General features: G+C 70.1%; 54 protein-coding genes and 7 tRNA genes (2 of these 61 cut by a window edge). 43 read left to right on the plus strand and 18 right to left on the minus strand.

Features of this window, described 5'->3' with window-relative positions; genetic code table 11:
- The 3 genes from cobT to ACFYXH_RS34520 all read left to right on the plus strand — a co-directional run.
- Nucleotides 1–107, plus strand: partial view of a nicotinate-nucleotide--dimethylbenzimidazole phosphoribosyltransferase gene (gene cobT, locus ACFYXH_RS34510; protein ID WP_389571614.1) — the end only. Its footprint begins 3244 nt before the window's first position; the window shows 107 of its 3351 coding nt (coding positions 3245–3351); its start codon lies beyond the left edge, outside the window; its stop codon occupies nucleotides 105–107.
- A gap of 270 nt (nucleotides 108–377) precedes the next feature.
- Nucleotides 378–1619, plus strand: a complete 1242-nt coding sequence (gene cobA / locus ACFYXH_RS34515; protein ID WP_389571617.1) for a uroporphyrinogen-III C-methyltransferase — start codon at nucleotides 378–380, stop codon at nucleotides 1617–1619.
- Nucleotides 1620–1683: 64 nt separating this feature from the next.
- Nucleotides 1684–2502, plus strand: a complete 819-nt coding sequence (locus ACFYXH_RS34520; protein WP_327322340.1) for an RNA methyltransferase — start codon at nucleotides 1684–1686, stop codon at nucleotides 2500–2502.
- A gap of 46 nt (nucleotides 2503–2548) precedes the next feature.
- On the opposite strand, the gene ACFYXH_RS34525 is transcribed toward ACFYXH_RS34520, so the two are convergent.
- Nucleotides 2549–3721, minus strand: a complete 1173-nt coding sequence (locus ACFYXH_RS34525) for a serine/threonine-protein kinase (protein WP_389571962.1) — start codon at nucleotides 3719–3721, stop codon at nucleotides 2549–2551.
- Between the two features lie 204 nt (nucleotides 3722–3925).
- Between ACFYXH_RS34525 and ACFYXH_RS34530 the strand changes: the two genes are divergently transcribed.
- The 4 genes from ACFYXH_RS34530 (at nucleotide 3926) to ACFYXH_RS34545 (ending at nucleotide 6127) form a co-directional block, all read left to right on the plus strand.
- Nucleotides 3926–4183, plus strand: coding sequence for a hypothetical protein (locus ACFYXH_RS34530; RefSeq protein WP_389571621.1), 258 nt, complete (start codon nucleotides 3926–3928; stop codon nucleotides 4181–4183).
- A gap of 188 nt (nucleotides 4184–4371) precedes the next feature.
- The gene (locus tag ACFYXH_RS34535; RefSeq protein WP_327322338.1) at nucleotides 4372–4578 is read left to right on the plus strand and encodes a hypothetical protein; all 207 of its coding nucleotides are present in this window, start codon (nucleotides 4372–4374) and stop codon (nucleotides 4576–4578) included.
- A gap of 233 nt (nucleotides 4579–4811) precedes the next feature.
- On the plus strand, nucleotides 4812–5777 hold the full coding sequence (locus ACFYXH_RS34540; RefSeq protein WP_389571624.1) for a phosphotransferase family protein: 966 nt from the start codon (nucleotides 4812–4814) through the stop codon (nucleotides 5775–5777).
- A 68-nt stretch (nucleotides 5778–5845) separates the two neighbouring features.
- On the plus strand, nucleotides 5846–6127 hold the full coding sequence (locus ACFYXH_RS34545; protein ID WP_362679323.1) for a zf-TFIIB domain-containing protein: 282 nt from the start codon (nucleotides 5846–5848) through the stop codon (nucleotides 6125–6127).
- Nucleotides 6128–6291: 164 nt separating this feature from the next.
- On the opposite strand, the gene ACFYXH_RS34550 is transcribed toward ACFYXH_RS34545, so the two are convergent.
- The 5 genes from ACFYXH_RS34550 to ACFYXH_RS34570 all read right to left on the minus strand — a co-directional run bounded on the left by ACFYXH_RS34550 (nucleotide 6292) and on the right by ACFYXH_RS34570 (nucleotide 6736).
- A tRNA-Val gene (locus ACFYXH_RS34550) sits at nucleotides 6292–6366 on the minus strand.
- 24 nt (nucleotides 6367–6390) lie between these two features.
- A tRNA-Val gene (locus ACFYXH_RS34555) sits at nucleotides 6391–6462 on the minus strand.
- A gap of 21 nt (nucleotides 6463–6483) precedes the next feature.
- A tRNA-Val gene (locus ACFYXH_RS34560) sits at nucleotides 6484–6555 on the minus strand.
- Between the two features lies 1 nt (nucleotide 6556).
- A tRNA-Cys gene (locus ACFYXH_RS34565) sits at nucleotides 6557–6630 on the minus strand.
- Between the two features lie 33 nt (nucleotides 6631–6663).
- Nucleotides 6664–6736, minus strand: a tRNA-Gly gene (locus ACFYXH_RS34570).
- A gap of 146 nt (nucleotides 6737–6882) precedes the next feature.
- Between ACFYXH_RS34570 and ACFYXH_RS34575 the strand changes: the two genes are divergently transcribed.
- From ACFYXH_RS34575 to ACFYXH_RS34585, 3 genes are read left to right on the plus strand one after another with little or no spacing between them, the layout of a single operon-like run.
- Nucleotides 6883–7941, plus strand: a complete 1059-nt coding sequence (locus ACFYXH_RS34575; protein ID WP_389571628.1) for a chorismate-binding protein — start codon at nucleotides 6883–6885, stop codon at nucleotides 7939–7941.
- Entirely contained in the window at nucleotides 7938–8768 is an 831-nt protein-coding gene (locus tag ACFYXH_RS34580; RefSeq protein ID WP_389571630.1) for an aminotransferase class IV, read from the plus strand. The genes ACFYXH_RS34575 and ACFYXH_RS34580 overlap by 4 nt, the downstream gene beginning before the upstream one ends.
- Nucleotides 8769–8811: 43 nt before the next feature.
- On the plus strand, nucleotides 8812–9651 hold the full coding sequence (locus tag ACFYXH_RS34585; RefSeq protein WP_389571632.1) for a GNAT family N-acetyltransferase: 840 nt from the start codon (nucleotides 8812–8814) through the stop codon (nucleotides 9649–9651).
- On the opposite strand, the gene ACFYXH_RS34590 is transcribed toward ACFYXH_RS34585, so the two are convergent.
- On the minus strand, nucleotides 9648–10172 hold the full coding sequence (locus tag ACFYXH_RS34590) for a DsbA family protein (RefSeq protein WP_389571635.1): 525 nt from the start codon (nucleotides 10170–10172) through the stop codon (nucleotides 9648–9650). The two genes, ACFYXH_RS34585 and ACFYXH_RS34590, sit on opposite strands and share 4 nt — an antisense overlap.
- 168 nt (nucleotides 10173–10340) lie before the next feature.
- On the opposite strand from ACFYXH_RS34590, the gene ACFYXH_RS34595 reads away from it, so the two are divergent.
- Entirely contained in the window at nucleotides 10341–10787 is a 447-nt protein-coding gene (locus ACFYXH_RS34595) for a hypothetical protein (protein ID WP_389571637.1), read from the plus strand.
- A 102-nt stretch (nucleotides 10788–10889) separates the two neighbouring features.
- A complete protein-coding gene (locus tag ACFYXH_RS34600) occupies nucleotides 10890–11042 on the plus strand; it encodes a hypothetical protein (protein WP_186357054.1) in 153 nt (50 codons plus the stop codon).
- A 3-nt stretch (nucleotides 11043–11045) separates the two neighbouring features.
- On the opposite strand, the gene ACFYXH_RS34605 is transcribed toward ACFYXH_RS34600, so the two are convergent.
- Both ACFYXH_RS34605 and ACFYXH_RS34610 read right to left on the minus strand, forming a co-directional pair.
- A complete protein-coding gene (locus ACFYXH_RS34605; RefSeq protein WP_389571639.1) occupies nucleotides 11046–11603 on the minus strand; it encodes a CGNR zinc finger domain-containing protein in 558 nt (185 codons plus the stop codon).
- 191 nt (nucleotides 11604–11794) lie between these two features.
- Entirely contained in the window at nucleotides 11795–12208 is a 414-nt protein-coding gene (locus tag ACFYXH_RS34610; RefSeq protein ID WP_003959770.1) for an SsgA family sporulation/cell division regulator, read from the minus strand.
- A 190-nt stretch (nucleotides 12209–12398) separates the two neighbouring features.
- On the opposite strand from ACFYXH_RS34610, the gene ACFYXH_RS34615 reads away from it, so the two are divergent.
- The gene (locus tag ACFYXH_RS34615; RefSeq protein ID WP_389571641.1) at nucleotides 12399–12863 is read left to right on the plus strand and encodes a TIGR02611 family protein; all 465 of its coding nucleotides are present in this window, start codon (nucleotides 12399–12401) and stop codon (nucleotides 12861–12863) included.
- Nucleotides 12864–12917: 54 nt separating this feature from the next.
- Nucleotides 12918–12989: transfer RNA gene (locus ACFYXH_RS34620), tRNA-Val, on the plus strand.
- A gap of 68 nt (nucleotides 12990–13057) precedes the next feature.
- Here ACFYXH_RS34620 and ACFYXH_RS34625 read toward each other — a convergent pair.
- Nucleotides 13058–15889, minus strand: coding sequence for an SCO7613 C-terminal domain-containing membrane protein (locus ACFYXH_RS34625; RefSeq protein ID WP_389571644.1), 2832 nt, complete (start codon nucleotides 15887–15889; stop codon nucleotides 13058–13060).
- A 92-nt stretch (nucleotides 15890–15981) separates the two neighbouring features.
- On the opposite strand from ACFYXH_RS34625, the gene ACFYXH_RS34630 reads away from it, so the two are divergent.
- Both ACFYXH_RS34630 and ACFYXH_RS34635 read left to right on the plus strand, forming a co-directional pair.
- Nucleotides 15982–16428, plus strand: a complete 447-nt coding sequence (locus tag ACFYXH_RS34630) for an SRPBCC family protein (protein ID WP_389571647.1) — start codon at nucleotides 15982–15984, stop codon at nucleotides 16426–16428.
- A gap of 39 nt (nucleotides 16429–16467) precedes the next feature.
- Nucleotides 16468–16539: transfer RNA gene (locus ACFYXH_RS34635), tRNA-Val, on the plus strand.
- A gap of 145 nt (nucleotides 16540–16684) precedes the next feature.
- Here ACFYXH_RS34635 and ACFYXH_RS34640 read toward each other — a convergent pair.
- Nucleotides 16685–16996 carry a transposase gene (locus ACFYXH_RS34640; protein WP_389571650.1) on the minus strand — a complete coding sequence of 104 codons (312 nt, stop codon included), beginning with the start codon at nucleotides 16994–16996 and terminating at the stop codon, nucleotides 16685–16687.
- A gap of 93 nt (nucleotides 16997–17089) precedes the next feature.
- On the opposite strand from ACFYXH_RS34640, the gene ACFYXH_RS34645 reads away from it, so the two are divergent.
- Nucleotides 17090–18760, plus strand: a complete 1671-nt coding sequence (locus ACFYXH_RS34645; protein ID WP_389571652.1) for a carbohydrate binding domain-containing protein — start codon at nucleotides 17090–17092, stop codon at nucleotides 18758–18760.
- A 71-nt stretch (nucleotides 18761–18831) separates the two neighbouring features.
- Here ACFYXH_RS34645 and ACFYXH_RS34650 read toward each other — a convergent pair whose 3' ends face one another.
- Nucleotides 18832–19557, minus strand: coding sequence for a 3'-5' exonuclease (locus tag ACFYXH_RS34650; RefSeq protein ID WP_327322326.1), 726 nt, complete (start codon nucleotides 19555–19557; stop codon nucleotides 18832–18834).
- A 172-nt stretch (nucleotides 19558–19729) separates the two neighbouring features.
- Here ACFYXH_RS34650 and ACFYXH_RS34655 point away from each other — a divergent pair, with 172 nt between their 5' ends.
- From ACFYXH_RS34655 to ACFYXH_RS34670, 4 genes are all read left to right on the plus strand, one after another.
- Nucleotides 19730–20296 carry a DUF4365 domain-containing protein gene (locus tag ACFYXH_RS34655; RefSeq protein ID WP_389571655.1) on the plus strand — a complete coding sequence of 189 codons (567 nt, stop codon included), beginning with the start codon at nucleotides 19730–19732 and terminating at the stop codon, nucleotides 20294–20296.
- Nucleotides 20296–21504: a hypothetical protein gene (locus ACFYXH_RS34660; RefSeq protein WP_389571657.1), complete on the plus strand. Its 1209-nt coding sequence runs from the start codon at nucleotides 20296–20298 to the stop codon at nucleotides 21502–21504. The genes ACFYXH_RS34655 and ACFYXH_RS34660 overlap by 1 nt, the downstream gene beginning before the upstream one ends.
- 274 nt (nucleotides 21505–21778) lie before the next feature.
- Nucleotides 21779–23755: a threonine--tRNA ligase gene (thrS, locus tag ACFYXH_RS34665; protein WP_389571659.1), complete on the plus strand. Its 1977-nt coding sequence runs from the start codon at nucleotides 21779–21781 to the stop codon at nucleotides 23753–23755.
- A gap of 103 nt (nucleotides 23756–23858) precedes the next feature.
- Entirely contained in the window at nucleotides 23859–24416 is a 558-nt protein-coding gene (locus ACFYXH_RS34670; protein ID WP_389571662.1) for an HIT family protein, read from the plus strand.
- 69 nt (nucleotides 24417–24485) lie between these two features.
- On the opposite strand, the gene ACFYXH_RS34675 is transcribed toward ACFYXH_RS34670, so the two are convergent.
- Nucleotides 24486–26141 carry a hypothetical protein gene (locus ACFYXH_RS34675; RefSeq protein ID WP_389571666.1) on the minus strand — a complete coding sequence of 552 codons (1656 nt, stop codon included), beginning with the start codon at nucleotides 26139–26141 and terminating at the stop codon, nucleotides 24486–24488.
- Nucleotides 26142–26307: 166 nt separating this feature from the next.
- Entirely contained in the window at nucleotides 26308–28515 is a 2208-nt protein-coding gene (locus ACFYXH_RS34680) for an elongation factor G-like protein EF-G2 (protein WP_389571669.1), read from the minus strand.
- 264 nt (nucleotides 28516–28779) lie between these two features.
- Between ACFYXH_RS34680 and pgsA the strand changes: the two genes are divergently transcribed.
- From pgsA to ACFYXH_RS34755, 15 genes are all read left to right on the plus strand, one after another.
- The gene (pgsA, locus tag ACFYXH_RS34685; RefSeq protein ID WP_327322319.1) at nucleotides 28780–29445 is read left to right on the plus strand and encodes a phosphatidylinositol phosphate synthase; all 666 of its coding nucleotides are present in this window, start codon (nucleotides 28780–28782) and stop codon (nucleotides 29443–29445) included.
- Complete coding sequence (locus ACFYXH_RS34690) at nucleotides 29445–30362, plus strand: phosphatidylinositol mannoside acyltransferase (protein WP_389571672.1); 918 nt, start codon at nucleotides 29445–29447, stop codon at nucleotides 30360–30362. Before pgsA ends, ACFYXH_RS34690 begins: the two co-directional genes overlap by 1 nt.
- Nucleotides 30359–31522 (plus strand): glycosyltransferase family 4 protein, encoded by a 1164-nt coding sequence (locus ACFYXH_RS34695; protein WP_389571675.1) that lies wholly within the window; start codon nucleotides 30359–30361, stop codon nucleotides 31520–31522. The genes ACFYXH_RS34690 and ACFYXH_RS34695 overlap by 4 nt, the downstream gene beginning before the upstream one ends.
- A gap of 705 nt (nucleotides 31523–32227) precedes the next feature.
- Entirely contained in the window at nucleotides 32228–32773 is a 546-nt protein-coding gene (locus tag ACFYXH_RS34700) for a hypothetical protein (RefSeq protein ID WP_362679379.1), read from the plus strand.
- 185 nt (nucleotides 32774–32958) lie between these two features.
- A complete protein-coding gene (gene pdxS / locus ACFYXH_RS34705; RefSeq protein WP_254708194.1) occupies nucleotides 32959–33807 on the plus strand; it encodes a pyridoxal 5'-phosphate synthase lyase subunit PdxS in 849 nt (282 codons plus the stop codon).
- Nucleotides 33807–34400 carry a pyridoxal 5'-phosphate synthase glutaminase subunit PdxT gene (gene pdxT, locus ACFYXH_RS34710; RefSeq protein WP_327322315.1) on the plus strand — a complete coding sequence of 198 codons (594 nt, stop codon included), beginning with the start codon at nucleotides 33807–33809 and terminating at the stop codon, nucleotides 34398–34400. The genes pdxS and pdxT overlap by 1 nt, the downstream gene beginning before the upstream one ends.
- Nucleotides 34401–34509: 109 nt before the next feature.
- A complete protein-coding gene (locus tag ACFYXH_RS34715) occupies nucleotides 34510–35262 on the plus strand; it encodes a YebC/PmpR family DNA-binding transcriptional regulator (protein ID WP_327322314.1) in 753 nt (250 codons plus the stop codon).
- A gap of 145 nt (nucleotides 35263–35407) precedes the next feature.
- The gene (gene ruvC, locus ACFYXH_RS34720) at nucleotides 35408–35938 is read left to right on the plus strand and encodes a crossover junction endodeoxyribonuclease RuvC (protein ID WP_385306452.1); all 531 of its coding nucleotides are present in this window, start codon (nucleotides 35408–35410) and stop codon (nucleotides 35936–35938) included.
- Nucleotides 35935–36567, plus strand: coding sequence for a Holliday junction branch migration protein RuvA (ruvA, locus tag ACFYXH_RS34725; protein ID WP_389571680.1), 633 nt, complete (start codon nucleotides 35935–35937; stop codon nucleotides 36565–36567). Before ruvC ends, ruvA begins: the two co-directional genes overlap by 4 nt.
- Nucleotides 36568–36586: 19 nt before the next feature.
- Nucleotides 36587–37666, plus strand: coding sequence for a Holliday junction branch migration DNA helicase RuvB (ruvB, locus tag ACFYXH_RS34730; RefSeq protein WP_389571683.1), 1080 nt, complete (start codon nucleotides 36587–36589; stop codon nucleotides 37664–37666).
- Nucleotides 37667–37832: 166 nt separating this feature from the next.
- On the plus strand, nucleotides 37833–38357 hold the full coding sequence (gene yajC / locus ACFYXH_RS34735; protein ID WP_389571686.1) for a preprotein translocase subunit YajC: 525 nt from the start codon (nucleotides 37833–37835) through the stop codon (nucleotides 38355–38357).
- Between the two features lie 146 nt (nucleotides 38358–38503).
- The gene (secD, locus tag ACFYXH_RS34740) at nucleotides 38504–40270 is read left to right on the plus strand and encodes a protein translocase subunit SecD (RefSeq protein WP_389571689.1); all 1767 of its coding nucleotides are present in this window, start codon (nucleotides 38504–38506) and stop codon (nucleotides 40268–40270) included.
- Between the two features lies 1 nt (nucleotide 40271).
- A complete protein-coding gene (gene secF / locus ACFYXH_RS34745; protein WP_389571691.1) occupies nucleotides 40272–41381 on the plus strand; it encodes a protein translocase subunit SecF in 1110 nt (369 codons plus the stop codon).
- Entirely contained in the window at nucleotides 41378–41920 is a 543-nt protein-coding gene (locus ACFYXH_RS34750; protein WP_389571694.1) for an adenine phosphoribosyltransferase, read from the plus strand. The genes secF and ACFYXH_RS34750 overlap by 4 nt, the downstream gene beginning before the upstream one ends.
- Before the next feature lie 264 nt (nucleotides 41921–42184).
- Nucleotides 42185–44743, plus strand: coding sequence for a RelA/SpoT family protein (locus tag ACFYXH_RS34755; RefSeq protein ID WP_389571696.1), 2559 nt, complete (start codon nucleotides 42185–42187; stop codon nucleotides 44741–44743).
- Nucleotides 44744–44836: 93 nt separating this feature from the next.
- Here the strand turns inward: ACFYXH_RS34755 and ACFYXH_RS34760 are convergent, their stop codons facing one another.
- Nucleotides 44837–46066, minus strand: a complete 1230-nt coding sequence (locus ACFYXH_RS34760; protein WP_389571698.1) for a DUF349 domain-containing protein — start codon at nucleotides 46064–46066, stop codon at nucleotides 44837–44839.
- A gap of 154 nt (nucleotides 46067–46220) precedes the next feature.
- Nucleotides 46221–47009, minus strand: a complete 789-nt coding sequence (locus ACFYXH_RS34765; protein ID WP_389571700.1) for a peptidylprolyl isomerase — start codon at nucleotides 47007–47009, stop codon at nucleotides 46221–46223.
- Between the two features lie 154 nt (nucleotides 47010–47163).
- On the opposite strand from ACFYXH_RS34765, the gene ACFYXH_RS34770 reads away from it, so the two are divergent.
- The 4 genes from ACFYXH_RS34770 (at nucleotide 47164) to ACFYXH_RS34785 (ending at nucleotide 51501) form a co-directional block, all read left to right on the plus strand.
- On the plus strand, nucleotides 47164–47871 hold the full coding sequence (locus tag ACFYXH_RS34770; RefSeq protein ID WP_389571703.1) for an MBL fold metallo-hydrolase: 708 nt from the start codon (nucleotides 47164–47166) through the stop codon (nucleotides 47869–47871).
- 12 nt (nucleotides 47872–47883) lie between these two features.
- Nucleotides 47884–49146 (plus strand): histidine--tRNA ligase, encoded by a 1263-nt coding sequence (gene hisS, locus ACFYXH_RS34775; RefSeq protein ID WP_389571704.1) that lies wholly within the window; start codon nucleotides 47884–47886, stop codon nucleotides 49144–49146.
- Between the two features lie 252 nt (nucleotides 49147–49398).
- On the plus strand, nucleotides 49399–50034 hold the full coding sequence (locus tag ACFYXH_RS34780) for a vitamin K epoxide reductase family protein (RefSeq protein ID WP_389571706.1): 636 nt from the start codon (nucleotides 49399–49401) through the stop codon (nucleotides 50032–50034).
- 99 nt (nucleotides 50035–50133) lie between these two features.
- Complete coding sequence (locus ACFYXH_RS34785) at nucleotides 50134–51501, plus strand: replication-associated recombination protein A (protein WP_389571709.1); 1368 nt, start codon at nucleotides 50134–50136, stop codon at nucleotides 51499–51501.
- 33 nt (nucleotides 51502–51534) lie between these two features.
- On the opposite strand, the gene ACFYXH_RS34790 is transcribed toward ACFYXH_RS34785, so the two are convergent.
- Nucleotides 51535–52245 (minus strand): DUF2470 domain-containing protein, encoded by a 711-nt coding sequence (locus ACFYXH_RS34790; RefSeq protein WP_389571711.1) that lies wholly within the window; start codon nucleotides 52243–52245, stop codon nucleotides 51535–51537.
- A gap of 188 nt (nucleotides 52246–52433) precedes the next feature.
- Here ACFYXH_RS34790 and rpsD point away from each other — a divergent pair, with 188 nt between their 5' ends.
- On the plus strand, nucleotides 52434–53048 hold the full coding sequence (gene rpsD, locus ACFYXH_RS34795; protein ID WP_266542113.1) for a 30S ribosomal protein S4: 615 nt from the start codon (nucleotides 52434–52436) through the stop codon (nucleotides 53046–53048).
- A gap of 22 nt (nucleotides 53049–53070) precedes the next feature.
- Here the strand turns inward: rpsD and ACFYXH_RS34800 are convergent, their stop codons facing one another.
- Complete coding sequence (locus tag ACFYXH_RS34800) at nucleotides 53071–55260, minus strand: ATP-binding protein (protein ID WP_389571715.1); 2190 nt, start codon at nucleotides 55258–55260, stop codon at nucleotides 53071–53073.
- A gap of 155 nt (nucleotides 55261–55415) precedes the next feature.
- On the opposite strand from ACFYXH_RS34800, the gene ACFYXH_RS34805 reads away from it, so the two are divergent.
- Both ACFYXH_RS34805 and ACFYXH_RS34810 read left to right on the plus strand, forming a co-directional pair.
- The gene (locus ACFYXH_RS34805) at nucleotides 55416–55850 is read left to right on the plus strand and encodes a DUF948 domain-containing protein (protein ID WP_389571718.1); all 435 of its coding nucleotides are present in this window, start codon (nucleotides 55416–55418) and stop codon (nucleotides 55848–55850) included.
- A gap of 6 nt (nucleotides 55851–55856) precedes the next feature.
- A protein-coding gene (locus tag ACFYXH_RS34810; RefSeq protein ID WP_327322297.1) for a DUF6167 family protein crosses the window boundary here: on the plus strand, nucleotides 55857–56062 show its 5' portion. Its footprint extends 124 nt past the window's final position; 206 of the gene's 330 nt are visible here — the first part of the coding sequence; it begins with the start codon at nucleotides 55857–55859; the stop codon falls past the right edge of the window.

The raw sequence follows: 56062 nt of genomic DNA on the forward strand, positions 1-56062 counted from the left end.
TCGGCGAGGGCACGGGTGCGCTGCTGGCGCTCCCGGTGGTCCAGAGCGCGGCCAGGGCGATGCACGAGGTGGCAACGTTCGACTCGGCGGGCGTGACGGAGAAGTAAGGGGTCGCGACGAAGTAACGGGTCGCGGCACGGGGTTGGGGGCGCCGGGAATCCGGGGCCTGCGCAACCGTCCGCCGGGGGCCGAACCGGCCCCGGGGCCCGGCTCCGGAAGGGGCGGGGCGCGGCGGGGTAAGGAAAGTCTCCCGGGCCCGCCCCCGCACCCCCCGCCCCGTAAGCTGGTCCGCGGGCGCTGACAACCCGCCCACCAGCCGCTTCAGCGCCGCAGCGGACCCGTACCACGCACGTCCCGCCCGAGGAGTCCGTACCGTCATGGCCGAGCACGCCACGCGCGCCGCGCAACCCGCCTACCCCGTCGGACTCCGCCTCTCCGGGCGGCGCGTCGTCGTCATCGGCGGCGGCCAGGTCGCCCAGCGTCGGCTGCCCGCGCTGATCGCGGCCGGTGCCGACATCGTTCTCGTATCGCCGTCCGCGACGCCCTCCGTCGAGGCGATGGCCGAGGCCGGCGAGATCCGCTGGATCAAGCGCGCCTACGCCGACGGCGACCTCGCCGACACCTGGTACGCCCTCGTCGCCACCTCCGACGCCGAAGCGAACAACGCCGCCTCCGCCGAGGCCGAGCGCACCCGCACCTGGTGCGTACGCTCCGACGACGCCGGCGCCGCCACCGCCTGGACCCCTGCAACCGGCCGTTCCGAGGGCGTGACCGTCGCCGTCCTCACCTCTGAGGTGTCCGGCCGCGACCCCCGCCGTTCCGCCGCGCTCCGCGACGCCATCGTCGAGGGCCTGCGCGACGGCACCCTCGCCGCCCCCCACCACCGCACCCGCACCCCGGGCGTCGCTCTCGTCGGCGGTGGTCCCGGTGATCCCGACCTGATCACCGTCCGCGGCCGCCGCCTCCTCGCCGAGGCCGACGTCGTCATCGCCGACCGCCTCGGCCCCCGCGACCTCCTCGACGAACTCCCGCCGCACGTCGAGGTGATCGACGCAGCGAAGATCCCCTACGGCCGCTACATGGCCCAGGAGGCCATCAACAACGCCCTGATCGAGCACGCCAAGGCCGGCAAGGCGGTCGTACGCCTCAAGGGCGGGGACCCCTACGTCTTCGGCCGCGGCATGGAAGAGGCCCAGGCCCTCGCCGAGGCCGGCATCGCCTGCACCGTCGTGCCCGGTATCTCCAGCTCGATCTCTGTCCCCGGCGCCGCCGGTATCCCGGTCACCCACCGTGGAGTGGCCCACGAGTTCACCGTCGTCAGCGGCCATGTCGCCCCCGACGACGAGCGTTCGCTCGTCGACTGGCCGTCCCTCGCCAAGCTCCGCGGCACGCTGGTCGTCCTCATGGGCGTCGACAAGATCGGCGCGATCGCGCAGACCCTTGTCGCCCACGGCAAGGCCCCCGACACCCCCGTCGCCCTGGTCCAGGAGGGCACGACCGCCTCCCAGCGACGCGTCGACGCCACCCTCGCGACCGTCGCCGAGACGGCCAGGGCCGCGGACGTACGGCCCCCGGCCGTCATCGTCATCGGTGACGTGGTCACCGTAGGAACAAAGTAACCAGCGGTAACCCAACTCTGCCCCAGCCGTTGGCACCGCACCCCGGAGAAGGCAGTATCACCCTGTGGCTGATCTCATCACTGTCGAGGATCCCGACGACCCGCGCCTGCGCGACTACACGGGCCTGACCGACGTCGAGCTACGGCGCAAGCGCGAGCCCGCCGAAGGCCTGTTCATCGCCGAGGGCGAGAAGGTCATCAGACGGGCCAAGGACGCCGGTTACGAGATGCGCTCCATGCTGCTCTCCGCCAAGTGGGTCGATGTGATGCGCGACGTCATCGACGAACTCCCGGCCCCGGTCTACGCCGTCAGCCCGGAGGTCGCCGAGCGGGTCACCGGCTACCACGTGCACCGTGGCGCGCTCGCCTCCATGCAGCGCAAGCCGCTGCCGACCGCCGACGAGCTGCTTCGGACCACCCGCCGGGTGGTTGTGATGGAGTCGGTCAACGACCACACCAATATCGGGGCGATCTTCCGTAGCGCCGCCGCCCTCGGCATGGACGCCGTGCTGCTCTCCCCGGACTGCGCGGACCCGCTGTACCGCCGCTCGGTCAAGGTCTCCATGGGCGCGGTCTTCTCCGTCCCGTACGCCCGCCTCGAATCCTGGCCCAAGGGCCTGGAGTCCGTACGGGAAGCGGGCTTCAAGCTCCTCGCTCTCACCCCCGACGAGAAGGCCTCCGTCATCGACGAGGCGGCCCCGCACCGGCTGGAGCGCGTCGCGCTGATGCTCGGCGCGGAGGGCGACGGGCTCTCCACCCAGGCGCTGGTCGCCGCCGACGAGTGGGTACGCATCCCGATGGCGCACGGCGTCGACTCGCTCAATGTGGGCGCGGCCGCCGCAGTCGCGTTCTACGCCGTGGCGACGGGCCGCCCGCAGTCCTGAACCCGAGCAGCCACAACAGTCCGAGCAGCCAGAGCAGCCACAACAGCTAGAGCTGCTGAGCCGCGGCGATACCCAGCGCCACGATCAGCGTCACGACGAAGAACACGATGATCCGCTGCCGCAGCAGCCGCGGGTTGGCGGGCCGCCGCCCGGCCGACGTCGGCCGGGTACCGGGCCTGGTGCCCTGACGGCCGTTTGTACGGGAGGTGTTGCGGGACGGCTGGGGGCGCGTACTCCCGGTGCGCGAGGGCTGCGGACGCGGCACGGACGTGCCCGCCGTACGCCGCTCCATCCGTTCGGTCCGCTCCGAACGCTCCGTGCGCTCCGGGTAGCGCGAAGTCGTACGGTCCTCCTCGATACGCACGCGCTGGGACGGCGGCCGGGCCTCCGGCAGCCCGTTGGCCTCCCGGGCCGCGATCTCCTTGAGCCGCATCGACAGCTGCAGCGTGCTGGGCCGCTCCTCGGGATCCTTCGCCAGACAGGCCTGTACGAGCGGAGCCAGCGCGTCCGGAACCCCGTACAGCTGCGGCTCCTCGTGCACCACCCGGTAGAGCATGACCTCCGAACTGCCGTGCCCGAAGGGGGAGTCCGCGGTCGCGGCGTACGCAAGAGTGGCACCAAGCGCGAAGACGTCCGTGGCCGGAGTGACCGCCGCACCGCGCACCTGCTCGGGCGCGAGGAACCCCGGGGAGCCCACCGCCGTGCCGACATGGGTGAGCGTGCTCGCGCCGGTCGCCCAGGCGATGCCGAAGTCGATGATCCTGGGGCCCTTGGGGGAGAGCAGAATGTTCGACGGCTTCAGGTCCCGGTGCACGACGCCGGCCTCGTGCACCGCGACCAGGCCCTCCGAGAGCGCCGCACCGATCGCGGCCACCTCGGCCGCCTGCAGCGGGCCTTCCTCGGCGACCTTGTCGTGCAGCGAAGGACCGGGGACGTACTGGGTGGCGAACCACGGGCGCTCCGCCTCGAGATCGGCCGCCACCAGCCGTGCCGTACAGCCGCCGCGGATCCGCCGCGCGGCCGAAACCTCGCGTGCGAACCGCGACCTGAACTCCTGGTCCTCGGCCAGATCCGGCCGGATCACCTTGAGGGCGACGCGCTGGCCGCGGCGGTCGGAGCCCAGGTAGACGACGCCCATGCCACCCGCACCGAGGCGCCGGTGAAGCCTGAACGAGCCGACGACACGCGGGTCCTCGCGCCGGAGCCGCATCATCGCCATGTCCATCCCCGCTGCCCGGTCGTCCGTTTGACGTGGCACAGCTTACGTACCCCTGCCCCGGTGTGCTCATAGGCCGCGCCCTCACGGCCCGATCGATTGTCAGTGCCGGGTGGGAAACTTGAAGAGTGGTCAGGGGCCTGCGGATACACCGCCCCTGACCCGTGCGAGATCTCAAAGGTCCGTCGCAGAAGGGGGATTGGATCGATGAAGGGTGACCGCGTGGAGATAGTGGTGGACGCGGGTGACACGACTCGTACGTACGAAGTGGTGGCAAGCCGGGCGGGCCGCCGGGTCGAGACGGCGGTGCGCAGAGGGGTGGTCGAAGTGAGCGAAGTCACCCGCAACGGATCGGTGGTGCGGACGGCCCGCTTCATGGCCACCCGGGTGCTGGCTCTGGTCGAGCAGCCGGTGCCCCGGGAGGACGTCTCGGAGCAACCCCTCCGGGAAGACCCCAAGTCCTAGGGACGCGTCTCCACCCTGGGGAGTACGTCGCCGGGTGGTGGCTCATCCTCCGGGAGGCCCGTCAATCGGTACGCGGGCATGACGCCCGGGCCTTGTCGCTTCCCTAATGTTGAAGTCAAGCGGCGGGTGCAGCACTCGTCCCCCGAGGTCAGACACCCGCCGCTGCCACATACGACAGGAGAGGGACCATGGCGGACACGGCTTCGCGGACGATGATCCGCATGCAGGGACGCAAGGCTTTCGCCGCGTTCGGCGGCCGCCCGTCCGGTACGCGCCACCCGCTGGTGGCGACGGCCATGGTTCTTCCTCTGGCGGCACTGCTGGTGGTCGTCTTCGGCGGCTGGGATGCGGTGGTCACACAAGCGTCGTCCGTGGGCGTGATGCTGGGGCGCTGAGCGGCGCCCCGGACCCGGAAGAGCGGTCCGGGTCGGGGACATCCGGCCAACAACCCCGTGGGGACGGGGGTGCGGCGGACGGCAGCGTTTGGCCGGTCAGCTGGGGAGCTGACCGGCCATCGCGCTGCCCGGGCTCAGCCAGGTGCCCCCTACCTCCACCGTTACGCACTTCAGCGACAGACACCCGGTTCCGCGTAGGCTCCCGCCAGACCGCACCACATCCGGGGGAGACCGTGACCGCATCCGTCGTACGCGCGCTCGCCGACGTCGCACGTGACGCCGCGCATCTGCCCGCGCCGCGGCAGGCGTGCCGGGCCTGCGGGCGGGACGAGTCCGTCCTCGCCGACCGGGCCGACGGCGCCGTCGTACGGCACGGGGACGCCGTCGCCAAGGCCCACGCGCCCGGCACCGAGCTGGACGGACACCGCGTCCGGCTCGCCGTCGCGGCCCACCCGCGCCTCGCCGGCATCCTGCTGCCCCCGCTCCCGCTCCACGTGCGGGACGTACGCGGCAGGCCCGTCACCGCCTGGCCCTACGGCGTCCCCGTCGATCCCGCGGACCCCGACGCCGCGCCCTGGGAGGACGCCGCGGTCCTCCTCGCCCGGCTGCACTCCATCGAGCCCGCCGTACTCCCCGCACCCCTCCCGCCCATGCGCGGCCCCGCCAAGGCCGCCCTGGCCCATGCGCGGATGCGGACGGCGGCCGCGCATCATCCGGCGGCCGTCACCGTCCAGCGTGCCTGGGACCGGCTCCCCGCCTGGGCCCGCAATGAGGCTCCCTCGCCCCGGACCGGCACCCTCTGCCACGGCGACCTCCATCTGGGCCAGCTCGTACGCCACCCCGCCCCGGCCGGCCCCTGGCTGCTGATCGACGTCGACGATCTGGGTCTGGGAGATCCGGCCTGGGACCTGGCCCGTCCCGCCGCCTGGTACGCGGCCGGACTGCTGCCCCCGGAGGTCTGGCAGCGATTCCTCGGCGCCTACACGGCGGCACACGGCCCGGCCGTCACCGGCGACGGCGACCCCTGGCCCCAACTCGACGTGCCGGCCCGCGCCCTGACCGTCCAGACCGCCGCCCTGGCCCTCGCGAAATCCGCAGCCGAGCACCGCGACCTGGACGAGGTCGAGCAGACCATGATCGACGCTTGTGCCCGAATTGCGGCTCTCCCGCCCGAGTTGGAGTTCGAGTCTCCGTCGTAGTCTGAACTCCTCATCACCGGGCATTCATCCCGGCGATGCCGACCGAACGGCGAGGAGCTGAGCAGACCATGCAGTGTCCCAAGTGCCATGCAGCGATGCACACGTACAACCGCAATGGCGTCCAGATCGAGCAGTGCAGCGGCTGCCGGGGGATATTCCTGGACTACGGCGAGCTGGAGTCCCTGACCCGCCTCGAGTCGCAGTGGACGCAGCAGGCCCCGCCCCCGCCGCCGGCCCCGCAGGCCTACCCGGCCGCACCCGCCCCCGCCTGGGGCGCGCCGCACCACGGCGGACACCATGGCGGGCACTACCGCCAGAAGAGCTTCGGCCGGATGCTCTTCTCCTCCTGAGCGGCTCCTGAACCTGCTGCGGGCCCGGAGTCCGGATCGCCGGGCCCGCATGATCACGGAAGGCCACTCGGCTCTTCACCGGTGGGAAGCCCGTCGTCACGGGGTGAGGGGCCCGCAGCGCAACGACAGAACCCCCGGCCGTCGAGACGGCCGGGGGTTCTGGCTGGTGCGCGATACTGGGATTGAACCAGTGACCTCTTCCGTGTCAGGGAAGCGCTCTCCCGCTGAGCTAATCGCGCGGGACGATCTTGCGTGGTACTGCGTGCGCGATACTGGGATTGAACCAGTGACCTCTTCCGTGTCAGGGAAGCGCTCTCCCGCTGAGCTAATCGCGCGAAGAATCCATACGGATCCAGTGGACGATACTGGGATTGAACCAGTGACCTCTTCCGTGTCAGGGAAGCGCTCTCCCGCTGAGCTAATCGTCCTTGGAGGTGGAGACGGGATTTGAACCCGTGTAGACGGCTTTGCAGGCCGTTGCCTCGCCTCTCGGCCACTCCACCCGGAGTGCAGGGGTTCGGGAAGATCCCCCTTCGAGCGGACGACGAGATTCGAACTCGCGACCCTCACCTTGGCAAGGTGATGCTCTACCAACTGAGCCACGTCCGCTTGTCGGTATCCGGTTCACCTGCGTGTCCCGGCGACGTGTTGAACTCTAGCGGATTCCCGGGCCAGCACAAAAACGCGTTTCCGCAGCGTGCTGAGGTGTGTTCACGCCGCAGCAGGTCATTGGTGTCCGCCCTAGACTCACAGACGTGCACGACCTTGCTCCTTTGGCCCGCTTCGGCTCCCTCGTCGCTTCAGACCTGCGGGATGTCACCAGCGACCCCGAAGCCCTCGACTCGGCCGGCTTCTGGGCCGTTGCCGCGGACTTCGAGGGCCGTCTGACCTGCGCCCGCTTCGGCGATGTGCGTACGGAGCCGGTGCCCGAGCCCGTGCCGGGGCAGTGGCGCGGCCCGGCCGCCGGCGACTGGACGTCCTCGCTGGACCGCGTCGCGTACGCCGCGGGCGTACGCCGCATCCGCGAGCACATCGCGGCCGGCGAGGTCTACCAGGCGAACCTCTGTCGCGTCCTGTCCGCGCCGCTGCCCGACCCGGCCGCCGCCGACGTCGACGCCCTCACCGCACTCCTGGCACGCGGCAACCCCGCCCCGTACGCAGGAACGATCCGGCTGCCCGAGCACGGCGTGGAGATCGCCACCGCCTCGCCCGAGCTGTATCTGCGGCGCGACGGGCGCACCGTCGAGTCCGGGCCGATCAAGGGCACCGGCCGCACCGCCGCGGACCTGCTGGAGAAGGACCACGCGGAGAACGTGATGATCGTGGACCTGGTCCGCAACGACCTGGGGCGGGTCTGTGCCACGGGCACCGTGACCGTCCCTGCACTGTGTGCGGTCGAGCCGCACCCCGGGCTCGTCCATCTCGTCTCCACCGTGCGCGGGGAGCTGACCCCCAAGGCGGGCTGGCAGGAGCTGCTGACGGCAACCTTCCCGCCGGGCTCGGTGACCGGGGCGCCCAAGTCCAGTGCGCTGAAGATCATCGAGGCGCTGGAGACAGCGCCCCGTGGCCCGTACTGTGGAGGTATCGGCTGGGTCGACGCCGACCGCGGAACGGGCGAGCTCGCCGTCGGCATACGTACCTTCTGGATCGACCGTCACGACCTCGCGGGACCGGTCCTCCGCTTCGGCACCGGTGCCGGTATCACCTGGGGATCCGACCCCGAGCGCGAGTGGGAGGAGACCGAGCTGAAGGCCTCCCGGCTGCTCAAGGTAGCGTCCGGGGTGTACGAGGCAAGCGGAAGGACAGCTCGATGAAGCTTTGGGTCAACGGCGGACTCACGGATGCCGAGGACGCCCGGGTGTCCGTTTTCGACCACGGGCTGACCGTCGGTGACGGCATATTCGAGACCGTCAAGACTGTCCACGGGCAGCCCTTCGCGCTCACCCTCCACCTCGAGCGGATGACCCGCTCGGCCAGCGGCCTCGGCCTGCCGGAGCCGGACCACGACGAGGTGCGCCGGGCTTGCTCCGCCGTGCTGGAAGCCAATCCGATGGAGCTCGGCCGGCTGCGCATCACCTACACCGGCGGAGTCTCGCCCCTCGGCTCCGACCGGGGCACGGCAGGACCGACCCTGGTCGTCGCGCTCGGCGAGACCAAGCGCCGCCCCGACACCACCGCGGTGATCACCGTCCCCTGGACCCGCAATGAGCGCGGGGCTCTGACCGGCCTGAAGACGACGTCGTACGGGGAGAATGTCGTCGCCCTCGCCAGGGCGAGCGAGCAGGGCGCGTCCGAGGCGCTCTTCGCCAACACCGTCGGACAACTCTGCGAGGGCACCGGCTCCAATGTCTTCGTCGTGGTCGACGGCGAGCTGCTCACCCCGCGCGTCTCCTCCGGCTGCCTCGCGGGCATCACCCGCGCACTGACCGTCGAGTGGGCGGGAGCCAAGGAGACCGACCTGCCCTTCGACGTACTGGACCGGGCCGAGGAGATCTTCCTGACCTCCACTCTCCGCGACGTCCAGGCGGTCCACGGAATCGACGGACGCCGGATCGCGGAAGCGCCGGGACCGGTGACCGCCAAGGCCATGCGGATCTTCGAGGAGCGCTCGGCCGCCGACCCGGATCCGAAGGCTCCGTAAAACCTCGTGACGGGTGGCCTCACAGGCGGGTAGAACACCCCTGATGACCACCACCCTGCGGCCGACCGGGCCGATTCAGCACGAGGCCGACGGCGCGAAGTCACGCGCGTACGAGGTCTGCGTGAACGGCCGTCCCGTCGGCAGGACCGAGATCGCCACCTTCCCGGCGCTCAGCTCCAAGGCCGGCTCCATACGCTCGCTGCGGATCGACGAGGCGGACCGGCGGCGCGGACGCGGGACCGTCGCCGCCCTCGCCGCCGAAGAGGTGCTGCGGGGCTGGGGGTGCACCCAGGTACTGACATCCGTACCGCCCGACGCCACCGCCGCGCGGCGGCTGACGAGCGCACTCGGCTACACCGAACGCAGCCGCAGTATGCGCAAGGTGCTTCCCGCGGAGCCGCCCGCTCTGCCCGCGCACGTCGAAGGCCGTCCGATGAGCGAGGCGGAGTTCGCGGAGTGGCGGACTCAGGCCGTCGAGAGCTACGCACAGAGCTGGATCGACCGCGGCCTGCCGGCCGAGGAGGCGCGTGCCAAGTCCGAGGCCGACCACCGCAAGAGCCTGCCCGACGGCCTCGCCACCCCGGGGACCTCGCTCAGTCTCCTGGTCCATGACGGCGTGATCGTGGGCCACCTCTTCGTCGGGCGGCGCGAGGCGCGCTTCGGCGAGCAGGCGTCGTTCGTGTACGACGTCCAAGTCGTCGACGGACATCGGGGACAGGGCCACGGGCGCTCCCTGATGCTGCTCGCCGAGCGCGTCTCGCTCGCCGCAGGGATGCGCCTGCTCGCACTGCATGTCTTCGCCGGCAACACCCCGGCGATCAGCCTCTACGAGTCGCTCGGCTACGAAACGACCGCCGTCAACCTCTTCAAGCCGCTGCTCTAGGAGTTGGACCCGGAGCCGGTGAGCAGCCGGTCGGTGATCTCCTCGATGCGTGCCCGCAGCCCCTCCTGGCTCTTGCCGCCGTCGAGACGCTCGCCGTCGATGACATACGTCGGAGTGCCCGTCACACCGATCGCCTTGCCCTCGGCCTGGTCGGCGTCGACGGCCAGGATGTGCCGGCCGTCGATCAGCGCCGTGTCGAACTCATCGGCGTCCAGGCCCAGTTCGCGCGCCACCTCCAGTAGGAAGGGCTCGCCCTTCGCCGCGAGCTGGTCGGTGCGCTCCAGCACCGCCTCCACATACGGCCAGGTCGTACCCTGCTCGGCCGCCTCCTCCGCGGCCTGGGCGGCGGCGAAGGCGTGCTTGTGCTTCTCGAGCGGGAAGTGGCGCAGCCGCAGCTCGAGCCGGTCGCCGTAGCGCTCGCGCAGGGCCCGCAGGTCCACCAGGGCGCTGCGGCAGTCGGGGCACTGGAGCTCGCACCAGACGTCAAGCACGACGGGGCGGGTGGTGGTGGAATCGCTCATGGGGCCAGTCTCCCAGCCCGTTCGTCGCTGCCCCAACCGGGACCTGGGGAGGAGGGCGTCCCGGAGATCTCCCTGAGCTCGTTTCCCGGCCGTGGCCCGGACACCACCCGACGGTGCACGATGGGAAGGGACGTACCCGCACATGCCCGCCGAAGCCTGGAGGACCGGATGCTTGCCGAGACCATTTGTTCCGCGGTGTCCGCGGCGGGCCTGGGCATCGCCGCCGTTACGGCGTACCGCAAGCGTTTCCTCGCGGCGACCCGGATAGCTGCCTACTCCCTGATCCCCGTGGGTCTGGTGCTGACCGGCGCGGTCGCATGGGCCGTCGACACCGCCTTCAGCCCATCGGCGTGGCTCGGCTTCGGTCTGCTCGGCGGCGCCTGGCTGCTCTTCATGACCACCCGGGCCGTCGAGCGGCGCGGCGGCGGGACCCGCAAGGAACGCAAGGCCGCTGCCAGGGCGGCACGGCAGGAAGCTGTTGCCCCCGCGGCGTCCGCGCCCACGCTCGGGACGGGCAGCCGTCCGGTGGCCCAGCCCAAGGCGAAGCCGAAGGCCGCCGGTTCCGGCGAGGACTTCAGCGATATCGAGGCGATCCTGAAGAAGCACGGCATCTGACGTATCCGGCCATGGCCGGAAATGCGGATCTGATGAACTCCCGCAGTCGCGGGGCGTGTTGGTCGATCATGGCAGCCCGCTCTGCGCCATCATCACCCCGAGATGCTCGATACCTCCCGGGGCGAGGCCCCCGCACCGACCGAAGAGCCGCGTGGCTGCCTCTTCGCACTCTCCCAGCCGCCCCTGATGATCTTCCTCGCGGTGATCGGCTTCCTGCTGCTCATGGCCGCGGTACACGATCTGTTTCTGCTGTGAGGCTCAGCCGGCCGCTTCCTTGCGGCGCGCGCGGTACGCGGCGACATGCAGGCGGTTGCCGCAGGTGCGGCTGTCGCAGTAGCGACGCGAGCGATTGCGGGAAAGATCGACGAAGGCGCGCCCGCAGTCGGGCGCCTCGCAGCGCCTCAGCCGCTCCTGCTCGCCCGCCACGACGATGAAGGCCAGCGCCATCCCGCAGTCCGCCGCGAGATGGTCGGCGACCGAGGCGCCCGGCGCGAAGTAGTGGACATGCCAGTCGTAGCCGTCGTGGTCGGTGAGCTGTGGGGTGGTCCCCGCGGCCGCCACCAGCTCATTGACCAGTTCTGCTGCGCTACGACTGTCGGGCGCCGCGAAGATCCCCGCGAACTGCGCCCGTACCCCCCGTACGGCCTTCAGGTCCCGCTGGCCGAGATCGCCCACGTCGCTGACGCTGTGGTTCCGCACGAAGTCGTACAGCGCCGCGACATCCGCGAGCCCGTCGTCCTGCTCGCCGTCCGATGCGGTGTTCACCAGATCGACGACGGTGTCGAGGGCGATCCGGGTGTCGTGGGGGATCAGCACGATTCGCTCCCTGAGGTGCTGCGGGCCGGTGCCCGCCGAATTGCGCTGACTCTAGCGGTTGGCGCGGAGAGCGCACCGGCGCCGTCACCGCGTGGGAATCCGCGATGACGGCGCCGGTGTCCGCCGTATGTGGCTGTCCGCGCGGCGCCGTCTCCCCGAGTAGGACGGCGCCGTGCAGCTCTCGGCCTGGCTCAGCTTTCGGCCAGGATGTGCGAGAGCTCCGTGTCGAGATCGAAGTGACGATGCTCGGTGCCCGGTGGCACCGCGGCGTCGGTCCGCTTCAGGAACGACTCCAGGGCCCGCGCCGGGGCCTCGAGCAGGGCTTCGCCCTCCGGGGAGCTCAACGCGATGCAGACGACGCCCTGGCCATGGCTGCGGGACGGCCAGACTCTGACGTCACCCGTGCCGGTGGGCCGGTGCAGGCCCTCGGCGAGAAGATCGCGGGCGAACACCCATTCGACCGTCTCTTCGGCTCCGGTGTGGAAGGTGGCGTGCACGGCATAGGGATCGGCCGTGTCATACCGCAGGCCCGCGGGTACAGGCAGTGAAGACTCGCTCGATACAACGAGGCGCAGGTGCAGCTCGCAGCTGACCGTGGTGTTCATAAGCGCCAGGGCCTTTCGCTCAGTGTGCGCTCGGGGATTCGCACGTCGGCGAAATCGACATGCCACCTACGGTGCCGTTGTAAACCCCTCTGACCGTTTTGTGATCCCTCATGCCGTTCCTGCAGCGGTGCGTCACTTTGTGTTATAGGGCCATTCCGGTGACGTGGCTCAATCCGGTAGGTTGGGCCCCATGAATGCGGAGAGTGACGAGCGGGAAGAGTCCGTCGCAGCGACGGGTCCGACCGCCGCGACGGGGGACGTGACGGAGAAGGTGGATGCTGGGCCGGTCCTCGGTTCGAAGGCGCCCCACTTCATCAAGAGGTCGAGGACGCTGCACCTGAGCTGGCAGGTCGGTGTCTTCGTGATCGGCCTCGCGGTGGTCGGCGCGGGCATCGTGATGCTGCCGCTGCCGGGCCCCGGCTGGCTGGTGATCTTCGGCGGTATGGCGATCTGGGCGACCGAGTTCGTCTGGGCTCAGCTCGTGCTGCGCTGGACCAAGCGCAAGGTCACCGAGGCGGCTCAGCGGGCGCTCGATCCGAGGGTGCGCCGACGGAACATCATCCTCACCACGATCGGTCTCGTGATCATCGCCGTACTGGTCGGAATCTACGTCTGGAAGTTCGGGATCGTCATGCCGTGGAAGATCGAGGAGTGACCCCAAACTGGTCAGGGGGACTCGCTGACATGGGGTAATGTTTGCGGAGTGCCCGGGCGATTAGCTCAGTGGGAGAGCGCTTCGTTCACACCGAAGAGGTCACTGGTTCGAACCCAGTATCGCCCACCCGGACCGAAGGCCCCGGAGACTTGAAGTCTCCGGGGCCTTCGGCGTTTCTCCGTGTCCGCCGCCGCTCAGCGCATCCGGCCGAGGGTGTCGCGGAGCTTGCGCGCGTCCCGCAACCGCTGCTCATAGGTCGCGCCCACCGCGAGGAGCAGCAGACCGGCGAGCGCGGGTGGCAGCCAGCGGGGGAGCGCGCCGACGACCTGGACGACGTACGGCGCGAGCTCGTGCAGGGCGTCCAGCGCGAGCACCGTGCCTCCGAGCACCAGCAGCGACTGCAGGCGCAGCCGGGCACCGGCGAGCGTCAGGGCCAGGGCCGCGAGGCCCAGCAGCAGCGGACGCAGCCAGTGCCCGTCGCCCCAGGCCGCGAAGAGGCTCGGCGCCAGCGTCGCGGCGAGACCGGGACCGTACGCCGTCCAGGACGACGCCTCCCGGTCGCGGCGGCGGCGCAGTACGCCGACGACGAGCGCGGAGACGGTCACGGGCAGGGTGTACGCCTCGGGGGACGCGACGTCCGAGGCGGCGAGCCTCGCCCAGGTGGCCAGCACGAACAGCACTGCCGCGAGATAGCCGGCGGCAGGCCGGCGCTCGGCACGTACCGCGGTGCCCGCGGCGATGACGCCGCAGAGCGCGAGCACCAGGGAGAGGGTCGGCCGGTGCTCCGTGGCGAGGACGACCGCGAGCAGTCCGGCCGCGGCGCCGGTGAGCTCCATGGGGAGGGCGACGGGGTGGCGGCCCAGCCGGGCGGCGAGGAGCGCCACGGCGGCGGGGACGACGAGGAGTGTCAACGAGGCCCGGTGGGGCGGGAGTTCGGCGGCAGCGGCGACGGCGCCCACGAAGGCGGTGGCGAAAGCGGTGGCGGCGCAGGCGAGTACCGCCTGCGTGGCGCGAGGTGCCCGGACCGCGGCCGCGGCCGCGAGAGCCGCCACCAGTGTGCCCAGCACCGCGAAGGTGGCGGGGCGGGTGGCCAGGGACAACAGGGCGACGCTCACAGCACCCGCGAGGCCGCAGACGAGGGCGACGACGGGGCCGGCCGGGGCGTGCCGGGCGATCCGGCCGGGGCGCACGGCGAGCACCAGCGCGGCCACGCTGAGGACCAGGTGGAGCGCCACGGTGGCCGGGTGGGCCAGATCCAGCGCGGGCGGCACGACGAACAGACCTGCCCACGCGAGCGCGAGAGCCGCGCCGACGACTGCGGCACGCCGGTCAGGCCGTGGGGCCGCAGGGGCGGCTCCCCACGCGCCGGAGGCCGGGGGCCGGCCGGGCCAGGAGGCTCCTGCGGGCGGGCCGGAGGGGTTCGGGGGCGCGCCCGGGTCGGTGGCTGCCGGCCCGGAGGAGGACGGGGTGGTGCCGGTTGTTCGGCCCGGATGGTCTTCCGTGGTGGGTGAGTCCCCCGGGCGCGGGGTGCTGCCGGCCTGGTCGGCGGGGTGCGTGGTGCCGGTCGCCCGGCCGGGACGGCCTTCCGTGGCGGGCGCGTTCGCCGGGCGCGGCGCGGTGCCCGTGGCGCCGGTGGCCTGAGCAGGAGTGCCCGCGGGGTGCGGGCCGGCGCCTGCCGGGCCGGACTGGTACGTCGTTCCCTTCGGGTCGCCGACTGCCGGCGCGGTGTACGCAGTTGTCGTCGACGGCAACCAGCGGGACGCCGTCGCGAGGACCGCTGCCACGACCAGCAGCACCACCGGTGCCGCGGTCAGGCCCGGCTCCGGAAGCCCGACGCCCAGCGCCCCGCGCGCATCCGTCGGGGTGCCCGACCAGATGTCGCCGAGGCCTGACAGCGGGCCCGCCAGAGTGAGCGCGACCAGTGGCAGCGTCGAGAGCGCCGCCAAGGCGTGCACCGCGCCGGCTGCACCCGTCAGGCCCGGTGCCAACCACTTCGGCCCGCCCGCCCGTACGACTCCCAACAGAGCGACCGCACACAGCAGATAGCCCAGTACCGACCACCCCTCCGGCACCGCCGCGCGCACCACGCCGCCGGCGGCCGCGATCACCGCGAGACCCGCCACAGCGGAGGCGGCAACCGCGGCCGAAGAGGCGCGCCAGGCCGCGAACACCGCCACGGCGGCCGCTGTGAGCAGCAGCGCGGCAGGCGCGGCCGCGTCGAGCGGCGCATCCGCCGATACCGACTGCCAGCCGCCGATCAGCAGCGCCCAGCCGCCCGTCGCCGCGGCACCGGTGGCGGCGATGGCTCGCAGACCGGCCGGCTTCGCCCACACCGCGACCGCGACATCGAGCGCCGCGGTCGTCAGCAGCGCCCACTCCATCGGCGGCGCGCCCGCAGTGGCGGTCAGCGCCCAGAGCGGAAGCGGGAGTTGCGCGGTCAGTACGGCGACCGGCAGCGGAATCCGCAGCCGGTCCAGCGACAGCCCGTACACCGTCCAGAGCGCGGCGAGCGAGGCCGATGCGAAGGCGGCATAGCCGAGGCCGTCGGTTCCGGCCAGCGCCACCTGGTGCAGCGCGTAGGCGTCGAGCACCATCAGCACCAGGCCGAGCGCGGCCACCGACTCGGCGGTCGAGGCGAGCCGCCTGGGCAGCAGCGCGACCGGCGCCGCGAGCGCCGCGACCGTCACCGCGCCGAGCACCGCCGAGCGCCCGCCGATACCCAAGTCACCCCAGCTGACCAGTGTGAATGCGATTGCGGCGATGGTCAGCAGAATGCCGCCGAGGGTGAGCAGCAGATTCTGCACACTCGGCGGGGAGGCGTCGGGCGGCGGTGCGAGGAAGGGCTGCGCGACGGAAGGCCGCGCGGCAGAGGGCCGCGTGGCCAGTACGGCAGGCGCGACGGGCGGCCGGAGCGCAGCGATGAGCCAGGCTCTGCGAGCCAGCAACTGGGCCCGGCGAGCGTCCAGTCGGACCAGCTCGCGCTCGAGGATCGCCAGTTCCTGGGCGGGTGGCGGAACGTTCTCCATGGTCTGGAGTGTGGCCCCCGCCACATGGCAGGGCATGGGTGCGGATACTCAGATCGCACGTGAGTACGCCCCGGCAGGCGCAGACTTGCACCATGAACTGGTGTCACTACCGCTTCCGCAGCGTCTGGGATCTGCCTGCCGGACCGGGCGCCGTGTACACGGTCCTCGAGCAGGTCGGTGAGTACCCCTTGTGGTGGCCGCAGGTCCGCGAGGTGACCCGGCTCGACGAGGACACCGGCACCGCGCGCTTCCGCTCCTTCCTCCCGTACGAACTGCTCGTCACCGCTCGCGCACAGCGGCGCGACCCGACCGCGGGGTTGCTCGAAGTGGGCATGGACGGGGACCTGGAGGGGTGGGCGCGGTGGACGCTGACGGAGCGCGGCGCAGATACCCGGGCCGTGTACGAGCAGGAGGTGGAGGTGCGCAAGCCGCTGATGAGGCGGCTGGCGTTGCCGTGCCGGCCGGTCTTCCTCGCCAACCACGCGGCGATGATGCGCGGCGGGCGGCGTGGGCTGGCCGCATACCTCGGCAGGGTTTGAAGGAAACCCGCAGGGGCCTGTATGGTTCAGTGCGTTCCCGGGCGATTAGCTCAGTGGGAGAGCGCTTCGTTCACACCGAAGAGGTCACTGGTTCGAACCCAGTATCGCCCACCGGGAGAGGCCGGTCCGTCAGTAGACGGACCGGCCTCGACGTTTTTCGGGCGCCGGTGTTCGCCGGTGTTACCGGGATCAATCGCAGTGCACCGGGCTTCGGCCAGGTGGTGCAGCGATTCTGAGAGGTGCTCCGACCCGTAGGTCACATCGGACGATTTCTCTGCTCGATGTACTGACGGACTGCCGGCAGCGGCGCTCCGCCGGCCGATCCGGCGAAGTAGGAGCCGGACCATAGGCGCTGTGCCCGCCAGTAGTGCCGGACCAGTTCGGGGTACTCCTGGCGGAGCCTGCGGGAGGAGACGCCCTTAAGGGAGTTGACCAGGTCAGCCTGTGGAGCGCTGGTAGGCCGCGGCCTGGCAGGGGCGGCCCGTGGTCGGCTTCCGCGGTGAGACCCCAGTTCCAACTCACGGGCGCGCGGCGGCAGTTGTTTCGCCGTACGTCTTGACGGGAGCACGGCATTTCGCTTCAATCCGCCTCGCAGGTCCAGACCAATCGTGGCGCCGCGTCAGGTCCGTCGACCCGCACCCGCCCCTCATTGGGAGGTCACGTGCGTATCCGAAATCGACTACTGGCCGGCCTCGGCGCGGCGCTGCTCGCCGCGGCAGCCTCGCTCGCCGTGCCCGGCACGGCCCAGGCAGCCAACCTGCTCTCCAATGCCGGCTTCGAAACCGGCTCCCTCTCCGGCTGGTCCTGCACCGGCGGACTCGGCTCGGTGGTGAGCAGCCCCGTACACAGTGGTACGAAGGCGCTGGCCGGTGCCGCGAGCAACAGCGACAACGCCAAGTGCACCCAGACCGTCCCGGTGCAGCCCAACACCGCCTACACGCTCTCCGGCTGGGTGCGCGGCAACTACGTGCACCTCGGTGTGGCCGGCGGCGCCTCCACCTGGACCCCGTCCGCGACCGGATACACCCAGCTCACCGTGTCCTTCACCACCGGTGCCTCGCAGACCAGCGCGGAGATCTACCTCAACGGCTGGTACGCACAGGGCACTTACTACGCCGACGACATCAGCCTCGACGGCCCCGGCGGCGGAGGCGGCGGCGACACCCAGGCACCCACGACGCCCACGAATCTGCGCTCCACCGCCAAGACGTCCTCCAGTGTCTCGCTGGCCTGGAACGCGTCGTCCGACAATGTCGGAGTCACGGGTTACGACGTCTACCAGGGCCCGACGAGGGCTTCCACGGTGACCGGCACCAGTGCCACGGTCAGCGGTCTGGCTGCGAGCACCTCGTACAGCTTCACGGTCCGCGCCCGTGACGCGGCCGGTAACCTCTCGGCGGCCTCGACCGCCGTCGGCGTGACGACCGACGCCGGCAGTGGCGGCGGTGGCGGCTTCAAACAGGCAGCCCCGTACCTCTACCTGGGCTGGGGTGATCCGCCGAGCGCCACCTCCGTGATGACCGCCACCGGCATCAAAAGGTTCACCATGGCGTTCATCCTCTCCTCCGGCGGCTGCAACCCTGCCTGGGACGGCACGCGTCCGCTCGCCGGCGGCGCCGACCAGTCCACCATCAACGCGATCCGTGGCGCGGGTGGTGACATCGTCCCGTCCATCGGCGGCTGGTCGGGCAACAAGCTCGGCCCGAACTGCTCCACCCCTGAGGCGCTGGCCGGCGCCTATCAGAAGGTGATCAGCGCATACGGACTGAAGGCGATCGACGTCGACATCGAGAACAGCGACGAGTTCGAGAACGAGGTCGTACAGGACCGGATTCTGGGTGCCCTGAAGATCGTCAAGCAGAACAACCCCGGCCTGAGGACGATCCTCACCTTCGGTACGTCCACCACCGGGCCGACCTGGTGGGGCAGCCGCCTCATCGAGCGCGCCAACGCACTCCAGGCGGACATCGACGTCTTCACCATCATGCCGTTCGACTTCGGCGGCGGCGCCGACATGTACGGCAACACCGTCAACGCCACCGAAGGGCTGAAGACCAAGCTGATGAGCACCTTCGGCTGGTCGGACGCCACCGCCTACGCCCATATCGGCATCTCGGGCATGAACGGCCTCAGCGACCAGCAGGAGCAGACCAGCCCGGCGACCTGGACCCAGATCAAGGACTGGTCCAACTCCCACCACATCGCCCGCCTCGCGTTCTGGTCGGTCAACCGTGACCGGCCCTGCCCCGGCGGCGGTGTGGTCAGCAACTGCTCCGGCATCAGCCAGAGCAACTGGCAGTTCACCTCCCTCACCGCGAGATTCACCGGCTGACGGACGCCTGACCGACAGCCGCCGCCCGACGTACCTTCGGGTGGCGCCCCCGAGCGGGGCGCCACCCGGAGTCAGGCGGCGGCGGCGAGATCCGGGCGCAGCGGCCAGTGCGGGTCCACCGGCTCCGGAGCACCGCTGCGGGCGAACCACGCCTGCAGACCGCGCGCCTGCGCCGCGTGCCACACAGCCTGCAGCGTGTGCAGCTCCGACGGTGACAGCCGCTCCATCCGCGAGGCGAAACGTCGCCCCACCGCCCGTACGACGTCGAGCGCGGCCATCGCGTCCGCGGCCGCGTCATGGGCGTCGTCCAGCACCACCTCGTACTGCGTGCACAGATCGGTGAGGGTGCGGCGGCCCTTGCGGTAGCGGTCAAGATGCTTGTCGAGGACTCGCGGGTCCAGCACGCACAACGGCACGTTCTCCAGATAGCGGCCCAGCGACGCGGCGCGGTGGCGGCGCAGTTCCCGGTCGAGGATGGTCAGGTCGAACGGCGCGTTCATCACGACGAGCGGGCGGGCCGCGGCGCACTGCTCGGCCAGCGCCCTGGCTATCTCCTCCATCGCAGGTGCCGGCCAGCGGCCGTTGCGCTGCAGGTGGTCGTCGGTGAGCCCGTGCACCTCGGTGGCGCCCGGCGGCACGGGCACGCCCGGATTGACCAGCCAGCGCGTGACGCGCGGCCGGCCGCCCGCCATGTCCTGGACGACGACCGCAGCCGAAACGATGCGGTCCTCCTCGACGTCAACTCCAGTGGTTTCGGTGTCAAATGCGGCCAGGGGGCCGTCATACCAGTGCGTCATCGCTGAACTCCTCGCACATGCCCGGCAGATGGCGTGATCCCCCTGCCCGAATCGGTGATACCCGTGCTGTTTGCGCTGTACGCAGGGCGGTGACAACACATATGAGGGGTACGGAAATTGACGCCCCGTCGTGGGGACACTGATCGGTACAGCCCGGAAGGCACGAAGAGCCATGGCGCTCGCGCAGCCCGAACCGGGCGGGCTGCTGCCCGAGCGGATCGCACCGCTGCGCGGCGGACTCGCCACCACCGCCTGCATGGAGACTCTCCAGGTGGGCTATCTGCACGCGGTCGCCGCCGCGGCCGGCTGCTCGCTCTCGCAGCCGTTTCCGGACAACGGCATCGACTGGCACGTCAGTCACAGCTCCGCCGGACACACGGTCGATGACGAGGTGACCATCAAAGTGCAGCTCAAGTGCACGTACCAGATCCCCCCGCACCCACCCGGTGCGGCGTTCTCGTTCACGCTCGACAACGACCACCTGGTGAAACTGGCCCGCACCCCCGTCTCGGTGCACAAGATCCTTGTCGTGATGCTCGTCCCCCGGACCCAGGGCGAGTGGCTGCGCGCCAGTCACGACCGGCTCGATCTGCGGCACTGCTGCTACTGGACCAATCTGGCCGGCCACCCGGTGACGGGCAGGCGCAGGACCACCGTGCGGATCCCGACCTCACGGATCTTCGACGACCGGGCGCTCTGCGAGATCATGACGAAGGTCGGGGCGGGAGGGAGACCCTGATGCAGGAGTCGATACGGCCCCACCTGACGGGCGATGTGCCAGGACCTTGGTACGGGAGCGGGGAGCCGGACCCCGCCCAGGTCGACCCTGTCGTCCTCGGCGCGCTGCTCGACCGGCACGGCTGGCGGCGGCGCGGGGGAGCGGCGGGGCGCTATGCGCGCTGGACGCCGCCGGGGCCCGCCGCGGGCGGCACGAGTCTGCTCGTACCGGAGAGCAGGTCCTTCCCCGACTGCGAGGACCTGCTGGGCGAGGCGCTCACCGCGCTGGCCCGCAGTGCGGCACCCTCGGCCCGTGAGGTGCTCGTCGGGCTGACCGTGCCCAGCGACGAGATCCGGTGGTGGCGGGACGTGCCGCAGGGGCCGTCGGGCGCGGCGTCGTGGACCGCACAGGAGCAACTGCGGGCGGCCGCCCGGCAGATGCTGATGGCCGGTGCGCTCGCGGCCCGTGAACGCGCGGGCTACTACGGCGCGCGGCACCGGCGGCAGGCACAGGCCTCGCTGGAAGGGGTACTGGTGGGTCCCGCGCAGGGCGGGCGCACCCTCACCGCGTTCGTGCCGGTGGACGACGGCCGTGCGGTCACGGTCCGGCTCTATCACGCGCTGCACGCGGCCCGGGAGGCCGCCGACTACCAGCGGGCGACCGGAGGAATGGAAGCCTTCGACGCTGCCGTGCAGGCCGGCGTGAGCCGCGAGCTGACGGAGGCCGTGATCGCGCTGGTGCGCGGCTCGGAGGGCGCGCGGATCGCGCTGGAGTGGTCGCCGGCGGCGGGAGTGCCCCAGGGGTGCGCGGCGCGCAACGACCCCGTGGAGTTCTCGCCCGGCGACCTGCCCGCGCTGCGCGAGGCGGGCGCGCGCTATCTCCGGGACGAGCCGTCCGTTCCGGTACGGATCACGGGCACGGTGGTCCGGATGCGGCGCTCGGGACCGCGCGGCGCGGGCACGGTACGGCTGCGGGTGCTGGCCGGGGCCGAGGTACCGCACGTACGGGTGGCGCTCGACGAGGAGTCGTACCGGACGGCAGGCCATGCGCATCTGGTCGGACTGCCGATCCGGGTCGTGGGCCGGTTGGAGCGACGAGGCGGCTTCCGACGCCTGACGGACGCGTCGAACGTGGTCCCCGTCCAGGTGGACGAGTCCGAGCGGGACCGCCTGATGAAGTCGCTGTACGAGAATCTGGACTACTTCGAGGAGGCGTGTCAGGGGGAGTGAGGGTGCGGCGTGCGGCTCGCCTGCGGTGCCTTCCCTGGAACTGGGGCCCCGCCCCGGACCCCGCGCCTATATCGCCGGCGAGGCTGAAGATCCAGCCCGTCCGGCGGTTGAGGACACGGCCGGAGGGCGTACGGGAGTCTGGGGGCCTGCCCCCGGTCAAGGGAAGGGGCGGGCAGGGGAACAAACCGTTTCGCAAGGCACCCCGTCGGCTCGGTACGATTCGTATCGCGCACGCCATACGAATGCGGCGCACCCCTTCAGGCAGGAGAGACCGGTGTCAGACGTCCGTGTGATCATCCAACGCGATTCCGAGCGGGAAGAGCGCGTGGTGACGACGGGCACTACGGCGGCCGAGCTCTTCGCCGGCGAGCGCACCGTCGTCGCCGCGCGCATCGCCGGTGAGCTGAAGGACCTGGCATACGAGATCAAGGACGGCGAGGAGGTCGAGCCCGTCGAGATCTCCTCCGAGGACGGCCTCAACATCCTGCGCCACTCCACCGCGCACGTGCTGGCACAGGCTGTGCAGGAGCTCTTCCCCGAGGCCAAGCTCGGCATCGGTCCGCCGGTCAAGGACGGCTTCTACTACGACTTCGATGTCGAGAAGCCCTTCCACCCCGATGACCTCAAGGCCATCGAGAAGAAGATGCAGGAGATCCAGAAGCGCGGCCAGCGCTTCTCGCGGCGCGTCGTCACCGACGAGGCCGCCCGTGAGGAGCTCGCCGACGAGCCGTACAAGCTCGAGCTCATCGGGCTCAAGGGCTCCGCGTCCTCCGACGACGGCGCGGACGTCGAGGTCGGCGCGGGTGAGCTGACCATCTACGACAACCTCGACGCCAAGACGGGCGAGCTGTGCTGGAAGGACCTCTGCCGCGGTCCGCACCTGCCCACCACCCGCAACATCCCGGCGTTCAAGCTGATGCGCAACGCCGCCGCGTACTGGCGCGGCAGCGAGAAGAACCCGATGCTGCAGCGCATCTACGGCACCGCCTGGCCCTCCAAGGACGAGCTCAAGGCTCACCTGGAGTTCCTCGCCGAGGCCGAGAAGCGCGACCACCGCAAGCTCGGCAACGAGCTGGACCTGTTCTCCATCCCGGACCAGATCGGTTCCGGCCTCGCGGTCTTCCACCCCAAGGGCGGCGTCGTCCGCCGGGTCATGGAGGACTACTCCCGCAAGCGGCACGAGGAGGAGGGGTACGAGTTCGTCTACACCCCGCACGCCACCAAGGGGAAGCTCTTCGAGACCTCGGGCCACCTGGACTGGTACGCCGACGGCATGTACCCGCCCATGCAGCTCGACGAGGGCACGGACTACTACCTCAAGCCCATGAACTGCCCGATGCACAACCTGATCTTCGACGCCCGCGGCCGGTCCTACCGTGAACTGCCGCTGCGCCTCTTCGAGTTCGGGACCGTGTACCGGTACGAGAAGTCGGGCGTCGTGCACGGCCTGACCCGCGCCCGCGGGTTCACCCAGGACGACGCGCACATCTACTGCACCAAGGAGCAGATGGCGGACGAGCTCGACTCGACGCTGACCTTTGTGCTGAACCTGCTGCGCGACTACGGCCTCACCGACTTCTACCTGGAGCTGTCCACCAAGGACCCGGAGAAGTTCGTCGGCTCCGACGAGGTCTGGGAGGAGGCGACCGAGACACTGCGCAGGGTCGCCGAGAAGCAGGGCCTCCCGCTGGTCCCGGACCCGGGCGGCGCCGCGTTCTACGGGCCGAAGATCTCCGTCCAGGCGAAGGACGCCATTGGCCGCACCTGGCAGATGTCCACCGTCCAGCTGGACTTCAACCTGCCGGAGCGCTTCGACCTGGAGTACACCGGTCCCGACGGCACCAAGCAGCGCCCGGTCATGATCCACCGTGCGCTGTTCGGTTCGATCGAGCGCTTCTTCGCGGTGCTGCTCGAGCACTACGCGGGCGCGTTCCCGGCCTGGCTGGCGCCGGTGCAGGCACTCGGCATCCCGATCGGCGACGCGCACATCCCGTACCTCCAGGAGTTCGCCGCCAAGGCGAAGGCCAAGGGGCTGCGGGTCGAGGTGGACGCCGCCTCGGACCGTATGCAGAAGAAGATCCGCAACGCCCAGAAGCAGAAGGTGCCCTTCATGGTCATCGCGGGCGACGAGGACATGGCCGCCGGCGCGGTCTCCTTCCGCTACCGCGACGGCTCGCAGGAGAACGGCATCCCGGTCGACGAGGCCATCGCGAAGATCGCGAAGGTCGTCGAGGACCGCGTCCAGCTCTGACACGAGACAGACCGGGCGTACGAGGCCCGGCAAGGCGTACGGGACCCCCGCAGTGCGATCGGCACTGCGGGGGTCTCTGGCCTGCGCGGCCGGGCGAAGTCATATGCTGCACAACATGACGAGTGAGCCGGAACAGCAGATCGGAGTCGGGACGCAGGACGCGTTTCAGCGCCTGTGGACGCCGCACCGGATGGCGTACATCCAGGGCGAGAACAAGCCGACCGGGCCAGGCGCCGACGACGGTTGTCCCTTCTGCTCCATCCCGTCCAAGTCGGACGAGGACGGACTCGTCATCGCCCGCGGCTCGCGGGTCTACGCGGTGCTCAACCTCTACCCGTACAACGGCGGGCATCTGATGGTGGTGCCGTTCCGCCATGTCGCCGACTACACCGAGCTGGACGAGGCGGAGACCGCCGAGCTCGCGGTGTTCACCAAGCACGCGATGACCGCGCTGCGTACGGCGTCGGGGGCGCACGGCTTCAACATCGGGCTGAACCAGGGCGCAGTCGCCGGCGCCGGTATCGCCGCACATCTGCACCAGCACGTCGTTCCGCGCTGGGGCGGCGACACCAACTTCATGCCGGTCATCGGGCACACCAAGGTGCTGCCCCAGCTCCTCGGCGATACGCGCAAGATGCTGGCGGAGGCCTGGCCCGTCTGACCGACGCCTGCCTGGCCGGGCCCAGCGCCTGACCGGGCCAGGTGTCCACCGGGCCCGGTGCTTGTGCCGCTAGGCGTCGTACAGGTCGGCCTGGCGCGGCGACGGGTCCTGGACCAGGCCGCTCACGATCATGGAGCGGTTGCCGAAGCGCTCGGTGTCCACGCCGTTCTCCTCGAGCACCTTCATCGCCGCGGCGTGCGTGACGCGCAGTACGGGCGTGGCAGCGCGCATCGCGTCGTCCGCCATGAACCGGTGCCGCCAGGGCTTGTCCGCCCAGGCGTGGCGCAGCCCGAAGGGCTCGGGAAGGACCAGCTTGCCGCCGAGGAAGTCCAGCATCGGCGGGTACCAGGTGAAGGGCGCGCGCACCGCGAGGCGTACCACCTCGGGCGTTTCCACCAGCGGAAGCTGCCGGTCGGTCGTCTCCCAGAAGCGGACCGTCTTGGCGACCGTGACGGTCTTGGGCGCGGGCTTGGTGGTGAACAGGGAGTGCACCGGGCCGAGCGCGTGCCCGGTCACCTCGATGCGCAGTGTCTCGTGGAGCACGGTGACAGTGATCATCATGGTGATCACCAACTGACCGTCCCAGAGTGTGAACTGGATGCCCAGATAGTGCCGATTGCCGCCGCCGAACTGCTGGTGGTTGCAGATCCGCTGTATCTCGTGGCCCTTGACCTGGAAGGTCTCCACGTCCTGGCCCTCCGGCCGGGCCACCTCTGCGGCGTTCTCGCCGACCGGAGCCACGATCCAGTGCTTGACCGAGGGGGTGGGGAAGCCGCCGGAGTTCAGCGGACCCCGCTCCAGCATCTTCAGCCGATCGTGGATCGCGCGGATGACGTCCCAGCTGCGGAACTGGTTGATGTCCTTGCCCGGCTCCTTGGACACCAGCTCCTCGGCGAGCTGCCAGCTGCCCCAGCGTGTGCCCATGCCCAGTATTCCCTTGGGGCCCGCGTAGAAGACCGCGTTGGACTGCTGTTCGGCGGTGAGCTTCTCCAGCCCCTGGCGCAGCTGCTCGCGCGCGGTCTCGTTGGGGTGGCCCGGCACGGCCTCGGGCACCTTGGCCCCGATGCCGCCGCCCGCGAGCAGGGTCTCCCAGCGGGCGCGCATGTCCTTCGCCGTGGACTCGCAGATCCGCTTGGCCAGCAGCCAGCCGACGACCGGGGCGACGATCATGCCGCGGATGTAGTACCCCAGGAGTCCGCTGAAGGGCAGCCGCACCAGGAAGATCACGGCGAGAATGCCGAAGGCGGCGAGCAGCGCGGTGCCGAGCGCCCCGGCACGCTTGTTCTGCGCGCCCGCTATCGTCCGGCGGAGCTGGAAAACCGCCAGCCAGAGCAGCAGTCCGGGCAGGAAGAGCAGTCCGAAGACCGCCATCACACCGGTGAGCCTGATGTCCCGCTCCTTGCGGATACGGGTGGCGGCCAGACAGTGCTCGACCACCGCCTGCGGCTCGGTGCCGAAGGACTGGATCAACGCCTTTCGGGCACCGCCCAACATCCGGATCTGCACGGCCCGCGAGAACGCCTCGCCCAGATTCGGCTCGAAGAGCGAGAACTTGCCCTTCTTCACCTCGGACTTGTGCCACTCGCTGTTCGCCTTGAGGAGCTCCGCGACGGGACTGTCGCGGTACGCGGCCGAGGCGAGCGCATGTGTCGCCGCCGTCTGCCCGGCCGAGCCGAGGAGCGGGACCTGAGCCCCCGGAGTGAAATCGAAAACGTCGTTCGCCACTACCGCCCCCATCGCCGCAAGCATCCGCACTGCGGCCTGTTCCCAACTACCGTGCCCCGCACACCTTCTGAGCTGGGCACCACAGCGTATCCGGGGTGTGCCGCCTTCGTCAGAGGACACTGAAATGCCGCCCGCCGCAAGGGCGCACAACGGGCGGCACCATCAACTACGAGCCATTTTCCGCCTGTTGACGGAGCTTCTCGGCCAACTGCGGCGGCATCGCCTCATGACGCGCGTACGAGCGGCTGAACTGCCCGGTCCCATGCGAGATCGACCGCAGATCCACCGCGTACCGCCCGATCTCGATCTCCGGCACCTCGGCCCGCACGAGCGTCCGCGACCCGACGGCCTGCTCGGTGCCGACCACCCGGCCGCGCCGCCCCGACAGATCGCTCATCACCGGACCCACATACTCGTCCGAGACCAGCACCCGCACCTCGGCGACCGGCTCCAGCAGATGGATGGGCGTATCCGCGGCCGCCTCGCGCAGCGCCAGCGCGCCCGCCGTCTGGAAGGCGGCGTCGGAGGAGTCCACCGAATGCGCCTTGCCGTCCAGCAGCGTGATCCGTACGTCGACGAGCGGGTAACCGGCCGCCACGCCGCGCGCCGCCTGGGCACGTACGCCCTTCTCCACGGACGGGATGAACTGCCGCGGCACCGCGCCGCCCACGACCTTGTCGACGAACTCGATCCCGGACCCCGGCGGCAGCGGATCCACGTCGATCTCGCAGATCGCGTACTGGCCGTGCCCGCCGGACTGCTTCACATGCCGTCCTCGGCCCGCCGACTTCTCGCCGAAGGTCTCCCGCAGCGACACCTTGTGCGGCACCACGTCGACCTGGACGCCGTACCGGCTGCGCAGCCGCTCCAGCGCGACATCCGCATGCGCCTCGCCGAGGCACCACAGCACCACCTGGTGCGTGGCCTGGTTCTGCTCGAGCCGCATCGTCGGATCCTCGGCGACCAGCCGCGAAAGCCCCTGGGAGAGCTTGTCCTCGTCCGCCTTGCTGTGCGCCTGGATGGCCAGCGGCAGCAGCGGATCGGGCATCGTCCAGGGCTCCATCAGCAGCGGGTCGTCCTTCGAGGAGAGCGTGTCCCCGGTCTCCGCGCGGGAAAGCTTCGCCACACAGGCGAGGTCTCCGGCGATGACCTGGGGGAGCGGGCGCTGCTGCTTGCCGAAGGGCGCGGAGAGCGCGCCGACCCGTTCGTCGACGTCATGGTCCTCGTGGCCGCGGTCGGCGAGCCCGTGCCCCGACACATGCACCGTCTCGTCCGGACGCAGGGTGCCGGAGAAGACGCGTACGAGAGAGATCCGGCCGACATACGGGTCGGACGCGGTCTTGACCACCTCGGCCACCAGCGGCCCCTGCGGATCGCAGCTGATCTGCGGGCGCGCCGCGCCCTGCGGGGTGGTGACGGAGGGAGCCGCAGGCTCCAGCGGGGTCGGGAAACCGCCCGTGATCAGCTCCAGCAGCTCGACCGTACCGAGACCCTGCTTGGCGCCATCGAGCGCCGGGGCGGCCGCGAGCACCGGATGGAAAATGCCGCGCGCGACGGCCTTCTCCAGATCCTGGATCAGCGTGTCGAGGCCGATCTCCTCGCCGCCGAGATAGCGGTCCATGAGGGTCTCGTCCTCGCTCTCGGCGATGATTCCTTCGATCAGCCGGTTGCGGGCCTCCTCGAGCAGCGAGGTCTGTTCCGGATCGGGCGGGGTCTCCTTACGCTCGCCGGAGGAGTAGTCGAAGATCTTCTGGGAGAGCAGTCCGACCAGGCCGGTGACCGGGGCGTGGCCGTCGGGGGTCTGCGCCCCGTACTGCGGCAGATACAGCGGCAGCACGGCATCGGGGTCGTCCCCCCCGAAGATCCGCCCGCAGACGCGGGTCAGCTCCTCGAAATCGGTGCGCGCGGTCTCCAGGTGCGTGACGACGATCGCGCGCGGCATTCCGACCGCCGCGCACTCCTCCCACACCGACCGGGTCGCGCCCGCGATCGCATCGGCCTCCTGTGCCGCCGACACAACGAAAAGGGCCGCGTCCGCTGCTCGCAGACCGGCCCTCAGCTCCCCGACGAAGTCGGCATATCCGGGAGTGTCCAGCAGATTGATCTTGTACCCGCCCCATTCGACAGGGACGAGTGAGAGCTGTACGGAACGTTGCTGCCGGTGCTCGATCTCGTCGTAGTCGGAGACCGTGCCGCCGTCCTCGACGCGGCCCGCCCGGTTGACCGCGCCCGCGGTCAGCGCGAGGGCCTCGATCAACGTCGTCTTTCCCGATCCGCTGTGGCCGACCAGCACCACGTTCCGTACGGATGAGGGCTGGTCGGCCGTAGCCGCCCTGCCGGCGGCTCCGGGGTGTGCATTCGCCTTGTCGCCCATGATTCATGCCTCCCGATCGATTGCCCGGTGAGGAGAGGGGCCGCGGGTGCGGGGAGCCATGAGGGAGGTCCCGGAGACGTCCGGGGCAGCTCCGGCGATGCCCGCGGTGGTCTTTCGAGCTTTCCACTCACGTCACGGTGCGTCCATACGTCGTACGCGACCGCGGGAGGCGGGTGCCCGGCGGTGGAGCGCGTCGGTCCTGGCTACGATGGGCCAGCCGGTGGCCGATGGGGCCATGCGGCCCACCGACCCTCCGGGAAGGCCATGCTGAACAAGTACGCGCGTGCATTCTTCACGCGTGTCCTCACACCGTTCGCCGCATTTCTGCTCCGACGTGGGGTGAGCCCCGACGCGGTCACCCTGATCGGCACGGCCGGAGTGATGGCGGGTGCGCTGGTCTTCTTCCCCCGGGGAGAGTTCTTCTGGGGCACGATCGTCATCACGCTGTTCGTCTTCTCCGACCTCGTCGACGGCAATATGGCGCGGCAGGCTGGGGTTTCGAGCCGCTGGGGCGCATTCCTGGACTCGACGCTCGACCGGGTTGCCGACGGCGCGATCTTCGCCGGCTTCGCGCTCTGGTACGCGGGCACGGGAAACGACAATGTGCTGTGCGCCGTCGCCATCTTCTGCCTGGCCAGCGGCCAGGTCGTCTCGTACACCAAGGCACGTGGTGAATCGATTGGCCTGCCGGTGGCGGTCAACGGTCTGATCGAGCGCGCCGAGCGGCTGGTGATCTCACTGGTCGCCGCCGGCCTCGCCGGACTGCACGCCTTCGGGGTGCCGGGAATCGACATTCTGCTGCCGATCGCGCTGTGGATCGTCGCCGTCGGCAGCCTGGTGACGCTGGGGCAGCGGGTGGTGACCGTACGACGGGAGTCCGCGGAGGCCGACGCCGCCGCGGCACAGGGGAACGAGGCTGAGGCGACGTGATGCGGGAGCGTCTGACCGACGGGCTGTACGGACTGGGCTGGAGCACCGTCAAGATGCTGCCCGAGCCGGCGGCCGCCGCGCTCGGCCGCACCATCGCGGACACCGCGTGGAAGCGGCGCGGCAAGAGCGTGCTGCGGCTCGAGTCCAACCTCGCCAGGGTGGTGCCCGACGCGAGCCCCGAGCGCCTCGCCGAGCTGTCGAAGGCCGGCATGCGCTCGTACATGCGCTACTGGATGGAGTCCTTCCGGCTGCCCACCTGGAGCGCCGAGCGCGTCACGAACAGCGTGGAGATCAAGGACGTCCATCATCTGAAGGAGGGACTCGCGTCGGGACGCGGCGTGATTCTCGCGCTGCCGCACCTGGCGAACTGGGACCTCGCGGGTGTCTGGGTCACCAGGACCCTGGGCATCCCCTTCACGACCGTCGCCGAGCGCCTCAAGCCCGAGTCGCTGTACGACCGGTTCGTGGCGTACCGCGAGAGCCTGGGCATGGAGGTCCTGCCGCATACGGGCGGTTCGGCCTTCGGGACGCTGGCGCGGCGGCTGCGCGCAGGCGGCCTTGTGTGTCTTGTCGCCGACCGAGATCTGTCGGCCTCCGGCGTCGAGGTGAAGTATTTCGGCGAGACGGCGCGGATGCCGGCCGGGCCTGCGACGCTGGCCCAGCAGACCGGCGCGGTGCTGCTGCCTGTCACCCTCTGGTACGAGGACGCGCCGTTGATGAAGGGCCGGATCCATCCACATGTCGAGGTGCCGGAGACAGGTACCAAGGCCGAGAAGACGTCCTCCATGACACAGGCGCTGGCCGATGCCTACGCCACGGGAATCACCGAGCACCCGGAGGACTGGCACATGCTGCAGCGGCTGTGGCTCGCCGACCTCGCTGTGACGGATCAAGAGCGCCGGGAGGAACGGGCGTGAGGATCGGCATCGTCTGCCCGTACTCCTGGGACGTACCGGGCGGCGTCCAATTCCATATCAGGGACCTGGCAGAGCATCTGATCAGGCTCGGCCACGAGGTGTCGGTACTGGCGCCGGCGGACGACGAGACGCCACTGCCGCCGTACGTCGTCTCGGCGGGCCGGGCCGTACCCGTCCCGTACAACGGCTCGGTCGCCCGGCTGAACTTCGGCTTCCTGTCGGCGGCGCGGGTGCGGCGCTGGCTGCACGACGGCACCTTCGACGTCATCCACATTCATGAGCCCGCCTCGCCGTCGCTGGGGCTGCTGAGCTGCTGGGCGGCGCAGGGGCCGATCGTCGCGACGTTCCACACCTCCAATCCGCGCTCGCGCGCCATGATCGCGGCCTACCCGATCCTGCAGCCGGCGCTGGAGAAGATCAGCGCACGGATCGCGGTCAGCGAGTACGCCCGCCGGACGCTGGTCGAGCATCTGGGCGGCGACGCGGTCGTCATCCCGAACGGCGTCGATGTCGGCTTCTTCGAAAGGGCCGAGCCGAAGGCGGAGTGGCAGGGCAACACGCTCGGCTTCATAGGGCGCATCGACGAGCCCCGGAAGGGGCTGCCGGTGCTGATGAAGGCGCTGCCGAAGATCCTCGCGGAATGCCCGGAGACCCGATTGCTGGTGGCGGGCCGGGGCGACGAGGAGGAGGCGGTCGCGGTACTCCCCAAGGAAATGCGCTCGCGGGTCGAGTTCCTCGGCATGGTCAGCGACGAGGACAAGGCGCGGCTGCTGCAGAGCGTCGATGTGTACGTCGCGCCCAACACGGGCGGCGAGAGCTTCGGCATCATCCTCGTCGAGGCGATGTCGGCGGGCGCGCCGGTGCTGGCGAGCGACCTGGACGCGTTTGCGCAGGTCCTGGACCAGGGCGCGGCGGGCGAGCTCTTCGCGAACGAGGACGCGGACGCGCTGGCGGACGCGGCGGTAGGGCTGCTGCGGGACCCGGCGAGGCGGGCGGAGCTGCGGGCGCGGGGCAGTGCGCATGTGCGGCGTTTCGACTGGTCGACGGTCGGGGCGGACATCTTGGCGGTGTACGAGACGGTGACGGACGGCGCTGCGTCGGTGGCGGCGGACGAGCGGACTCCGGGGCTCCGGTCGAGATTCGGTCTGGCGCGGGACTGAGGGTGCGGGCGCGCGGCGGGGGCCTGGCCCGGGGGTGCGGGCGCGCGGCGGGGGTGCGGGGTCTGGGGGTGCGGGCGCGCGGCGGGGGCCTGGCCCGGGGGTGCGGGTGCGTTGCGGAGGTGAGGGGTCTCCGGGTGCGGGCCCTTGGTCGCTCGGGGCAGCCGGGTCCGCCTGGGCGCGGGGGCGGGCCGCTCCGGGGCTCGTGTCCTGGACTGCTTTCCTCACCGCGCTTCGCGCGAGTTGCGACGCTTTACGTCCAGAACACGACCCCTGCGCGTCCCCTGCCAGGGCGTGGTTCGCGGGGCGCCCCGGGTGCCCGTCGACGTTGAGGCTTTGCCCCCCCGCGTCCGCGAAGCCTGTCGGCCGGGGGTAGGGGCGCGTGCCTGTGGTTTGCGGTGCGAGGCTGCCGGTTCGGGGTTGTTGGGAGAACGCCTGCGCGTTCTTGGACCGGTGGCGGGTCCGCGGTGTCTGGTGTGCGGTGTGACGCTGCCGGTTCGGGGCCACGTCCGGAGCACGGCCCTTGCACGTCCTCGTGTGGGGCGGGTCCGGGGGCGTCTGGTCTGCGGCGCGAAGCTGCCGCTCCGGAGTGTGGGGGCGTCAGCCCCCACGTACCCCTCCCAAGGGGGCCTGGGGCCTGCCCCAGTTTCGGGAAGGGGCGGGTAGGGGAACAAACCTCCCCCGCCGCCACAGGTAGCCTTGCGGCCCGTGACCGTAACCCTCATCTGGATCGTCGTCGCCCTCGTCGCGATCGGCCTGTATCTGAGCTGGACCGCCGGGCGGCTCGACCGACTGCACACCCGTATCGACGCCGCCCGCGCCGCGCTCGACGCCCAACTCCTGCGCCGGGCCTCGGTCACCCAGGAACTGGCCACCTCCGGCGTGCTCGATCCGGCCGCGTCGATCGTGCTGTACGAGGCCGCGCACGCGGCCCGGCAGGCGGAGGAGGAGCAGCGCGAGGTCGCGGAGAGCGAGCTCAGCGCCGCGCTGCGGGCCGTCTTCGGGGAGGCGGCGCAGGTCGAAGCGGTGCGCGAGGTCCCCGGCGGTGAGGAGGCGGCGGGCGAGCTTGCGCAAGCCGTACGCCGGGTCCCGATGGCGCGGCGGTTCCACAACGACGCGGTGCGCGCGGCACGGGCGCTGCGCCGCCACCGCAAGGTCCGCTGGTTCCGGCTGGCCGGACACGCGCCGTTTCCGCTGGCCTTCGAGATGGACGACGAGCCCCCCGTCGCGCTGGCCGACCGCCCGGGCACCTGACCGCTGCACCTTCGATTCCAAAACGATCCACCGGCTGTGCATTGGCCCTTGCTGTGGACTGGTGCTCGGAGGTTGCATCTGTGAGGCATCAACTTTCTTTCACCGAGTGAGGTCCCTCCGTGTCCAGCACCCTCCCCACCACCCCGCAGGCCCCCGAGACCGGCACCGCGCGCGTCAAGCGCGGTATGGCTGAGCAGCTCAAGGGCGGCGTGATCATGGATGTGGTCAACGCCGAGCAGGCGAAGATCGCCGAGGACGCGGGCGCGGTCGCCGTCATGGCACTGGAGCGGGTCCCCGCCGACATCCGCAAGGACGGCGGCGTGGCCCGGATGTCCGACCCGAACATGATCGAAGAGATCATCGACGCGGTCTCGATCCCGGTCATGGCCAAGTCCCGGATCGGTCACTTCGTCGAGGCCCAGGTGCTGCAGTCCCTCGGCGTCGACTACATCGACGAGTCCGAGGTGCTGACCCCGGCCGACGAGGTCAACCACTCCGACAAGTTCGCCTTCACCACCCCGTTCGTCTGCGGCGCCACCAACCTGGGTGAGGCCCTGCGCCGGATCGCCGAGGGCGCGGCCATGATCCGCTCCAAGGGCGAGGCCGGCACCGGCAATGTCGTCGAGGCCGTCCGTCACCTGCGCCAGATCAAGAACGAGATCGCCCGTCTGCGCGGCTACGACAACAACGAGCTGTACGCCGCGGCCAAGGAGCTGCGCGCCCCGTACGAGCTGGTCAAGGAGGTCTCCGAGCTGGGCAAGCTGCCGGTGGTCCTCTTCTCCGCGGGCGGTGTGGCCACCCCCGCCGACGCCGCGCTGATGCGCCAGCTCGGCGCCGAGGGCGTCTTCGTCGGCTCCGGCATCTTCAAGTCGGGTGACCCCGCCAAGCGCGCCGCCGCCATCGTGAAGGCCACCACCTTCTACGACGACCCCAAGATCATCGCGGACGCGTCCCGCAACCTCGGCGAGGCCATGGTCGGCATCAACTGCGACACCCTCCCCGAGGCCGAGCGCTACGCGAACCGAGGCTGGTAATGACCACTCCCGTGATCGGTGTCCTGGCTCTCCAGGGCGACGTACGGGAGCACCTGATCGCCCTGGCCGCGGCGGATGCCGTGGCCAGGCCGGTCCGGCGCCCCGAGGAGCTCGCCGAGGTCGACGGCCTTGTCGTCCCCGGCGGCGAGTCCACCACGATGTCCAAACTCGCGGTGCTGTTCGGCATGCTCGAGCCGCTGCGTGAGCGGATCGCGGCGGGGCTGCCCGTCTACGGCACCTGCGCCGGCCTGATCATGGTCGCCGACAAGATCCTCGACCCGCGCTCGGGCCAGGAGACACTCGGCGGCATCGACATGATCGTCCGCCGTAATGCCTTCGGGCGTCAGAATGAGTCCTTCGAGGCGGCCGTCGAGGTCGCGGGCGTGGACGACGGCCCGGTCGAGGGAGTCTTCATCCGCGCCCCGTGGGTCGAGTCGGTCGGGGCCGAGGTCGAGGTGCTCGCCGAGCACGGTGGTCACATCGTCGCCGTACGGCAGGGCAATGTCCTGGCCACGTCCTTCCACCCCGAACTGACGGGTGACCACCGGGTGCACGCCCTGTTCGTCGACATGGTGCGCGCAGCAGTTCAGTAGGTTCGCGCTTCAGCGCCCAACTGGGGTGGTGGTCGGGAGACGGGCGGGCCGATCCCGGTAGGATCTCTGGGGTTCGTTCAGAAATTGGTTACGCGAAGGAGACAGGCAGATGTCCGGCCACTCTAAATGGGCTACGACGAAGCACAAGAAGGCCGTGATTGACGCCAAGCGCGGCAAGCTCTTCGCGAAGCTGATCAAGAACATCGAGGTCGCGGCCCGCACCGGCGGAGTCGACCCCGAGGGTAACCCGACGCTCGTCGACGCCATCCAGAAGGCGAAGAAGAGCTCCGTCCCGAACAAGAACATCGACTCCGCGGTCAAGCGCGGCGGCGGTCTCGAGGCGGGCGGCGTCGACTACCAGACGATCATGTACGAGGGCTACGGCCCGAACGGCGTCGCGGTGCTCATCGAGTGCCTCACCGACAACCGCAACCGCGCCGCCTCCGACGTACGCGTCGCGATGACGCGCAACGGCGGCTCGATGGCCGACCCGGGCTCCGTCTCGTACCTCTTCAACCGCAAGGGCGTTGTGATCGTCCCCAAGGGGGAGCTGAGCGAGGACGACGTCCTGGGCGCGGTCCTGGACGCCGGCGCCGAAGAGGTCAATGACCTCGGTGAGTCGTACGAGGTCGTCAGCGAGGCCACCGACATGGTCGCGGTCCGCACCGCGCTCCAGGAGGCGGGCATCGACTACGACTCCGCCGAGGCCAACTTCCTGCCGACCATGCAGGTCGAGCTCGACGAAGAGGGCGCGCGCAAGATCTTCAAGCTGATCGACGCGCTCGAGGACAGCGACGACGTGCAGAACGTCTTCGCCAACTTCGATGTCTCGGACGAGGTCATGGAGAAGGTCGACGCCTGACGGACGCTCAACTACGCGTACGAGGACGGGCCGACAGGGACACGCCCCTGTCGGCCCGTCCTCGTTGTCGGCCCGTTGTCAGTACGAGCGGATAGCCTGCAGCAACGCAGGAACACATGGTCGAAAGTGTGAGGGGAGGGGCAGCGTGCGGGTACTGGGCGTGGACCCGGGGCTGACCCGGTGCGGCATCGGTGTGGTCGAAGGCGTCGCGGGCCGCCCCTTGACGATGCTCGGCGTCGGAGTCGTGCGTACGCCTGCGGACGCCGAGCTCGGCAGCCGACTGGTCGGCATCGAGCAGGGCATCGAGCAGTGGCTCGACGAACACCGCCCCGAATTCGTCGCCGTCGAGCGGGTGTTCAGCCAGCACAATGTCCGTACGGTCATGGGCACCGCACAGGCCAGCGCGATCGCCATGCTCTGCGCCGCCCGCCGCGGCATCCCCGTCGCCCTGCACACACCCAGTGAGGTCAAGGCGGCCGTCACCGGCAGCGGCCGGGCGGACAAGGCGCAGGTCGGAGCGATGGTGACACGGCTGCTGCGGCTCGACGCCCCGCCCAGGCCCGCCGACGCCGCCGACGCTCTCGCCCTCGCCATCTGCCACATCTGGCGCGCACCCGCGCAGAATCGCCTCCAGCAAGCTGTCGCTCTGCACGCATCGAAAGGCCGTACCGCATGATCGCCTTTGTGAGCGGCCCGGTCGCCGCCCTCGCCCCCACCACCGCGGTCATCGAGGTCGGCGGTATCGGCATGGCAGTCCAGTGCACGCCGAACACCCTCTCCGAGCTGCGCATCGGCAAGGAGGCCAAGCTCGCCACCTCCCTCGTCGTACGGGAGGACTCGCTCACGCTCTACGGCTTCGTGGACGACGACGAGCGCCAGGTCTTCGAGCTGCTGCAGACCGCGAGCGGTGTCGGCCCACGCCTGGCCCAGGCGATGCTCGCCGTGCACACCCCGGACGCCCTCCGTATCGCCGTCGCGACCGGCGACGAGAAGGCACTCATCGCTGTCCCGGGCATCGGCAAGAAGGGCGCCCAGAAACTGCTGCTCGAGCTGAAGGACCGCCTCGGCGAGCCGGTCGGCGCGCATATCGTCAGGCAGGGCGTCGGCACCGCCGCCGCGGCCCCGATGGCCTGGCGTGACCAGCTGCACGGCGCGCTGATCGGCCTCGGCTACGCCACTCGCGAGGCCGACGAGGCGGTTGCCGCCGTCACGCCGCAGGCCGAGGCCGCCGTCGCCGCGGGCGGCACACCCCAGGTCGGCCAGCTGCTGAAGGCCGCCCTGCAGACCCTGAACCGCACCCGCTGACCCCACGAGGCCTACCACTGTGAACTGGGACGACACCGCACCGCCGACCGACGACACCGCAACCGAGCGGCTCGTCGGCGCGTCCGCCGACGGCGAGGACCAGGCCGTCGAGGCGGCGCTGCGGCCGAAGTCGCTGGCCGAGTTTGTCGGCCAGGAGCGCGTCCGCGAGCAGCTGGACCTTGTCCTGAAAGCGGCCCTCGCACGCGGCGCCACCGCAGACCATGTCCTGCTCTCCGGCGCCCCCGGCCTCGGCAAGACCACCCTCTCCATGATTATCGCGGCCGAAATGAACGCCCCGATCCGGATCACCTCGGGCCCAGCCATCCAGCACGCCGGCGATCTGGCCGCGATCCTCTCCTCCCTCCAGGAGGGCGAGGTTCTCTTCCTCGACGAGATCCACCGGATGTCGCGGCCGGCCGAAGAGCTGCTCTACATGGCCATGGAGGACTTCCGGGTCGATGTGATCGTCGGGAAGGGCCCGGGAGCCACCGCCATCCCGATCGAGCTCCCGCCCTTCACCCTGGTCGGTGCCACCACGCGGGCCGGGCTGCTGCCGCCCCCGCTGCGCGACCGCTTCGGCTTCACCGCCCACATGGAGTTCTACGACCCCGCCGAGCTGGAGCGGGTCATTCACCGCTCCGCCCAGCTTCTCGACGTCGAGATAGAGGCCGACGGCGCCGCCGAGATCGCGGGCCGCTCCCGCGGCACGCCCCGTATCGCCAACCGGCTGCTGCGCCGCGTCCGTGACTACGCCCAGGTCAAGGTGGACGGCCTGATCACCCGCGAGGTGGCCGCCGCGGCTCTGCGGGTGTACGAGGTCGACGCCCGCGGACTCGACCGCCTCGACCGTGCCGTGCTCCAGGCACTGCTCAAACTCTTCGGCGGCGGCCCGGTGGGTCTGTCGACGCTCGCGGTGGCCGTGGGGGAGGAGCGTGAGACGGTCGAGGAGGTGGCCGAGCCCTTCCTGGTACGGGAGGGGCTCCTTGCCCGGACCCCCCGCGGACGAGTCGCCACCCCTGCGGCATGGGCGCATCTCGGCCTCGTACCACCGCAGCAGGCGCCGGGCGCAAGCGGACAACCGGGGCTGTTCAGGGCGTGACGGCGCGGAGACTCGCACGGCCAGGAACCAGGGTGGGATGCTGGGCGTTGTTCCATCGATGCGGACTCGCTTAGACTCCGCCGATGCCGCCCTTCCAGGTCGGCGTGCCCACCCCCGTAGATAAGGCCGCCTCACCAGCGCGGTCGTGCGAAGGAAGTTCCGTCCCGTGAGTCTCGTGACCCTCCTCCCCTTCATCGTGCTCATCGGGGCCATGTTCCTGATGACCCGGTCCGCCAAGAAGAAGCAGCAGGCGGCTGCGCAGATGCGCAACGAAATGCAGCCCGGCACCGGTGTCCGGACGATCGGGGGCATGTACGCCACCGTCAAGGAACTGCACGACGACACGGTCCTCCTCGAGGTGGCCCCCGGCGTCCACGCCGTCTACGCCAAGAACGCCATCGGCGCGGTCCTCGACGACGAGGAGTACAACCGCATCGTGCACGGCGACGGCGACCTCAAGGTCGACGGCCCGATCGTGCCGGACGACGCTTCCTCGCTGACGGAGACCACGGACTCCGACGCCACGGACTCCGACTCGTCGGACGCTGCCAAGATCGACCTCGGCAAGAAGCCCGAGGCGGACGAGATCGAGGCGAAGGACGAAGTCACGCCGAAGGACGACGAGGTCACGCCGAAGGACGATGCCACGCCGAAGGACGGCAAGGCCGAGGGCGAGACCGACGCGAAGTAGTCACGATCGGGGACCGCGGCGACGCCCACCGGCGTCCGGCGGTCCCCGGGCCGTGCTGACTTCTGCGCGGGCAGGTCCCCACAACACTTCGTGGCCGCCCCGGCGCACACCCGGCACGGGACGGTTGGACAGGGAGAAACGAGAAGGTGGCAGCACCGAATAGGGGCCGAAGGCCCGCGGGGGCTCAGAGCAAGCCGGGGCGTGCCCTGGCTTTGATTCTGATCGCCATGGTCGCGCTCACAGGCGGAATGTTCCTGGCGGGTCAGCTCACACCGCGTCTGGGTATCGACCTGGCGGGCGGTACGTCCATCACGCTCGAGGCGAAGAACACCGTCGGCAACAAGAACGCCATCAACGAGACCAACATGAACACCGCGGTCGGCATCATCGAGCGCCGTGTCAATGGTCTGGGCGTCACCGAGGCCGAGGTTCAGACCCAGGGCCAGAAGAACATCATCGTCAACATCCCCAAGGGGACGAATTCTCAGCAGGCCCGTGAGCAGGTCGGCACCACCGCCCAGCTCTACTTCCGGCCGGTGCTGACCGTCGCCGCCGGGACCCCCACGGCTCCGCAGCCCACCCCGAGTGCCTCGCCGTCCGGCAAGGCAAAGGACGGCAAGGACAAGGCCGGCAACAAGGAGACGGTCAACCCGCCGGCCTCCGCCACGCCCTCGGCCACTGCGACCACGCAGGGCCGCGCCGTCACCGACTCACTGAAGGCCGCGACCCCGACTCCGAACCCCTCGGACGCAGGCAAGCCCAAGACCTCCGAGACGCCGAAGCCCACTCCCTCGGGTGCCGCGGCGGGCGCCGACAAGCTGCAGAAGCAGTTCCTGGCTCTCGACTGCACGAAGGAGAAGGCCCGCGTCGCGGCCGGCGAAAACGTCCTGCCCACCGCTCCGACGGTCGGCTGTGGCAAGAACTCCGAAGGCGTGTGGGAGAAGTACCTGCTGGGCCCGGCCGAGGTCAACGGCAAGGACGTCGACGACGCCAAGGCCACGATCGACCAGCGGACCGGTCAGTGGATCGTGCAGATGGACTTCACCGACGCCGGCTCCAAGAAGTTCCAGAAGATCACGAGCCGGCTGTCGCAGCAGCAGCCCCCGATGAACCAGTTCGCCATCGTCCTGGACGGCGAGGTTGTCTCGGCGCCCTCGGTGCGCCAGACACTGAGCGCCAACGCCGAGATCTCCGGCAGCTTCACCCAGCAGTCCGCACAGGATCTGGGCAACATCCTGTCGTACGGTGCGCTTCCGCTCTCCTTCCATGAGCAGAGCGTCCAGACCGTCACCGCGGCGCTGGGCGGCGAGCAGCTGCAGGCCGGCCTCATCGCCGGTGCGATCGGCCTCGCGCTGGTCATCATCTACCTGGTGGCGTACTACCGTGGCCTGGCTCTCATTGCGATCCTCAGCCTCATCGTCTCGGCGATCCTGACGTACACGATCATGGCTCTGCTCGGCCCCGGCATCGGCTTCGCCCTGAATCTGCCCGCGGTGTGTGGTGCGATCGTTGCGATCGGTATCACCGCGGACTCGTTCATCGTGTACTTCGAACGCATCCGGGACGAGATCCGCGAGGGCCGTACGCTCCGGCCGGCCGTGGAGCGTGCCTGGCCGCGTGCCCGGCGCACGATCCTGGTCTCCGACTTCGTGTCGTTCCTCGCCGCCGCGGTGCTCTTCATCGTCACCGTCGGCAAGGTCCAGGGCTTCGCCTTCACGCTCGGTCTCACCACCGTGCTCGACGTGGTCGTGGTGTTCCTCTTCACCAAGCCGGTCATGACGCTCCTCGCCCGCAGGAAGTTCTTCGCGAGCGGTCACCCGTGGTCCGGTCTGGACCCGAAGCGGCTCGGCGCCAAGCCCCCGCTGCGCCGCTCCCGCCGCGGCTCCGTCCCCACCGACCCGAAGGAGGCGTGAGATGTCGCGACTCGGCAGCCTCGGCGCCCGGCTCTACCGCGGCGAGGTCGGCTATGACTTCGTCGCCAAGCGGAAGATCTGGTACGGGATCTCGATCCTGATCACCATCACGGCGATCGTCGGCCTGGCGGTGCGGGGTCTCAACCTTGGCATCGAGTTCAAGGGTGGCGCCGTCTTCACCACCCCGAGCACGAGCGTCTCCGTCAGCAAGGCCCAGTCCTACGCCAAGGAGATCTCGGGCCATGAGGCGATCGTCCAGAAGCTCGGCAACGGCGGGCTGCGGATCCAGGTCAGCGAGCTCGACCAGGCCCAGGCCAACAAGGTCAACGAGACGCTTTCCGACAAGCTGAACATCCCGAAGGACAAGATCAACGCCGAGATCGTCGGCCCCAGCTGGGGTGAGCAGATCGCCAACAAGGCATGGACCGGTCTAGCGGTCTTCATGCTCCTGGTGGTGATCTATCTCGCGATCGCCTTCGAGTGGCGGATGGCCATCGCCGCCCTGATCGCGTTGATCCACGACCTCACGATCACCATCGGTGTGTACGCGCTCGTCGGTTTCGAGGTCACGCCGGGCACCGTGATCGGTCTGCTGACCATCCTCGGTTACTCCCTCTACGACACCGTCGTCGTCTTCGACGGTCTCAAGGAGGGCTCGAAGGACATCACCAAGCAGACCCGCTACACCTACAGCGAGATCGCCAACCGCAGCCTCAACGGCACGCTGGTGCGTTCCATCAACACCACCGTCGTCGCGCTGCTGCCGGTGGCCGGCCTGCTCTTCATCGGTGGCGGCGTCCTCGGCGCGGGCATGCTCAACGACATCTCGCTGTCGCTGTTCGTCGGTCTCGCCGCAGGTGCGTACTCCTCGATCTTCATCGCCACGCCGCTCGTCGCCGACCTCAAGGAGCGCGAGCCCCAGATGAAGGCGCTGAAGAAGCGGGTGCTCGCCAAGCGCGCGCAGGCCGCGGCCAAGGGCGAGTCGGCGGAGGACTCCGACGACGAGTCGGGCGAGCCGCAGAACGAGGTGGTCGGCGGCACCGCTGCGGCGGGTGCCGTGGTGGGCCCGCGCAACCGGGGCCGCGGCCGTCCTTCGGACAAGCGCCGATGACCGTCGGTACGCAGGAGTTCCTGCTCAGCCGTATCCGTGATGTGCCCGACTACCCGAAGCCGGGGGTGATGTTCAAGGACATCACGCCTCTGCTCGCGGATCCCGAGGCCTTCACCGCCATGACCGACGCGCTCGCCGGGCTCTGTGTACGTCACGGGGCCACGAAGATCGTCGGTCTGGAGGCGCGCGGCTTCATCCTGGCCGCGCCGGTCGCGGTCCGCGCCGGGCTCGGGTTCATTCCCGTACGCAAGGCGGGCAAGCTCCCCGGAGCGACGCTCTCCCAGGCATACGAGCTGGAGTACGGCACTGCCGAGATCGAGGTGCATGCCGAGGACCTTCAGTCGGGCGACCGTGTCATGGTCATCGACGACGTCCTCGCCACCGGCGGCACGGCCGAGGCCTCGCTGGAGCTGATCCGCCGGGCCGGCGCCGACGTGGCGGGCGTCGCGGTCCTGATGGAACTCGGCTTCCTCGACGGCCGGGCCCGCCTGGAGCCGACGCTGCGCGGGGCTCCGCTGGAGACTCTGATCACGATCTGACGCAACGCAACGCAACGCTTCGCTTCGGCAATGGGCGCCCCGGGATCTTCCCGGGGCGCCCGCTGTTCTGTCCGCCGGAGGCGTGCTCGGCTCCTCGCTGCAACAGCGCGGAGACAGGAAGTGACGAAGGGCAGACGGCGGGTATCCGGATGCCCTCTTCCGTCAAGTGCGGACCTGCAGCCTCGTGAGCACCGTGACTCCTGGGTCGATACCATGGCCTCTCCGGGCCTGACCGGGGGACCCGGAACCGCACGAGGAGCGCTCTTGCCAGACGAGGCCCAGCCCGCCGCCGCGCAGCCCGACCAGCAGGCCGAAAAGGCCGCGGCAGCCCCTGTCACGCCCGAGAAGAAGCCGGCAGAGAAGTCAAAGCCGGCAGTGCCCGAGCGTGCGAACGGTGCGGCCCCGGTCTCTGCCGCCAAGGCCACGCCCGCCGCCAAGGCCATGCCTGCGGACAAGCCCATGCCCGCCGCCAAGCCCACGCCTGCGGGCAAGCACACGCCCGCCTCCGTGCCCCGGACCGGCGGCTCCTCGAACCGCGTACGCGCCCGCCTCGCCCGCCTGGGCGTGCAGCGCTCCTCGCCGTACAACCCCGTCCTGGAACCGCTGCTGCGGATAGTGCGCAGCAACGACCCCAAGATCGAGACCTCCACGCTTCGCCAGGTCGAGCGTGCCTACCAGGTGGCCGAGCGCTGGCACCGCGGCCAGAAGCGCAAGAGCGGCGACCCGTACATCACGCACCCGCTCGCCGTCACCACCATCCTCGCCGAGCTCGGCATGGACCCGGCGACCCTGATGGCCGGGCTGCTGCACGACACCGTCGAGGACACCGAGTACGGCCTGGACACCCTGCGCCGCGACTTCGGCGACCAGGTCGCCCTCCTCGTCGACGGCGTCACCAAGCTCGACAAGGTCAAGTTCGGCGAGGCCGCGCAGGCCGAGACCGTACGCAAGATGGTCGTCGCCATGGCCAAGGACCCGCGCGTCCTGGTCATCAAGCTCGCCGACCGGCTGCACAACATGCGCACCATGCGCTATCTCAAGCGGGAGAAGCAGGAGAAGAAGGCCCGCGAGACCCTTGAGATCTACGCGCCCCTGGCCCACCGCCTGGGCATGAACACCATCAAGTGGGAGCTGGAGGACCTCGCCTTCGCGATCCTCTACCCAAAGATGTACGACGAGATCGTGCGGCTCGTCGCCGAGCGCGCGCCCAAGCGTGACGAGTACCTCGCCATAGTGACCGACGAGGTCCAGTCCGATCTGCGCGCCGCCCGTATCAAGGCGACCGTCACAGGCAGGCCGAAGCACTACTACAGCGTCTACCAGAAGATGATCGTCCGCGGCCGTGACTTCGCGGAGATCTACGACCTGGTGGGCATCCGCGTCCTCGTCGACAGCGTCCGCGACTGCTACGCCGCACTCGGCACCGTCCATGCGCGATGGAACCCGGTCCCCGGCCGGTTCAAGGACTACATCGCGATGCCGAAGTTCAACATGTACCAGTCGCTGCACACCACGGTGATCGGCCCCAACGGCAAGCCCGTCGAGCTGCAGATTCGTACCTTCGACATGCACCGCCGTGCCGAGTACGGCATCGCGGCGCACTGGAAGTACAAGCAGGAGCCCTCCGCCGGTGCCTCCAAGGTGCGTTCCGACGTACCGAAGAAGGCCGGCAAGGACGACAACATCAACGACATGGCGTGGCTGCGCCAGCTCCTCGACTGGCAGAAGGAGACCGAGGACCCCAGCGAGTTCCTCGAGTCCCTGCGCTTCGACCTCTCCCGCAACGAGGTCTTCGTCTTCACGCCGAAGGGCGACGTCATAGCGCTGCCGGCCGGCGCCACGCCCGTCGACTTCGCGTACGCCGTGCACACCGAGGTCGGCCACCGGACCATAGGGGCGCGGGTCAACGGACGGCTCGTCCCGCTCGAATCGACCCTCGACAACGGCGACCTGGTGGAGGTCTTCACCTCCAAGGCCGAAGGCGCCGGGCCCTCCCGCGACTGGCTGGGCTTCGTCAAGTCGCCCCGGGCGCGCAACAAGATCCGCGCATGGTTCTCCAAGGAGCGTCGCGACGAGGCCATCGAGCACGGCAAGGACGCCATCGCGCGGGCCATGCGCAAGCAGAACCTGCCGATCCAGCGCATTCTCACCGGCGACTCGCTCGTCACACTGGCGCACGAGATGCGCTACCCGGACATCTCGTCCCTGTACGCGGCGATCGGCGAGGGCCATGTGGCCGCGCAGGGCGTCGTACAGAAGCTGGTGCAGGCCGTCGGCGGCGAGGAGGCCGCAAGCGAGGACATCGCCGAGAGCACACCGCCCACGCACGGCGGCCGCAGCAAGCGCCGCGCCAACGCCGACCCCGGCGTGGTCGTCAAGGGCGTCGAGGATGTCTGGGTCAAGCTCGCCCGCTGTTGTACGCCCGTCCCCGGCGACCCCATCATCGGCTTCGTCACGCGCGGCTCCGGCGTATCGGTTCACCGGGCCGACTGCGTCAATGTCGACTCGCTCTCGCAGCAGCCGGAGCGCATCCTCGAGGTCGAATGGGCCCCGACCCAGTCGTCCGTCTTCCTGGTCGCCATCCAGGTCGAGGCGCTCGACCGGTCCAGGCTTCTCTCGGACGTCACCCGCGTCCTGTCGGACCAGCACGTCAACATCCTGTCGGCGGCCGTCCAGACCTCCCGCGACCGGGTGGCCACCTCGCGCTTCACCTTCGAGATGGGCGACCCGAAGCACCTCGGGCACGTACTGAAGGCGGTACGGGGCGTGGAGGGCGTCTACGACGTGTACCGGGTGACCTCGGCCCGCAGCAGCGGGGCATGAGCCGCAGGCCGTAGCCGGGCGTGGCCGCAGCCCCCAGCCGGACATGAGGCGGCCCCGGTACGCATCCCGTACCGGGGCCGCCTGCGGGGCCTCTCAGCCGCCGAACTCCTCCAGGCCCTTCAGGGCCTGGTCGAGCAGCGCCTGCCGGCCCTCGAGCTCCTTGGCGAGCTTGTCGGCCTTGGCGTTGTTGCCCGCCGCGCGCGCCGCGTCGATCTGCCCGCGCAGCTTGTCCACGGCCGCCTGGAGCTGACCCGTCAGACCCGCGGCACGCGCACGCGCCTCAGGGTTCGTCCGGCGCCACTCGTTCTCCTCGGACTCCTGCAGGGCACGCTCCACCGCGTGCATCCGGCCCTCGACCTTGGGCCGGGCGTCACGCGGTACGTGGCCGATGGCCTCCCAGCGCTCGTTGATGGACCGGAAGGCGGCACGCGCGGCCTTGAGGTCCGTCACCGGCATCAGCTTCTCGGCCTCGGCGGCGAGCTCCTCCTTGAGCTTGAGGTTCTCGCCCTGCTCGGCGTCCCGCTCGGCGAAGACCCCGCTGCGCGCGGCGAAGAAGACGTCCTGGGCGCCGCGGAAACGGTTCCACAGGTCGTCCTCGGCCTCGCGCTGGGCGCGGCCCGCTGCCTTCCACTCCGCCATCAGCTCGCGGTAGCGGGCGGCCGTCACACCCCAGTCGGTCGAGCCGGAGAGCGACTCGGCCTCGGCGACCAGCTTCTCCTTGGCCTTACGGGCCTCCTCGCGCTGCGCGTCCAGCGAGGCGAAGTGCGCCTTGCGGCGCTTGGAGAACGCGGAGCGCGCGTGCGAGAAACGGTGCCACAGCTCGTCGTCGGACTTCCGGTCGAGCCGGGGAAGGCCCTTCCAGGTGTCCACCAGCGCGCGCAGCCGCTCGCCCGCGGAGCGCCACTGCTCGCTCTGCGCCAGCTCCTCGGCCTCGGCGACCAGCGCCTCCTTGGAGTGCCGCGCCTCGTCGTTCTGCTTCGCCTTCTGGACCTTGCGCTCCTCGCGGCGCTTGTCCACCGTCGCGACGAGAGCGTCGAGGCGGACACGCAGCGCGCCGAGGTCACCCACGGCGTGATGCTCGTCCACCTGCTGACGCAGATGATCGATGGCGGTCTGGGCGTCCTTGGCCGAGAGATCGGTGGTCTTCACCCGCCGCTCGAGGAGGCCGATCTCGACCACCAAGCCCTCGTACTTGCGCTCGAAGTAGGCCAGGGCCTCCTCGGGAGTGCCCGCCTGCCACGATCCGACGACCTGCTCGCCATCGGCAGTACGCACGTACACGGTGCCCGTCTCATCGACACGGCCCCACGGGTCGCTGCTCACAGCGCCTCCTCCACCTGATGCCCGCAAGAGGGTGTTGCCCCCGGGCATCGTCCACAGTTTCCTGGGGGCGGGCTGCTCGCCCGCCCTGCACAACGCCAATCTAGGCGACCGGCCGCCCGGCTGTCCGCACTCAGCGCGGCCGAAATTGCCCGGCTCACACCTTCGTGACAGCCGCCTTCTCGATGGTGACGGCCTTCTTCGGGCCGCCGTCCTGGGCCCCGCCCGCGACTCCGGCCTTCGCCACGTCCTGGACGACCTTCAGGCCCGCCTCGTCCATCGTTCCGAACGGCGTGTAGCTGGGCGGCAGCTTTGTCTCCTTGTAGACGAGGAAGAACTGACTGCCTCCGGAGTGCGGCTGACCGGTATTGGCCATCGCCACCGTCCCGGCCGGATACGTCACCGTGCCGTCGGCGGTCGCCTTACCCAGCGCGGTCAGATTCTCGTCGGGGATCGTGTAGCCGGGCCCGCCCGTGCCGTCGCCCTTCGGGTCGCCGCACTGCAGCACGAAAATGCCCTGCGTGGTCAGCCGGTGACACTTCGTACCGTTGAAGTACCCCTTGTCCGCGAGGGACTTGAAGGAGTTCGCCGTGTGCGGGGTCTTCGCCGCGTCCATCGCGATCTTGATGTCGCCCTCGTTCGTCTTGAGCGACATCGAGTACTTCGCCGCCTTGTCGATCGCCATGGCGGGCTCGGGGCTGGTGCTCTCGCTCTTGGACGGGGTGGCGCTGGGGGACTGGCTGTCGTCCGCCGACTCCTTGACCTTGGTGTCCCCGTCGGAGAGCCCGACCGAGGCGTACGCGGCGCCACCGGCGAGCACCAACACGACCGCAGCCGCGATGATCGTATTCCGCTGCTTCGCCTTCCGGGACTTCTGCCGACGCTGCTGCTGGCGCTCGAACTTCTCCCTGGCGAGCTGACGCCGCCGCTGATCGCTGCTGACCACCGGGTCTTCTCCTTGTATGTCGCGTGATGCCGACCGGCCGAGTGTGCCCCGTACCGTATACGGGTTGGCTGTGGGACGAGCAGCGCCGGTAGGCTCTGATCTGCTGCAATTCAATACAGCTTTATCCCTCTCGACGACCACACCGAGGACGAACGTGCTTATTGCCGGGTTCCCCGCAGGGGCCTGGGGGACCAACTGTTACCTGGTCGCCCCGGCCGCAGGCGAGGAGTGCGTGATCATCGACCCCGGCCACCAGGCCGCTCAGGGAGTCGAAGAAGCGCTTGCGAAGCATCGGCTCAAGCCTGTCGCCGTCGTGCTGACTCATGGCCACATCGACCATGTCGCCTCGGTCGTGCCGGTGTGCGGAGCCCATGACGTACCGGCGTGGATCCACCCCGCGGACCGGTACATGATGAGCGACCCGGAGAAGGCGCTGGGCCGGTCGATCGGGATGCCGCTGATGGGCGAGCTGACCGTGGGAGAGCCGGACGACGTCAAGGAACTGGCCGACGGCGCCGAGCTGCGCCTCGCCGGTCTCGACTTCTCGGTCGCGCATGCGCCCGGCCATACCAAGGGGTCGGTGACGTTCCAGATGCCCGAGGCCGATGACATCCCGTCGGTCTTCTTCTCGGGAGATCTGCTCTTCGCCGGCTCCATCGGACGCACGGACCTGCCCGGCGGCGACCACGCCGAGATGCTCGAGTCGCTGGCGCGTGTGTGCCTGCCGCTCGACGACTCGACCGTGGTGCTGTCCGGCCACGGCCCCCAGACGACCATCGGCCGCGAGCGTGCCGCCAATCCGTACTTGCGGGATGTGGCCGCCGGCCTCGGGAGCGCCGAAGCTCCCCGACGAGGAATGTGACGAGAGTTTCCCGTGAGCACCTTTCAGGCCCCCAAGGGCACGTACGACCTGATTCCGCCGAAGTCCGCGGTGACCCTCGCGGTGCGTGAGGCGATCGCCGCGCCGCTGAAGAACTCCGGCTACGGCTACATCGAGACGCCCGGATTCGAGAACGTCGAGCTGTTCTCGCGCGGTGTCGGCGAGTCCACCGACATCGTCTCCAAGGAGATGTACGCCTTCGAGACCAAGGGCGGCGACAAGCTGGCGCTGCGTCCCGAAGGCACCGCGTCCGTGCTGCGCGCGGCGCTGGAGGCCAACCTCCACAAGACCGGCAACCTGCCGGTGAAGCTCTGGTACTCGGGCTCGTACTACCGCTACGAGCGCCCGCAGAAGGGCCGCTACAGGCACTTCTCGCAGGTCGGCGCCGAGGCGATCGGCGCGGAGGACCCGGCGCTCGACGCCGAACTGATCATCCTGGCCGACCAGGCGTACCGCTCGCTCGGCCTGCGCGATTTCCGCATCCTGCTGAACTCGCTGGGCGACAAGGAGTGCCGCCCCGTCTACCGGGACGCGCTGCAGGGCTTCCTGCGCGCGCTCGAGCTGGACGAGGACACCCGGCGCCGGATCGAGATCAACCCCCTGCGGGTCCTCGACGACAAGCGCGCCGAGGTGCAGAAGCAGCTGGTGGGCGCGCCGATGCTGCGCGACTATCTGTGCGACGCGTGCAAGGCGTACCACGAGGAGGTACGTGAGCTGCTGACCGCGGCGGGTGTCGGGTACGAGGACGACGAGAAGCTGGTGCGCGGCCTCGACTACTACACGCGCACGACGTTCGAGTTCGTCCACGACGGTCTCGGCTCGCAGTCCGCGGTGGGCGGCGGCGGCCGCTACGACGGCCTCTCCGAGATGATCGGCGGCCCGGCGCTCCCGTCGGTCGGCTGGGCACTCGGTGTGGACCGTACGATCCTGGCGCTGGAGGCGGAGGGCATCGAGCTCGAACTCCCCTCCACCACCAGCGTGTTCGCGGTCCCGCTCGGCGCCGAGGCGCGGCGCGTCCTCTTCGGTCTGGTGACCGAGCTGCGCCGGGCGGGAGTGGCTGCCGACTTCTCGTACGGAGCGAAGGGCCTGAAGGGCGCGATGAAGAGCGCCAACCGCTCGGGCGCGCGGTACACGGTAGTGGCCGGTGAGCGCGACCTCGCGGAGGGCGTCGTCCAGTTGAAGGACATGGAGTCCGGCGAGCAGTTGCCGGTGCCGCTGGCGGACGCGGTGAACACGATCCGCGAACGCCTGGCCTGACACCCGGGCCGGTTGCGGGGCTCCGCCCCGGACCACGTGCCTCAAACGCCGACGGGCCTGCAGATCAAGCCCGTCCGGTGTTTGAGGACACGCCCGAAGGGCGTACGGGGGCCTGGCAGGGAGCTTGCTCCCGGAGGTGAGCAGTCCGGGACGACCGTCCGTACATCCTTATGTCCATCGGACGGTGGACGCGGGGGCGAGTGCGGCAGAATGACCCTGCCCCAGCTGGCTACTGAGCGATGGATCGGCGATATGAAGACTGCACCTGTTGACGACGTGTCCTCCGGCCGGCAGGCCGACGGCTCCAAGGGCACGATCGGTGGCAGTCGTGCCTTCGCCTGGCTGCTGGTGATCACGGGTGCGGCGGGGCTGCTGGCCTCGTGGGTGATCACGATCGACAAGATCAAGCTGGCGGAGGACCCGTCGTTCACGCCGGGCTGCAGTCTGAACCCGGTCGTCTCCTGCGGCAACATCATGAAGAGCGACCAGGCCTCGGCGTTCGGGTTCCCGAATCCGATGATGGGTCTGGTGGCGTACTCGATGGTGATCGCCATCGGGGTCGCGCTGCTGGCCGGGGCGCGCTACCGCCGCTGGTACTGGCTCGGTCTCAACGCCGGCTGTCTCTTCGGCGTCGGTTTCTGCACCTGGCTGCAGTACCAGTCGCTGTACAACATCAACTCGCTGTGCCTGTGGTGCTCGCTGGCCTGGGTCGCCACGATTGTGATGTTCTGCTACGTCACTCTGCACAACATCAGGCACTACGTCATCAAGGTCCCGGAGGGGCTGCGGAAGGGACTGCTGGAGTTCCACTGGATGCCGCCGGTGTTGTGGGTCGGGATCATCGGCATGCTGATCCTGACCCGCTGGTGGGACTTCTGGACCAGCTGACCCGGCCGTACGGCGGAGTCAGTGGGCCGGTCGGCGCTGTCGGTGGCCTACGGCATCCTCCCGGGGGACACCCCCGGACCCCCCAGTAGGCTTCACAGCGTGGAGCCCGACCTCTTTACCGCCGCAGCCGAAGAACGCCAGGAGAAGGATCCGTCCAGCAGCCCCCTGGCCGTTCGGATGCGTCCGCGCACCCTCGATGAAGTCGTCGGCCAGCAGCATCTGTTGAAGCCGGGATCGCCGCTGCGCCGACTCGTCGGCGAAGGCGGCGGCGGCCCCGCCGGCCCCTCGTCCGTGATCCTCTGGGGCCCGCCCGGCATCGGCAAGACGACCCTCGCGTACGTCGTCTCCAAGGCCACCAACAAGCGCTTTGTGGAGCTCTCCGCGATCACCGCGGGCGTCAAGGAGGTCCGGGCGGTCATCGAAGGAGCCCGCCGCGCCGCCGGCGGCTACGGCAAGGAGACCGTCCTCTTCCTCGACGAGATCCACCGCTTCTCCAAGGCGCAGCAGGACTCTCTGCTGCCCGCCGTGGAGAACCGCTGGGTCACGCTGATCGCCGCCACCACCGAGAACCCGTACTTCTCGATCATCTCCCCGCTGCTCTCCCGCTCCCTGCTGCTCACCCTGGAATCGCTCACCGACGAGGATCTGAGCGGACTGCTGCACCGGGCGCTCACCGAGGAGCGCGGCCTGGGCGGCGTGGTCGCACTCCCCGAGGACTCCGAGGCGCATCTGCTGCGCATCGCGGGCGGCGACGCCCGCCGGGCGTTGACCGCGCTCGAGGCCGCGGCGGGCGCGGCGATCGACAAGAGCGAGAAGGCGATCAGCCTCCAGACGCTGGAGGAGACCGTCGACCGCGCTGCGGTGAAGTACGACCGCGACGGCGATCAGCACTACGACGTGGCGAGCGCTCTCATCAAGTCCATCCGCGGCTCCGATGTGGACGCGGCGCTGCACTACCTGGCGCGCATGATCGAGGCGGGGGAGGACCCGCGGTTCATCGCCCGTCGGCTGATGATCTCGGCGAGCGAGGACATCGGCCTCGCGGACCCGACGGCCCTGCCGACCGCGGTTGCCGCCGCCCAGGCCGTGGCCATGATCGGCTTCCCCGAGGCGGCCCTCACCCTCAGCCACGCCACCATCGCGCTGGCGCTGGCCCCCAAGTCGAACGCCGCCACCACCGCCATTGGCGCCGCGCTCGCGGACGTACGGAACGGACTGGCCGGAGCGGTCCCGCCGCATCTGCGCGACGGCCACTACAAGGGCGCGGCCAAGCTCGGCCATGCCCAGGGCTATGTCTATCCGCACGATGTGCCGGGCGCGATCGCGGCCCAGCAGTACGCCCCGGACGCGGTGCACGGCAAGCGCTACTACGAGCCCACGCGGTACGGCGCGGAGGCGCGCTACGCCGATGTGGTCGAGAAGGTGCGCGAGCGGCTGCGCGCGGAGGGCCAGGCCGAAGGGCGGTGAGTCCGGCGGACCCACGCCGCCGACCCACGCCGGTCAGTGCGAAGCGGCCTCGAAGAGCGTGTGCATCGCCCGGCGCAGCTCGGTGACATCGCGTACCGGCGTGGGAAAGTCGAAGCGTGCGTCGAAGCACCGCTCGCCCACGAACCGCACCCGCAGCCCGAACCGGTCCAGCGCCAGTGGCACCGCGCGCTGCCGGTTCACGCCCGTCCCGTCCGTCCGCTCGCCGAGCAGCCCGCACAGCTGCTGTACCTGCTCGCCGTGCGCGGAGTGCAGGTGCTGCAGCAGGCCGGCCTCGTGCGTCACGAGAGGATCGACGGACGCCTGCGCGAACTCCTCCGGCTCCACGCTCTCCGCGCCCCACAGATCGTCGACGCATGCCTCACCCACCTCGAGCCGCAGCATCATGCAGCCGGGCTCGGCCAGGCCGGGTACGCAGGTGAGCCAGCCGGAGACCCAGGCACGGCCGCGGATACGATGGGGCACGGAGACCGGCGCGACGTCGGTGATCTCCAGCACAGCGGACAGCTCGTCGTCCTGCGCGTGCGTGGCGGCCCGCACGGCCGGTGAGTCGGCCGGAAACAGCAGGAACACCTCGCCGTCCTGCCCCACGACCCGTGCTCGAGGTGTCAGTTGCTCAGGACGTGTCAGCTGCTCAGGACGTGCTCCGTCCAGCCCCGGGATGAGCACCACCGCGGAGCATGTACTCTGTACGAGAGTTCGTGTGCGCTCGGCTGCTGACGGCATCCGAGTGATTTCAAGCCCGCTGGGACGCGGCTGACCATGAGCTGATCGGACCTCCGTCGCCTCGATGCTCTGTGAAGCGTCGACGTTCTTTGTGCTGTCCGTGATGCGCTTGGTGTTCCCAGGGCGAGACATGCGATCTCCTTGAGTAAGGTGAGCCTAACCTAACCTACAACGGAGGTCTGGAGAACGTGCCTAACCAGTCGCGTCCCAAGGTCAAGAAGTCACGCGCGCTCGGTATCGCGCTGACGCCGAAGGCTGTCAAGTACTTCGAAGCCCGCCCCTACCCGCCGGGCGAGCACGGCCGTGGCCGCAAGCAGAACTCTGACTACAAGGTGCGTCTGCTCGAGAAGCAGCGTCTGCGCGCCCAGTACGACATCAGCGAGCGCCAGATGGCGCGTGCCTACGACCGCGCCAAGAAGGCCGAGGGCAAGACCGGCGACGCGCTGGTCATCGAGCTCGAGCGCCGCCTCGACGCCCTGGTCCTGCGTTCGGGCATCGCCCGCACCATCTACCAGGCCCGTCAGATGGTCGTCCACGGCCACATCGAGGTCAACGGTGGCAAGGTCGACAAGCCGTCGTTCCGCGTCCGTCCCGACGACGTCGTGATGGTCCGCGAGCGCAGCCGCGAGAAGTCGCTCTTCCAGGTCGCGCGTGAGGGTGGCTTCGCCGCCGACGGCGAGACCCCCCGCTACCTGCAGGTCAACCTGAAGGCCCTGGCGTTCCGCCTGGACCGCGACCCGCAGCGCAAGGAAGTTCCGGTCATCTGCGACGAGCAGCTGGTCGTCGAGTACTACGCCCGCTGATCAAGGCGTAGCTCACAGCGCTTCAGCCCGCCGCTTCCCCGCCCTTACCGGTGGGGGAGCCGGCGGGCTCTCGCGTTCCCAGGGCCGCCGGACGGACCGCAGGCTGCCGGCCCAGCTGCGGGCGCGGCCGCTCCGGCGCCGCCAGCGCACGCTTCACCGCCGCGTCCAGCGACAGTCCGCGCCCCTCCCGTACGCAGGCCTCATAGCGCTCAGGACCCAGCACCTCGCCCGCCTGCTGCTGGCACAGGGCGCGCGGCGCACTGAAGTAGCCCGAGCCGAAGAGCGGCAGGCCGACCGCGCCCCACACCGGAGCCGCGGCACCCTGGAGCACGGCGGCCTCCGCCGGGTCGCCCTCGCTCGACGTCACCAGCGCCAGCAGCTCGATCGCCAGCACCAGACCGACGAGGTCGTGGAACCTGTGGTCGATGGCGATGCACTCCGTGAGAAGCTCCCGCGCCAGGCGGTGATCGCCGCCGGTCCATGCCGCGTACGCCAGCACATAGAGCGCATAGGCGCGGGTCCACAGTTCACCGCGCTCCTCGCAGATCTCCCGGACCTCCTCGCACAGCGCGACCGCCGCGTCCAGACGGTTCTGGAAGACCAGCGCCATCGCGAGCTCGACCTGGCCCATCAGCACATTGCTGTTGAGCTCGCCGATGTCCTGGTACGAGGCGAGCGCCGAGCGCAGCAGCCCCTCGGCGCGCGGCATGTCGTCGGAGAGCAGCGCCAGACAGCCCATGCGATGGGCGGCGTACGCGGCGGCCGCGGGATTCTCCGAAAGCGCGGCTCCCTCCCGGCACTCGTGCAGCGCGCCGGCGGCCGCCGCACTGTCCCCCTGCAGGATCGCCACATAGCCGAGCACCCACAGCGCCTTGAGCCGCGACTCCTCGTGGTCGCCCTCCAGCGCGAGCGACCGGTCCAGCCAGTGCCTGCCCTCGGCGAGCCGGCCGCACCCGACCCAGTAGAACCACAGCGTGCCCGCCAGATACTGGCCCAGATGCGTGTCGCCGGGGTTCCCCAGACATAACTCCAGCGCAGCCCGCAGGTTCGGCAGCGCGCCGTCGGCGCAGGCCGCGAGGTCCGCCTGGCGCGGGCTGAACCAGTCGAGCTCGCACCAGGTCGCCAGACCCATGTACCAGTCGCGGTGCCGCCTGCGCATCCGCCCGGTGTCACCGAGGGCCTCCAGCCAGTCGGCGCCGTACGTCCGGACCGTGTCCAGCATGCGATAGCGCGCACCCAGGGATGTCTCCTCGCGGGAGATCACGGACTGGGCGAGAAGCTCACCGAGCACGTCCAGCACGCTGTCGGCCGGCAGATCGGGGCCGCTGCAGACGTACTCGACCGCCTCCAGTTCGAATTGGCCGGCGAAGACCGACAGCCGCGCCCAGAGCAGCCGCTCCTGCCCAGTGCACAGCTCATGGCTCCAGCCGACTGCTGTACGGAGCGTCTGGTGGCGCGGCAGCGCACCTCTGCTTCCGCGCGTCAGCAGCTTGAACCGGTCGTCGAGCCGGTGCAGGACCTGATCGAGGGAGAGCGCGGGCAGCCGTCCGGCGGCCAGTTCGAGCGCCAGCGGGATCCCGTCGAGGCGGCGGCAGAGCTCGGTCACGGAGGCCAGGTTGGCGTCGGTCAGCCGGAAGTGCGGCAGTGCGGAGGCGGCACGGTCGGCGAAGAGTTGTACGGCGTCCGCCTCCGTCATCGGAGCCAGCGGGTAGACGACCTCGCCGTCCAGACGCAGGGTCCTGCGGCTCACGGCGAGCACCTGGAGGCCCGGCGCCCGGCGCAGCAGATCTCGTACGAGCTCGGCGCAGTCGTCGACGAGCTGCTCGCAACCGTCCAGGACGAGCAGGAGTTCTCGCTCCGCGAGATGGCCGACGAGGACGTCGCGCGGCGGTTTCCTGGTGTGGTCGGTGATGGCGAGCGCTTCGACCAGGGTGTGTGCCATCAGGTCGGGATCGCGGAGCGTGGCGAGTTCGGCGAGCCAGACACCGTCGCCGTACCGATTCTGCAGTGCTGCGGCGCCCTGTACGGCGAACCGCGACTTCCCGACGCCGCCCGTTCCGGCCACCGTGACCAGCCGGGAGTTGTCGAGGAGGCGGCCGAGCTCGGCCAGTTCTTCGGCCCGGCCGACGAACCGGTTCGGCTCTGCGGGGAGATTGCCCTGGGCCGGAGGACGACTGTCGGTGGAGGGGCAGGAGCGATGGTCGGGTGGCATGGAACACGGAGCGTACCGACATGTATGCACTCCGTACAATCGGCTTGTGCAGCCCCCTTCCCCCGCCCGGAATGCGGTAGGGGGTGCGACCCTGGGCGCGATAGGGTCGGAGGACGATTTTCGAGGACCCATCGACGAGCAGAGAGCGGTGCAGAGTGACCGGTGGAGAGGTTGCCGGGATCCTGGTGGCCGTCTTCTGGGCGATCCTGGTCTCCTTCCTCGCCGTGGTGCTGGTGAGGCTGGCCCAGACGCTCAGGGCGACCACCAAACTCGTGGCGGAAGTGACCGAGCAGGCGGTGCCCCTGCTGGCCGACGCCTCCGCGACGGTGCGCTCTGCGCAGACCCAGCTCGACCGGGTCGACGCCATCGCGACGGACGTCCAGGAAGTCACCTCCAACGCATCGGCGCTCTCGACGACGGTCGCCTCGACCTTCGGCGGCCCGCTGGTCAAGGTCGCCGCCTTCGGCTATGGCGTACGCCGGGCCATGAGCCGCAGGAGCGACGACATGCCGGCCGCCTCGCCGTCCCGTCCTACGGTGATCGTCGGCCGCAGCGTGCCGGCCGCCCGGCGCAAGAAGCGGAAAGGCTGACGCTCGATGTTCCGCCGTACTTTCTGGTTCACCGCGGGCGCCGCAGCCGGCGTCTGGGCCACCACCAAGGTCAACCGCAAGCTCAAGCAGCTGACCCCCGAGAGCCTCGCCGCGCAGGCCGCGAACAAGGCGATCGACGCGGGCCACAAGCTCAAGGACTTCGCACTCGACGTCAGGGCCGGCATGGTCCAGCGCGAGGCCGAACTGGGCGA

It is taken from the genome of Streptomyces sp. NPDC002730 (genome assembly GCF_042888805.1).
Lineage (GTDB): Bacteria > Actinomycetota > Actinomycetes > Streptomycetales > Streptomycetaceae > Streptomyces.

Coding starts and splice junctions, on each gene's coding strand:
- cobA (WP_389571617.1), top strand. CDS start 378: ATGGCCGAGCACGCCACGCGCGCCGCGCAACCCGCCTACCCCGTCGGA.
- ACFYXH_RS34525 (WP_389571962.1), bottom strand. CDS start 3,721: ATGGCGATGATGCGGCTCCGGCGCGAGGACCCGCGTGTCGTCGGCTCG.
- ACFYXH_RS34530 (WP_389571621.1), top strand. CDS start 3,926: ATGAAGGGTGACCGCGTGGAGATAGTGGTGGACGCGGGTGACACGACT.
- ACFYXH_RS34535 (WP_327322338.1), top strand. CDS start 4,372: ATGGCGGACACGGCTTCGCGGACGATGATCCGCATGCAGGGACGCAAG.
- ACFYXH_RS34545 (WP_362679323.1), top strand. CDS start 5,846: ATGCAGTGTCCCAAGTGCCATGCAGCGATGCACACGTACAACCGCAAT.
- ACFYXH_RS34580 (WP_389571630.1), top strand. CDS start 7,938: ATGAAGCTTTGGGTCAACGGCGGACTCACGGATGCCGAGGACGCCCGG.
- ACFYXH_RS34585 (WP_389571632.1), top strand. CDS start 8,812: ATGACCACCACCCTGCGGCCGACCGGGCCGATTCAGCACGAGGCCGAC.
- ACFYXH_RS34590 (WP_389571635.1), bottom strand. CDS start 10,172: ATGAGCGATTCCACCACCACCCGCCCCGTCGTGCTTGACGTCTGGTGC.
- ACFYXH_RS34595 (WP_389571637.1), top strand. CDS start 10,341: ATGCTTGCCGAGACCATTTGTTCCGCGGTGTCCGCGGCGGGCCTGGGC.
- ACFYXH_RS34600 (WP_186357054.1), top strand. CDS start 10,890: ATGCTCGATACCTCCCGGGGCGAGGCCCCCGCACCGACCGAAGAGCCG.
- ACFYXH_RS34610 (WP_003959770.1), bottom strand. CDS start 12,208: ATGAACACCACGGTCAGCTGCGAGCTGCACCTGCGCCTCGTTGTATCG.
- ACFYXH_RS34615 (WP_389571641.1), top strand. CDS start 12,399: ATGAATGCGGAGAGTGACGAGCGGGAAGAGTCCGTCGCAGCGACGGGT.
- ACFYXH_RS34625 (WP_389571644.1), bottom strand. CDS start 15,889: ATGGAGAACGTTCCGCCACCCGCCCAGGAACTGGCGATCCTCGAGCGC.
- ACFYXH_RS34630 (WP_389571647.1), top strand. CDS start 15,982: ATGAACTGGTGTCACTACCGCTTCCGCAGCGTCTGGGATCTGCCTGCC.
- ACFYXH_RS34650 (WP_327322326.1), bottom strand. CDS start 19,557: ATGACGCACTGGTATGACGGCCCCCTGGCCGCATTTGACACCGAAACC.
- ACFYXH_RS34655 (WP_389571655.1), top strand. CDS start 19,730: ATGGCGCTCGCGCAGCCCGAACCGGGCGGGCTGCTGCCCGAGCGGATC.
- ACFYXH_RS34660 (WP_389571657.1), top strand. CDS start 20,296: ATGCAGGAGTCGATACGGCCCCACCTGACGGGCGATGTGCCAGGACCT.
- ACFYXH_RS34670 (WP_389571662.1), top strand. CDS start 23,859: ATGCTGCACAACATGACGAGTGAGCCGGAACAGCAGATCGGAGTCGGG.
- ACFYXH_RS34680 (WP_389571669.1), bottom strand. CDS start 28,515: ATGGGCGACAAGGCGAATGCACACCCCGGAGCCGCCGGCAGGGCGGCT.
- pgsA (WP_327322319.1), top strand. CDS start 28,780: ATGCTGAACAAGTACGCGCGTGCATTCTTCACGCGTGTCCTCACACCG.
- ACFYXH_RS34690 (WP_389571672.1), top strand. CDS start 29,445: ATGCGGGAGCGTCTGACCGACGGGCTGTACGGACTGGGCTGGAGCACC.
- pdxS (WP_254708194.1), top strand. CDS start 32,959: ATGGCTGAGCAGCTCAAGGGCGGCGTGATCATGGATGTGGTCAACGCC.
- pdxT (WP_327322315.1), top strand. CDS start 33,807: ATGACCACTCCCGTGATCGGTGTCCTGGCTCTCCAGGGCGACGTACGG.
- ACFYXH_RS34715 (WP_327322314.1), top strand. CDS start 34,510: ATGTCCGGCCACTCTAAATGGGCTACGACGAAGCACAAGAAGGCCGTG.
- ruvA (WP_389571680.1), top strand. CDS start 35,935: ATGATCGCCTTTGTGAGCGGCCCGGTCGCCGCCCTCGCCCCCACCACC.
- secF (WP_389571691.1), top strand. CDS start 40,272: ATGTCGCGACTCGGCAGCCTCGGCGCCCGGCTCTACCGCGGCGAGGTC.
- ACFYXH_RS34750 (WP_389571694.1), top strand. CDS start 41,378: ATGACCGTCGGTACGCAGGAGTTCCTGCTCAGCCGTATCCGTGATGTG.
- ACFYXH_RS34780 (WP_389571706.1), top strand. CDS start 49,399: ATGAAGACTGCACCTGTTGACGACGTGTCCTCCGGCCGGCAGGCCGAC.
- ACFYXH_RS34790 (WP_389571711.1), bottom strand. CDS start 52,245: ATGCCGTCAGCAGCCGAGCGCACACGAACTCTCGTACAGAGTACATGC.
- ACFYXH_RS34800 (WP_389571715.1), bottom strand. CDS start 55,260: ATGCCACCCGACCATCGCTCCTGCCCCTCCACCGACAGTCGTCCTCCG.